Below are 55674 nucleotides of genomic sequence, written 5' to 3'. Positions count from 1 at the left end.
CGGCGGGTACTTTGCAACGGGAAGCAGATGCGTTTCCACAAGGCGGAATCCGCATTTTTCGTCTTTATTTTCGTGATCCTGGCCGCAGGCCTGGTGACGCTTTATGCCTATGGTCAATTGCAGTTCATCGCGGTCGGTCACGATACGACTTCCCGGGTCGAGAGGATCGCCTATCTCAACACGCTGCTGTTTGTCACCGGGGTGCTGCTGGCGACAGCGCTGTTCTTCGGCGTGTTCTTCATCTACCCGCTGATCCGTAGGCAGGCCACGGAAGAGGGCAAGCTGCGCGCCATGACGGTTTCGCTCAGCGCCCGCTCGGAAACGCTGCAGCATGCGGCATTGACCGACGGCCTTACCGGCATGCAGAACCGGCGCTACTTCGATGATGCGCTGAAGGAATATCTCGAGGAATTCCGCCGCATCGAAAAGCCCGTCGGGCTGATGATCCTCGACCTCGATCATTTCAAGCAGGTCAACGACACGCATGGCCACGATGTCGGCGACGAGGTGCTTAGGGCAGTCGCCAATTGCCTCAAAGGCATGACGCGCTACCACGATGTGGTGGCGCGGCTTGGGGGCGAGGAGTTCGCCGTCGTCACGCCCAACATGGATGCGGAGTTGTTGGGGAAGTTCGCCGAACGCATCCGCAAAGCGATTGCCAACATGTCGGTGCTGTCGGGCAATGTCCGCCTCAAGATCACCACCAGCGTCGGACTAGCCGTCTGGGATCGGAAGGAAACCGCCGAGGAATTCTACCGCCGCGCCGACCGCCAGCTCTACGAGGCGAAGAGGCAAGGCCGCAACCGCGTCTGCGCCTGAAATCCCGGCATTTAAATTCGTGAGGCTGGCCGTTTGATGCCGTCTTCTGCGCTTCCGGCCTTCGCCGGCCGAAGCACTCATGAGGTGGTAGCGGCAGCTATGGCTACGGCCGGCGTAGGCCGGTGCTCACGGACTCAATGTCCGCTCCGCTCCGGTTCTCGAAGTCGACACCGACCGACTCAGCCTGACGAATTTTCTGGCGTGATTTACCCAAGCGGCCAACGAAGCCGAGCCCTGGCGCTCCGGCGGCTTCTCAATTGGCCGGCAAAAAAGTCGCTACGCTGAAGGTCAATCGTTCTGCGGGCGCATGCCGAAGGTTGTGGGCTTGAGGCCGTAGCGCAGGTCGAAATCGTCGTCGGGCTGGACGCGCTGGGCGGTGGCCGGCTTGCGGTAATCGGGATCGCCGGCCTGGCGGCCGGAGTCCACGACCTCGGCGAAGGCCATCTGCTGCTGCGGTTTCGGGACGTTGCGCAGCCGCTCGACGATGGCGGCGAGATCGACGTCGTTGCCGTCCTGCGAGAACTCGTCCTGCTCTCGCTTGGCGGTGCCGGGGATCAGGTTCTCCGCCAGTTTTTCGAACTTCAGCCGCATGGTCGTCGCCACGCCTTCACCGAAGGCGATGGCTTCGCGCTGGCCCATGGAGGACAGAAAGGCCAGCGTCGAGGCGGAGGAATCGGCGATCGCCGAGCGGATGATCGCCTGGTCCTGCTCATTGGCCAGCCGCATGGCGAAGAAGGTCGAGCATTGCGACAGGATGGTCGGATCGAGTTCACCCGGGCGCTGGGTGACGACGCCGAGATAGCAGCCATATTTGCGGCCTTCCTTGGCGATGCGCGACAGTGCATGCCTTGTCGGGGCGAAGCCTAGGCGCGGATCGGCCGGCATATAGCGGTGCGCTTCCTCGCACAGCAACAGCAGCTTCAGCCGGCCCTCGCTCCACAGCGCAAGGTCGAAGGCCAGGCGCGCCAGCACCGAACAGACGGAGTTGACCACTTCGGACGGCATGCCGGCCATCTCGAAACAGGTCACCGGGCGGCCATGATGCGGCACACGGAAAATATTGCCGATCGTCTCGTGGATCGTGTCCTCGATCAGCCGCGAATTGAACATGAAGCGATAGCGCGGGTCGGACGCGGCGGACTCGATGCGCGTCTTCAGCGATTTCAGCGTCGGGCGGTCGTTCTTGCTTTCCAAGAGGCCCATGCGCTCGTCGATCTGCTTGATGAGATCGACCATGCGGTAGGGCACCGGCGTGTCGGCGGTCAGCGCATCGCTGCCGCGGCGCACGTAAGAGCCTGAATTGGGATTGCGATAGAGGTTCTTGGCGGCGGGGATCAGGTCGCGCAGGACATCGACTTCTTCCGGCACGACCTCTCGGCCGCGAAACAGCACTTCGGCGAATTCTTCGAGCCTGAACATCCAGAACGGCAGATCAAGCGTCTTGGAATCGACCCGGACGCAGAACTCAGGCAGGGATGCCGCAAATTCATTGTGCGGATCGAGAATGAGGATTCGCAGATCGGGCCGGGCGGCGATCGATTTGCGCAGCAGCAGCGAGATGGCGGTGGATTTGCCGACGCCGGTTGTGCCGACAACGGCAAAATGGCGCGCCAGCGTGTCGTCGATGGCGATGTTGGCGTCGATCGACTCATCCTGCGACAGCGTACCGATGGTGATCGAATGACGCCCGGCGAGATCGTAGACCGCCTGCAGATCACGGGTACGGATGCGGTGCGCTATGGCGCCGATATGAGGATAGGTGGTGATGCCGCGGTCGAACACCGGTTTGGCCCCCGGTTCGGCGCCGTCGCGCACTTCGCCGATCAGCTCGACGCTGACCTCGATGGGATTTTGTCCCTCATTGCTCCAGGCGCGATCCGACTTGCCGATTTCGTAGACCAGACCAACGGTGCGCGATGTCCCGAGATTGATGGAGATCATCTTGCCGACGGTCCACAGGCCGGTGACCGCGCCTTCGATGTCGTCGGCATAGGCGCTGATGGTGGCGCGCGCACCGTCGCACTGCACGACGTTGCCGAGAATGCGCTTGTCGCTCTGCTCTGCGCGGCGGCGCTCCTGCGAGGTCGGTTCGCCGACGGAGGCTTCGCGCTCGACAAACATCCGATCCGATCCCCATTCTCGTGGAGCGTCGATCCTACACAGACGGGGTTAAGGTGGCGTGATGCGGGATGGTGTAGCAGGGGTTAACCCGTCAGCGAAAATTCAACCGGCCGGCCTCTTTTCCGAATCCAAATATTCGATATATTGGACGAATGACTGATATAGCGAATGACATGTCGGCCACGATAGGCAGACGAATCCACGCCGAAAGAGCCTTGCGGGACTGGTCGTTGGCCGACCTGGCGAACCGCTCCGGCGTCTCCAAAGCCATGCTCAGCACTATCGAGCGCGGCATGACCAGCCCGACGGCCGCGCTGCTGGTGCGCATCGCCGCTGCTTTCGGCATGACGCTGTCGACGCTGATAGCACGCGCCGAGCAGCAAGGTGGCGGCCTGCTGCGCGAGAGTGAGCAGCCGGTTTGGCGCGACCCCGGTACGGGCTATGTCCGTCGGCATCTGTCGCCGGTTTCCGACACGCCGCTCGAATTGATCCGGGTGCAACTGCCGGCTGGCGCCAGTGTGAGTTTCCCGGCGGCGTCCTATGCCTTCATCAAGCAGCAGATGTGGCTGATCTCCGGGCGACTTGAGTTCACCGAGGGTGATATGGTGCATAGTCTCGAGCCCGGCGACTGCCTGGCGCTCGGCGCGCCGTCGGACTGCACGTTCCATGCCGTCGGACCGCAGCCGGCCGACTATCTGGTTGCGCTGGTCAGGGGCTGAAATCGTGGCAAGACGTCCCAAGCGCTCCGACAATGGCGGACCGCCGCTCGATGATTACAAGGGCCCGCCATGGGGCAAGGGCGATCCCTACATCTTCCTGGCCTGGCAGGCAGCGCATGCCAAGGCGTGGAAGGCGCCAAGCCGTGACGTGATGCTGATGCGCATGGAAAAGGCCGAGCGGCTTGGCCTGACGTATGAGGAATACACGCTCGAAATCCTCGAGCGCGGGCTGCATCTGCAGCCGAAAGACACCGATCGCATCGCCGCGATCAAGGCGAGACGAAAGCGGCGCCGCGTCGCGCGTCTGGATTAGCAAGGCAAAGTGCAGGTGAGTCCCATCGAAATCAGGTCGCTGACTGCGGGAACACGCGACATGCTGGCCGACCTCCTGATCGAGACGGTCGCGGCCGGCGGCTCCGTCAGCTTCATGCATCCCTTATCCAGGCAAGCGGCGGAAACTTTCTGGAGCAACTCGTTGATGGCAGCAGAGAGAGGCGAAAGAGCGGTGCTGGGCGCTTGGTATGGCGACGCGTTGGTCGGCACCGTCACCTTGCTGCTCGACTTTCCGGTCAATCAGCCGCACCGGGCCGAGATCGCCAAGCTCATGACCCGCGTCGAACACCGCGGCAAGGGCATAGCGAGCCGGCTGATGCGGGCGGCCGAAACGCTCGCCGTCGAGAAAGGCCGCACGCTTCTGGTGCTGGACACCGCAACCGAGGAGGGCGCTTCCGGCCTTTACGAAAAACTCGGCTTCACGCTCACTGGCGAAATACCGGACTTTGCCCTGAAACCGCATGGCGGGCTGACCGGCACGCTCATCTACTGGAAGCGCATCGGCGGCGCTGCCTAACCCTTGTGGTGAACCTCTTGCAGCGCGTAGACCGGCGTGGCGATGCCTTCCATGCGCGCCTTCAGCTGCAGCGCCAGGAACTGGGAGTAATGGCGCGACTGGTGCAAATTGCCGCCATGGAACCACAGCGCCTCCTGCTGCGTCGGCTTCCACATGTTGCGCAGCTCGCCTTCCCAGGGGCCTGGGTCCTTGGTGGTGTTGGAGCCGAGGCCCCAGCATTTGCCGACCTTGTCCGCGACCTCCCGTGAGATCAAATCGGCCGCCCAGCCATTCATCGAACCGTAGCCGGTGGCGTAGACGATGAGATCGGCCGGCAGTTCCGATCCGTCGGAGAGCAGAACGGAGTGCTCCTTGATCTCCTTCACGTCGACACCGCTTTTCAGCTTGATCGACCCGTCGATGATCAGGTCGGAGGCGCCGACATCGATGTAATAGCCCGAGCCGCGCCGCAGATATTTCATGAACAGGCCGGAGCCGTCATCGCCCCAGTCAAGCATGAAGCCGGCCTTTTCCAGGCCCTTGTAGAATTTGTCGTCCCGCTTCTTCATCTCGGCATAGGCCGGGATCTGGAATTCGTGCAGGATCTTGTAGGGCAGGGAGGCAAAGACGAGGTCGGCCTTGGCTGTGGTCATACCGCTCGCGACCGCCTTTTCCGAATAGAGCGAGCCCAGGCCGATCTCCATCAGCGTGTCCGACTTGACGATGTGCGTGGTCGAGCGCTGCACCATGGTGACGTCGGCGCCGGCCTCCCAAAGGGCTGCTGCAATGTCGTGGGCGGAGTTGTTCGAGCCGATGACGACAGCTTGTCTGCCGACATAGGCATCGGGTCCCGGATGCTTCGAGGAGTGATGCTGGTCGCCCTTGAATGTGTCCATGCCCTTGAAGTTCGGCATGTTGGCCTTGCCGGATTGCCCCGTGGCCAGCACCAATTGTTTCGGCTTCAGCGTGATGTCCTTGCCGTCGCGGCGCACGACAACGGTCCATTCCTTTTTCTTGTCGTCATAAACGGCGCTCTTGGCCTCGGTCGATGACCAGTAATTCAGCTCCATCACCTTGGCGTACATTTCCAGCCAGTCGCCGATCTTGTCCTTGGGCGCGAAGACCGGCCAGTTCTTGGGGAAGTCGATATAGGGCAGATGGTCGTACCAGACCGGGTCGTGCAGGCAGAGCGATTTGTAGCGCTTGCGCCAGCTGTCGCCGGCACGCTCGTTCTTCTCGACGATGATGGTGGGCACGCCGAGTTGCCGCAGCCGGGCGCCGAGCGCGATGCCGCCCTGGCCGCCGCCAATGATGAGCGTATAGGGCTGCGTCTTGAAGCCGAGTTCGGCGGCTTCCTTCTCGCGCTCCTCCTTCCAGGTCGGGCGGTTCTTGCCATGGCCGTGCTTGGCGCCGAGCGGGCGGTCGAAACCGGCCGGCTCCTCATGGCCCTTGAGCTCGACCATAGTGGTGAGCAGCGTCCAGATCTTGCCGTCCTTCAGCCGGATGTGGCCGAAGCCGCGCGCGACAGACGTTTCGAAACTGATCCAGCCGTCGAGCACGCCGTCGCTTTCCGCGGCATCCTCGCCCTTGGCGATCGCCCAGTTCGACGGTTTGGTCCTGGCCAACTGGCTGACCAGCATGTCGCGCACCTGGTCGCGGCCTTCCATTGTCTTGATGTTCCAGGTGAAGGTGACGAGATCGCGCCAGTAACAATCCTCCTGGAAGCAGGCGACGGCCTTGTCGATGTCGCCGGCGGTGAGTGCCGCGCCGAAGCGATCGAGCAGGTCGGAAAGCTTCTTGTTGGGGGCCTTGTCGAGCATTGAATCTCCTCCGCGATTTTTCCTGGCCGCCTGTAGCGAGCGGAACCCTGCCGAAGCTTGACGTCCGGCCTGGCGCAGTATCGCGGCAAATTATGCGTCGCGTCACGTCGTCCAATAGTTTGCCGCGTATTCAGGGGCTTATCGGGAAATCGGGACGCCGAAGACCGTTGCGAACCAGCGGCGGACCGCTTCTTCGGCCGGGCTCAGATGCGCGCCCGAAGGTGCGGTCAGATAGTGGCCGGCACCGCTCGACAGAGCGAAGCCGGAAAGGGTGACAAGCGATCCTTCGCGCAGTGCCGCGTCGGCCAACGGTCGCGATCCCAGCACCATGCCGGCGCCGTGCTTCGCCGCCTCCAACGCGGTAACGAAACTGTCGAATTTGTGCGTCGGCCCCAGCGCCGGCTCCATTCGTGCGACGGCGAACCATTCGCCCCACATTTCCCGCGCGCCGACCACTGTAAGTCTCGGCAATCCTGTCCAATCCTTGGCCTTGGCGAGATGTGGCGACGCCATCGGCGTCAAGGTTTCGCGGGTGAGGCGGTCGGCCTGCCGTCCGGCAAAGGAGCCGGAGCCAATGCCGAATCGGATGTCGAGACCCACAAAGCGCTCGCCATAATCGGCCGGTGTGTGGATGGTCTCGATCTGCAGCTGGACGAAGGGCAGGTCCTTGGCCATTTGCGGCAGCTTTGGCGCGATCATCAGCACGGCAAAGGAAATCGGCGAGCGGATCGTCACGCTCTGGACGGTCTTGGGTTCAAACAGCTCGCGCGTGCTGTTGGCGATCACGGCGAAGGCCGATTGCAGATGCGGCAGGTACGCGGCACCCTCCGGCGTCAATTCGACGCCGCGCGCCAGGCGGATGAACAGCGGCTGCTTCAACCGCTCTTCGAGAGAACGGATGTGCTGGCTGACCGCAGCCTGGGTCAGGCCAAGCTCGGCCGCGGCGGCGGTGAAATTCGACAGCCGCGCGGCGGCCTCGAAACTGCGCAGCCAGTCGAGCGGGGGCAAGGGCAGGGTTGTCAGAGGCATAAACTGTTTATGGCCTTTGGCTGCAAAATGATAATTTGAGTTATGCCTTCGACATCATCACGATGCAACCGGAAACCCTGCGGAGTTGGCTGCGGGGCGCAGCGGACAGGAACGGATCCCCATGCTTACCCAGGCGCTGATCGGCGACGAAGGAAGGACGATCGACCTCGGGTGGAAGGATGGCGCGCGCACTCGCTTTCACGCAGTGTGGTTGCGCGACAATGCGCTCGACGACAAGACGCGCAGCGCCGGCAACGGCCAGCGGCTGATCACCATTCTCGACATTCCCGCGCAGACATGGATCGGCGCAGCCGCGATCAAGGGCGATGCGCTTGAAGTCAGTTTCGAACCGGAGGGAAAGACGGTGCGCTTTCCTGCGGCATGGCTGAGCGCCAATGCCTATGACCGCGATGCCGCCCGACAGCCCGGCTGGACAGGCGAGGGCACCGTGCGATGGACCAGGGCCTCTATGCAGAATTCGGTGCCCCGAGCCGGCTATGTCGCGGCCAGCCGCGACCGCGCCGTCTTGCGGCAATGGCTGTCGGCGGTGAAGACCTACGGCTTCGCGGTGATGGACGATCTGCCGGCCGAATCCGGGGCGCTGTGCAAAGTGTCCGATCTGTTCGGCTATATCAGGGAGACCAATTACGGCCGCTGGTTCGAGGTGCGCGCCGAGGTCAATCCAACCAATCTGGCCTACACCAATCTTGGCCTGCAGGCGCACACCGACAACCCCTATCGTGATCCGGTGCCGACCTTGCAGATCCTGTCCTGCATCGAAAACACGGTGGAGGGTGGCGAATCCAGCGTCGTCGATGGTTTTGCCGTGGCGGCCGCGCTGCAGGCCGAAAACCCCGAAGGCTTCCGGCTGTTCAGTTCATACCCGGCGCGTTTCGAATATGCGGGGTCGTCGGGCGTGCGATTGCAGGCCAAGCGGCCGATGATCGAGCTCGGGCCGGATGGCGAACTCATCGCCATCCGCTTCAACAACCGCTCGTTGGCGCCGACGGTCGATGTGCCGTTCGCGGAGATGGAGGCCTACTACGCCGCCTATCGCCGGTTTGCCGAACTGATCGAGGATCCGTCCTTCGAAGTCACCTTCAGGCTTGAGGCGGGCGAGGCCTTCATCGTCGACAACACCCGCGTCATGCATGCCCGCAAGGCGTTCTCCGGCACCGGCAAGCGCTGGCTGCAGGGCTGCTACGCCGACAAGGATGGCCTTTTGTCGACGCTGTCGGCGATCGAACACAGCTTCAAGGAAGCAGCGGAATGAGCAGCCAAGATTTGAACGCGAGCAACATCGTCGAATTCATCGCCGATATTTTCGAACGCCGAGGGGCGGAATCCTATCTCGGCGAACCCGTCACCATGTCGGAGCACATGTTGCAGGGCGCCTGGTTCGCCGAAAAGGACGGCGCGCCCGATGTGCTGGTGGCGGCAGCACTGCTGCACGATATCGGCCACTACACCAGCGAGTTCGGCACCTATTCGCCCGACGATGTCGAGGACAAGCATCATGACGAAGCCGGCGGCGAGGTGCTGGTGCCGTTCTTTCCACCGGTGATCGTCGAATGCGTCAGGCTGCATGTCGCGGCCAAGCGCTACCTCTGCTCTACCGACCCGACCTATTTCGGCAGGCTGTCGCAGGCCTCGGTCCACACGCTGTCGCTGCAAGGCGGGCCGATGAATGCCGAAGAGGTGGCAGAGTTCCGCAAGAACCCGTTCCACGAGGAAGCGGTGCGGGTTCGCATCTGGGACGAGGCCGGCAAGATCGCCAACATGAAGACCCGGGCATTTCGCGACTACATGCCGCTGCTGCAACGGGTTGTCCGCGACTTCGCCAATCGCGCCTGATCATAATCCGGGGAAGGAACGGCATGTGCTACCGCTTCGACGGCGAGCATGCGCAAACCGTATGCCGGAGCGCCTGCCGCAAACATCTGCGTGCCGCAGGCGCTCGCGCCTCGCTGCCGATCCCTACCGGTGACGAGCCTTGTCACCGCGGATTTTATTGCGACATCCGTCGGCGCGGCCCAAGATCAGTAGGTCAGACTTCGGTGTATATTTGACTCAGACGAAGGTCTGAGAATCGAGCTGCAAGCACGAAAGGAGAGTTTCCTCAGCGTTTGTGAGCCGCAATTTTGGGCTGTTCATTCTTGAATACCGTGACACATCATGATGTGATGGTGGCATGAATGGAGAAAGGCAGCCCCTGTTTTCATCCGTGCGTCGCCGGGCGTACTTTAGCTTGCGCGTATTCGCGGCGGTTGCGGTGGCGATGCCGGTGCTTGGTCTGCGGTTGAGCCATGTCGACGGCTACAAGATCGAATTCGCCGCTGCCAGCGCCAAGAGCGGAAACAATGGCAATGGTAACGGTGGTGGTAACGGTAGTGGTAATGGTAATGGCTCAGGCGGCAACGCCGGGAATGGCAACGCCAACGGAAAGGGAAAAAATGGTGCCGGCGACAACGCCCCCGGTAGCCAAGCTCCCAGTAGCCAAGTCAATGCCGCTGGCGACACGGTGACGGTACAGGGCGCCAAAATCCAGGTCGTGCATCGCGATGGATTCAGCGAAAGCATCGAGGCCGGCCGCTTTACTATGAAGGATCCGCTTGGAAGGACAATTGTCGAACGCGCCGTGAGGGCCTCCGACATTGCTCGTCTGAAAGGGCTGTAACTGTTGGTTCGCCAACCAGCATCCGACCTTCAGACAAGCCCCGATCTCCCTATACAAGACCCGTTTTGGGCGCGTGCATAAGAATGGCTGCTTCGGTGCGGTTTCGCACCTTTAGCTTTTGAAATATCCGAGTCATGTGGTGTTTTACCGTTTTCTCCTGCAGGTTGAGACGTTTGGCGACTTCTTTATTGCTCAGTCCTTCGCCTACCAAGGAGATTATCCCAAGCTCGCGTCCCGAGAGATTCGCAACGAGATCGGTTGTGCGCTTTTCCGGCCGGATCAGTTCATTCAAAAGCTGCGCTGACAGGGTCGGCGAAACATATTTTTTTCCTGCGGCTATATAAGTCAGCACCTCGGCCAGCGATGCCGCCCCAATCCCTTTCAGCACATATCCGCGTACGCCCAGCCTGAGCGCCGTTGCCAGATCGGCGTTCGCCTCCGAGACGGTGAGCATGACGATCTTGCAGTCAGGCTGAGTTGCAAGAATATTTTCCGCTGCCGCCAGACCCCCCCCCGGCAAACTGATGTCGAGCAGCAATATGTCGGGATTTGCCAAGGCTGCAAGCTGTTCGGCATCCGTCGCGGTTTCGCCCGCACCAACGACTTCGAAGCCGCCGATTTCGGCGAGGCTGCGAGCCACACCCTCGCGAAACAGCGGATGATCATCAACAATGGCAATCCTTATGGGAGCGGTCATTTCTGGTCCTCGATGTTGAGCGTTATGGTCAGCCGGGTCCCCCTGGGGCTCGAAAAGGTCTCGAAGTGACCTCCGATACTTTCGATACGTTCCCTCATACCGGCGAGTCCAAGTCCTTCACACGATCCCGACTGGAATCCAGGGCCGTGATCAAGCACTTGAATGAGGAGCTTGCCCTGCGTCACTCTCGCCTTGACAGCCTGCCCCTTGCCCAGACCGTGTCGCCAGGCATTGTTCAGCCCCTCCTGCGCGAAGCGAAAGATGCTTATTTTCTCGGACGTCCCCAGGTCGGGCAGGCGAGATGGCAGTGAAAGCGATACGGAAGAGGCTGTACGGCGTTCATGTTCGGCAACCGCAAGCCGCAATATCTCGGCGACTGTCGAAGCTTCGATCTGTGGCAGCACGAGGCCGGTGCAGATGGCGCGGATCTCCCGCATCGCCTCATCCAACGTATGATGGATATCGGCGATTTCGGTCTTGCGGTGGCTTGGGGATGCGGCGGGATCGAGCAGCAGAGGGCTGTCCATGCGCAGCGCAGCCAGTGCGACGAGCTGAGCTGGACCGTCATGCAAATCAGACCCGATGCGACGCAAGTAACGTTCGTTGATTGCCGTTGCGCGGCGCGACGCCTGCTGGACGCGCTCCCGCAAAGCGGAATTCTGCTCCAAAAGCAACTGAAGTTCCGCCACTTGTGTCTCAAGCGCTGAACGCTGCGTTTCGATAGTGCTGCTGCCGCGAAGCACGATTCCCGAGAGCATCGCCAAGGCGACCGCCGTCGCGCCAGCCACGAGCAGCCAGCTCGACCATAGTGCCGAGTTTAAAGTGCCCTGAAGATCGTCGGCTATCTCGTAGAACTCGGAAACGGCCACAACATCGCCCGACCACGGCTCTCGAACCGGATTGTAGATCTCGAGCAGCGAGGCGGTGGGGCTCTTCCGTTCCTTCCTTTCATTTTCGTCCAGATCATTGAATTGCGCCACCACGTTTCCGCCGAACGCATGCAGCAAGTTCGCATTTGGCTCGAAGGTCTGGCCAATAAGAGCCGCGTCTTTGGCGTACAGCACCTTGCCATCACGCCGCCAAAGCACGAACGACGCCAGTTTTTTTCCGAGAGCACCCTGGTCCAGGGTTTCATCGAGTGCCCGTTTAACGGTGTCGCTGAGCTGCTGGCTTTTGCGCATATCCGGCAGGATTGGCGCGATGACACTGTCGACGTAAAGCGCGGTCGTGCTTGCAGAGTTGCGGATCACTCCATCTCGTATTTGCGAGGTGACCCATAGGCCGACGACCAGCATCAGCGACAGCAGCCCAATGCTTCCGACTATGATGAACTGCCAAGCCAACGATAGCCTGTTCCAGTTTTGATAGAGACTATCAATGTAGCGCACGTCTCAACCGACCCCGCGAGCTTTGGCCGTGCCAAAATCCTAAGCCATCCTACTACTAGAACGGTCGATGGTGCGAGCAAGCGCTAGGTTGAATTGCCGGGGAAACCGCAATTTCAGGGCATGATCCCACCGCCACCCGCGGGGAACGGCGGTGGGATCAGCGTTACTGTATGATCTTGACGATCTTCCGCGTGCCGGGGTCGACCAGCACGGTTCGCCCGTCGACCACAACGTAGCGATACTTGACGCTCGGCACTTCATGCAGTTCCACCGTGTCGGGAATGGCGGTCCCCACGTTCAATTCGACACCTGGAATCTTCACCGACGCAAGGGGCTGCTTTTTCACGTATTCGCGCACAACCGTTTCCTGCTCCGGCGCGATGATGACGTCTTGAGCAGCAACTAGGCCCGCGCTCGCGAGCAGCAAGAATCCGGCAATTGCGGTCGACTGGTACATGGTCGTCATGATTCTCTCCTTCATGCGAGCAACGCTCATGCATCTTGCGCGAGCTCGATTCCGATACGGTGGTGTTGGTGAGGTTGATGCACACCGCAAGCCGAACGGGCTTTTCGCGGCTGCGTTCCCGTGTGGGGCTTCGGTCCGGGCGTCATCGGGCCAATGGACGATAGGGGGAGGGACCAAAGTCTGGTGCCAGGCTGTAGAGGTCCTAGAGCCTCCTCAGGGCGGAACACAGGGTTCTCGGCATCGTTGAGATCAGCACTTGTGGGAGGCATTAATGGACAACAGCGTCCATCAGGCACGATGGTTGCTCTTGCCTGTTTTCGGGGTAGCCATCCTGGTCATGACGACGGGAGTACTTCTAAGCTTGTGAGGCTGGTGTCATCGCTATGGGATGACAAGCTCAGCAGATGTTACGTTGCATTAATTGTTTGATGCAATTTGTGGGTGATTGTTGCAAAATTACTGCCTACATTCATGGTCTTCTTAGAACCCCGATTTTATTCACAATATGTGGAACAAAGTATTTTTGGCAGAGTTGGCTAAGCGAGGGACCGACTCTTTAAGGAGAAAGCAGATGAAACATGTGTTGATCACGAGCATGATTGCGCTTGGCGTCGGGTGCGGCGCCGCGATCGCCCAGACCCAGGCCGTGCAGCCGAGCGGTGGCGACAACTGCGCCGCCGGCGCGGCCGATTGCCAGAACGGCGGCAAGGCCGGCGAACAGGCGCAAGGCAAGATGAAGTCACAGACCGATCAGAATGCACAGGGCCAGGCTGGCGCCACGACCGATCAGCAGGCTCAGGGCAAAGCCAAGCTCAAGACGGGTGAACAGGCACAGGGCAAGGCCGGGACCAGTACCGAGCAGAATGCTCAGGGTCAGGCCGGCGCCACGACCGATCAGCAGGCTCAGGGCAAGGCCAAGCTCAAGACGGATGAACAGGCCCAGGGCAAGGCCGGGACCAGCACCGAGCAGAATGCTCAGGGCCAGACCGGCACCAGCACCGAGAAGCAGGCTCAGGGCAAGGCCAAGCTCAAGACGGATGAACAGGCCCAAGGCAAGGCCGGGACCAGCACCGAGCAGAACGCTCAGGGCCAGACCGGCACCAGCACCGAGAAGCAGGCTCAGGGCAAAGCCGGGACCAGCACCGAGCAGAACGCTCAGGGCCAGACCGGCACCAGCACGGATCAGCAGGCCCAAGGCAAGGCCGGGACCACCACCGAGCAGAACGCTCAGGGCAACACAAACGTTCAGACCGACCAGGGCAATACGGCCTCGATCAACAACGTGACCGTCGAGCAGAAGACGCAGGTCACGCAGATCATCCACGAGACCAGGGTTGAGCCGGTGAAGAACGTCGACTTCGACATTTCGGTCGGCATCGAGGTGCCGCGGCACAAAGTGCGCCTGCACCGTCTGCCGGCGCGCATTGTCAAGATCGTCCCGGCTTACGAATCCTATGAGTACTTCGTGCTGGCCGACGGGCGCATCGTCATCGTCGACCCGGATACGTACAAGATCGTGCTGATCCTGACGTGACACGGCAGTGCCTCTTGTTCCCGGCGCGGTGCGATTGAGGGGTATCGTATGCGCCGCGGTGGCCCGCCGACCAGAGGCGGCGGGCCACTTGCTTTGTCTTTCGCATCGCGCGTTTTTCCCGTTGACACCTTGCCTTTCACCCTCGTAGTGTCCGCCACAATGAAAAAGGCACTCATTCTCGTAGGAAAGCGCGTGGGCAAGGCGGTGTAACCGCCGGGCGAAAACCTCCCATGCGCAACACACAGGCTCCCATCGGGGGCCTTTTTTATGCCCGAAACACGACTAAACGACCAGCAATCGCCTCATGGCTAGAAGTACGGGACCAGACCGATGAGCAACGGACAGAACGAACGGCGCGAAATGCCAAACAGGGAAATGACTGGCGCCGAAATGGTGGTGCAGGCGCTGAAGGACAATGGCGTCAAGCATGTCTTCGGTTATCCCGGCGGCGCGGTGCTTCCGATCTATGACGAAATCTTCCAGCAGGACGAGGTCGAGCACATCCTCGTCCGCCACGAGCAAGGCGCAGGGCATGCGGCCGAAGGCTATGCCCGCTCGACCGGAAAGGCCGGCGTCATGCTGGTGACCTCCGGCCCGGGCGCCACCAATGCCGTGACGCCGCTGCAGGATGCGCTGATGGATTCGATCCCGCTGGTCTGCCTGACCGGGCAGGTGCCGACTTCGCTGATCGGCTCCGACGCGTTCCAGGAGTGCGACACGGTCGGCATCACGCGCCCCTGCACCAAGCACAACTGGCTGGTGAAGGACGTCAACGAATTGGCCGCCACCATCCATGAGGCCTTCCATGTCGCGACGACCGGCCGCCCCGGCCCGGTGGTGGTCGACATTCCGAAGGATGTGCAGTTCGCCAAAGGCATCTATGTGCCGCCGCAGGCGGCGCCGCGCACCAGCTATCAGCCGAAGGTCCAGGGCGACCTGGAAAAGATCAAGGCCGCCGTCGAACTGATGGCCAGCGCCAAGAAGCCGATCATCTATTCGGGCGGCGGCGTCATCAACTCCGGTTCGGAGGCCAGCCATCTGCTGCGCGAACTGGTCGACCTCACCGGCTTCCCGATCACCTCGACGCTGATGGGCCTCGGCGCCTATCCGGCATCGGGCAAGAACTGGATGGGCATGCTGGGCATGCACGGCACTTATGAAGCCAATATGGCGATGCATGATTGCGACGTGATGATCTGCATCGGCGCGCGCTTCGACGACCGCATCACCGGACGGCTGACCGCCTTCTCGCCCAACTCGAAGAAGATCCACATCGACATCGATCCATCGTCGATCAACAAGAACGTGCACACGGAAGTGCCCATCATCGGCGATGTCGGCCGGGTGCTGGAGGATATGGTGCGGCTGTGGCGGGCGAGCGCCAAGGCCGACAAGAAGGCGCTCCATCCCTGGTGGGAGCAGATAGCCAAATGGCGCGCGCGTGACTCGCTCGCCTTCAAGATGAACCACGATGTGATCATGCCGCAATATGCCATCCAGCGGCTCTACGAACTGACCAAGGACATGGACACCTACATCACCACCGAGGTCGGCCAGCACCAGATGTGGGCGGCGCAGCACTATCATTTCGAGAAGCCGAACCGCTGGATGACGTCGGGCGGGTTGGGCACGATGGGCTACGGCCTGCCGGCGGCGCTCGGCGTGCAGATCGCGCACCCTGACGCGCTGGTCATCGACATCGCAGGCGATGCCTCGGTGCAGATGACGATGCAGGAGATGAGCGCGGCGGTGCAGCACAATGCGCCGATCAAGATCTTCATCCTCAACAACCAGTATATGGGCATGGTGCGCCAGTGGCAGCAACTGCTGCACGGCAACCGTCTGTCGCATTCCTACACCGAGGCGATGCCCGACTTCGTCAAGCTGGCCGAGGCCTATGGCGGCCACGGCATTCGCTGCGAGAAACCGGACGAGCTGGACGATGCGATCAAGGAGATGATCGCGGTGAAGAAGCCGGTGCTGTTCGATTGCCGGGTGGCGACGCTCGCCAACTGCTTCCCGATGATCCCGTCGGGCAAGGCGCATAATGAAATGCTCCTGCCCGACGAGGCGACCGACGAAGCCGTGGCCAACGCCATCGACGCCAAGGGCAGGGAACTGGTCTAGGTCCAAGCCGGGGCAGGGCTGTCGCGAGAAGCCGTGCGCAAACAGAGAATTAGCTCAAAGTCTGAAATCGAGATTCATGTCATGAACGCACAGCTTCAACCGACCGGCTCCGCCTATTTCATCGCCAAGGAAACGGAGAAGCCGGAGAACCACACGCTCTCCGTGCTGGTCGACAATGAGCCCGGCGTGCTTGCCCGGGTCATCGGCCTGTTTTCCGGCCGCGGTTATAACATCGAGAGCCTCACCGTCTCCGAGACCGAACACGAGAAGCACCTGTCACGCATCACCATCGTGACGCGCGGCACGCCGCATGTGCTGGAGCAGATCAAGCACCAGCTCGAACGCATCGTGCCGGTGCATCGCGTCGTCGATCTCACCGTGCGCTCGCACGAGTTCGGCCAGGAGCGGCCGCTGGAACGCGAGTTGGCGCTGGTCAAGGTCGCCGGCACCGGCGAAGCCCGCGTCGAGGCGCTGCGTCTGGCGGACGCTTTTCGCGCTTCGGTCATCGACGCCAACACCGAGCACTTCATCTTCGAGATTACCGGCAAGGGCTCGAAACTCGACCAGTTCATCGCCATCATGAAGCCGCTCGGCCTGGTCGAGATCTGCCGCACCGGCGTGGCGGCCATGAACCGGGGCCCGCAGGGGATGTAGTCTCAGTCCAACTATTTTACCGGCTTGGGATCGACCTTGCCGCTCGCCAGATTCTTACTCTCCCTTTTGATCGGGCGCGATACCGGACAGACGTCCTGGACGAAGCCGTTCAGCGTGTTGACCAGATTGTTCTGGACCAGCGAGTAGCGGATGAATTGTCCCTGCCGCTCCCTGGCGATGAGGCCGGCCGTCTCCAGGATGCTCAGATGCTGCGAGATCGACGGCTTCGACATGTCGAAGCGCGCCGCGATCTCGCCCGCGGTCAGCGAGGAGTGGGCGAGATAGGCGAGGATCTTGCGCCGAGGCTGCGACGACAGCGCCTCGAACACGCGCTGTATGGCGCTGCTTGCCCCGATAGCCGTGTCGCCATCCGCTACATTGTCTTCGATCACCGCCTGCCTCTGTCGTTTCGCTTCCGGTATTTAGTCTATTGCCTAAATACCTAATTCGCAATAGTAGATAGTTAGCTTATTGCCTAAATAAGCGCCGGCGCGCCGGAAGGCAAGGCTCTTTGGTTCGGAAATGTTTCCTGCAGAGGAGGGGTACCGATGAAGACCATATCCACAGGCAGAATGATCTCGCAGCCCTTGAGCGATGCCGAAGATGGCGAGGTCGTCTGGATGCCGGCCAAGTCGATCTGGGTCGGTGCGATGACGCTGATTGCGTTGGTGTTTGGGCCGCTCACCTTCAGCTGGAGCGCTTTCGCCCTGTTCGTAGCGGCGACGGCGGTGACGATCTGCGCCGGACACTCGGTCGGCATGCATCGCCTGCTCATCCATCGCTCGTTCAAGATTCACATCTGGCTCGAACACGCGCTGGTCTATCTCGGCACGCTCGTCGGCATGGCCGGTCCGTTCGGCATGATCTATGCGCATGACATACGAGACTGGGCGCAGCGCCAGACGGCTTGTCACGACCTGCACGCCCACCGCCGGCCTTTCTTCACCGACGCTTTCTGGCAAATGCATTGCGCCGTGGCGTTGCGCAATCCGCCTGACTTCGTCATCGAGCCGTCGATCAGAAACGACCGCTTCTACAAATTCGTCGAGCGGACCTGGATGCTGCAGCAACTGCCGTAGGCGATCCTTTTCTTTCTGCTCGGCGGGTTGAGCTGAGTGGTCTGGGGCATTGCCGTGCGGATCTCGGTGTCGCTGACCGGGCATTGGCTGGTCGGGCATTTCGCACATCGCAGCGGGCAGCAGGGCTGGCGCGTCGATGGCGTTGCCGTGCAGGGCTACAACCTGCCGCGTTTCGGCCTAGTGACCTTTGGCGAGAGTTTCCACGGCAATCACCATGCGTTTCCCGAATCCGCAAAGCTCGGCCTGGAACGCGGGCAGATCGATCTCGGCTGGGTCTTCATCCGCATCCTGGCTGCCCTCGGCCTCGCGGATGGCGTGAAGCTTCCCGGGAACACGCCGAGGCGCAAAGGCCTGCGGCGTGTGGCTGGCCGTCAAGAGGCGGCCGCCGCTCCCAGCCTGTTGTCGGCGCGGCCCCACGGCAGGTAGACTGTGCCGGCGTGGCTGGCTCGGAGACGGATCACGGCGGAGCGCTTTGGACCAATCGAATGAAGTTGCTTCCAACGCCCTGTCGATTTAAGTCAGCATTGCTGACCTTTGTGAGCCGTCATGACCCTCGACGCTTTCCTTGCCCTTTTGGTCTACGCCTTCGTGACCTCGATCACGCCGGGGCCGAACAACCTCATGCTCTTGGCGTCGGGCGTGAATTTCGGCCTCGTCAGAACCATTCCGCATATGCTGGGCATCAGCATGGGTTTCCTGGTGCTGTTGCTTGCCGTCGGCTTTGGCCTGGGCGCGGTGCTGACGGCGTTTCCGGCCCTGCACACCGGATTGAAGATCGCCGGCGCTGCCTATCTGCTCTATCTCGCCTGGAAGATCGCCATGTCGCGCTCGCTGTCCAGCAAGGGTGAGACGGAGGCACGGCCGATGCGCTTCATCGAGGCAGCCGCATTCCAGTGGGTCAATGCGAAAGCCTGGGTGATGGCGATCACCGCCATGGCCGTCTACTCCAATCCGGACCACCCGTTCCTGTCGGTGGCGCTGATCGCGATCGCCTTCACCGTCGTCAACCTGCCGAGCGTCTCGGTGTGGGCCGGCTTCGGCACAGCGCTGCGCGGATTCCTGTCGGATCCGGTGCGGCTGAAATGGTTCAACATCGCCATGGGCGTGCTCTTGGCGGCGACGCTCTGGCCGATGCTGAAATAGACGCATCCGGCCTGAAATCTCAACCGCATCCTGGCTGGTTTTCCGACTGCTGAGCCGGCTGCATAGTCATTGTGCAGTGCACATTAAATCTTCGTAATGCCGTGTTTTGGCCCTTTTCCGACAAATGTGCGTCCTATCTACTTCGGCGAGATCGCGGCAAGGCGCCGTGATTGGGTAGAATGAGACCACCGGGTTCGGCGTGTCGGATCATAGGGCTTTTAGTCGATGCGCGGAAAAGTCGTTCTGGCGGTGGTGGTGGCGGCCTGTGTCGCCGCGGCATGGGTCTATTTTTCGCCGGCGGCGATGAGCAGTATGCAGCAGATGCTGCCGGGCGCCAGTCAGACGGCAGCAGCGGACAAGCCGGCTGGATCGGACAAGGCTTCGGCCGACAAGACAGGGGGCAAATCCGGCGCCGGCGGTAATGCCGCCCGTTCAGCCTCGATCGTCTCGGCCACCGCGACAATGGCCGATTTTCCGATCCGCCGTTACGCCATCGGCTTCGTGTCTTCGCCGGCCGTGGTCAACATCAATGCGCGGGTGTCCAGCCAGATCGTGTCGATCGCCGTAAAGGACGGCCAGATGGTAAAGGCCGGCGACCTGCTGTTCACGCTCGACGACCGGGCGCTCAAGGCGCAGCTTGCCAAGGATCAGGCGACGCTCGCCAAGGACCAGGCGCTGCTAACCAGTTCGGGCTCCGACCTTCAGCGCGCCAAGGATCTCGTCGCCAAGCAGGCCGGCACGCAGCAGACTTACGATCAGGCGGTGGCGGCGCAAAAGGCTGCGGCGGCGACCGTCGATGCCGACAAGGCGACGATCGACGCCGACAATGTCCAGCTCGGCTTCGCCAGCATCAAGGCGCCGATTGCCGGCCGGCTGGGCGCGGTCAACGTCTCGGTCGGTGACCTGGTTACCTTGAGCAACGGCAACTCGAGCACGGCGACGCCGCTGGTGACGATCACCGAGATGGATCCGCTGCAAGTCAACTTCAACCTGCCGGAGAGCAACCTGGCGCTGCTGCACAAGGCGCTGGCCAACCCGCAGCAAGGCGCGGTGACGCTGACCAAGGATGGCGATCCAACGCCGATCGGCAAGGGCACCCTCGACTTCGTCGATTCCAGCGTCGACACCGCGTCCGGCACCATCGCGACACGGGCAAGCATACCCAACGCCGATCTTTCACTGTGGCCCGGACAGTATGTGAATGTCGTGCTCGACGCCGGCATCATGCCGCAGATGACGTCCGTCCCGACCGTTGCCGTGCAGCCCAGCCAGAAGGGTCCGTTCGTCTATGTCGTCAAGCCCGACAACACGGTCGAGATGCGCCCCGTTCAGGTGGCGCTGACCGAAGGCGAAAACAGCGCCATCAGCGAGGGCGTCAAGTCGGGCGAGCAGGTTGTCGTCGAGGGCCAAACCAGGCTGAAGGACGGCGCCAGCGTGCATGAAGGCAAGGCAACTGCAGGCGGTCGGGCAGCGCCTAAGGTGGCGGAAGCCGACAAAGCCGGCGGAGCTGCCCAATGATCTCCGAATTTTGCATAAGAAGGCCTGTCGCGACGCTGCTGATGTCGTTCGCCCTCGTGCTGGGCGGGCTGTTTGCCTATAAATTCCTGCCGGTTGCGGCGCTGCCGAGCGCCGAATTCCCGGTCGTCAACGTCTCGGCCAACCTGGCCGGCGCTTCGCCTGAAACCATGGCGACATCGGTGGCGACGCCGCTGATCAAGCAGTTCGCCACCATTGCCGGCATCGATTCGATCTCGACCAGCAATTCGCTGGGACGCACCTCGATCGCCATCCAGTTCGTGCTCAACCGGGATATCGACGCGGCGGCCGCCGACGTGCAGGCGGCGATCGCGCGCACGCAGCGGCAGTTGCCGCCGGAGATGACGTCGCCGCCGAGTTATCGCAAGGTCAATCCGGCCGACGCGCCGATCCTTTTGATGTCGCTGGTCAGCGACACGGTTCCGCTCACCGACCTCGACGCCTTCGCCGAAAACGTCATCTCGCCCTCGCTGTCGACCATCGACGGCGTTGCGCAGGTGTCGATCTTCGGCCAGCAGAAATATGCGGTGCGCGTGCAGATCGACCCGACGGCGCTGGCGGCGCGCGGCATTTCGATCGACCAGCTGCAGACGGCAATCGCGTCGGCCAACTCCAACACGCCGCTCGGCGTCTTGCAGAACGACAAGCAGCAGCTGACCATCACGGCCAATACGCAGCTCACCGATGCCGCCGGGTTCTCCAACCTCATCATCGCCACCAAGAACGGCCATCCGGTGCGGCTGGGCGAGGTGACGCGCGTCATCGACTCGGTCGAGACCACGACGACTGCAAGCTGGTATGACGGCACGCGCGCCATCATCCTGGCGGTGCAGCGCCAGCCCGACGCCAACACGGTCGACGTCGTCGACAAGGTCAAGGCGATGCTGCCGTCGTTCAAGGACCAAATGCCGGCCGCCGCCGACATCAAGCTGCTCAACGACCGTTCGACCTCGATCCGCCAGGCCGTCGACGACGTCCAGTTCACGCTGCTTCTGACCATCGCTTTGGTGGTGATGGTGATCTTCGTCTTCCTGCGCCGGGTGACTGCAACCATCATTCCGGCCGTGGCGGTGCCGATCTCGTTGATCGCGACGCTCGGCGCCATGTTCCTGTTCGGCTTCTCCATCGACAACATCTCGCTGATGGGACTGACGCTCGCAGTCGGCCTCGTCGTCGACGACGCCATCGTCATGCTGGAAAACATCTTTCGCCACATGGAGGAGGACGGTCTCTCGGCCTTCGATGCCTCGCTGAAGGGCGCGCGCGAAATCGGCTTCACCATCATCTCGATCTCGATCTCGCTGGTGGCGGTGTTCATCCCCGTGCTTCTAATGGGCGGCGTCATCGGCCGCATCTTCAACGAATTCGCCGTCGTGGTGACGGTCGCGATCCTTGCCTCGATGTTCGTCTCGCTGACGCTGACGCCGATGCTGTGCTCAAGGCTGCTGTCGGTGACCAAGGCCGATCGCGACAAGCACGCCCCCGGCCACAAGCAGGACTTCGTCACCCGCGGCTATGATCGGCTTCTGACATTCTGCCTGCGCCACACTTTCCTGGTGTTCCTCGTTTTTGTCGGCACGGCGGCAGGGTCGGTGTGGCTGATCGAAGTCTCGCCGAAAGGCTTTTTCCCGCAAGAGGATATCGGCCAGATCTCGGTGACGACGATCGCCAGGCAGGACATCTCCTACGACGCCATGGTCAAGCTGCAGAACCAGGCGGCAAGTGTCTTCTCGCGTTCGCCCTATGTCTCGCATGTGGCCTGGTCAGCCGGCGGCGGCAACAATGCGCTGAACCAGGGCCAGCTCTATGTGCAGCTGAAGGACAAGAGCCAGCGCCCCGACATCGATAAGGTACTGTCGGATCTGCGGCGGCAGCTGGCCGTCGTGCCGGGGATCGATGCCTATATGCAGCCGGTGCAGAACCTGCGACTTGGCGCGCGTTCTTCCGCCAGCGCCTACCAGCTCGTCGTTCAGGGCCTCGATACCGGCCTGACCGACACATGGGCGCAAAAGCTCGACGATGCGATGGCGGCCGATCATGCGAATTTCACCGACGTCACCAGCGATTTGCAGAACAATTCATTGCAGGCGACGCTGGTGGTCGATCGCGACAAGGCGGCCTCGCTCGGCATCGACACCGACACGCTGCGCTCCAGTCTCTATGGCGGCTTCGGCACGGAGCAGGTCTCGACGATCTTCGGCTCGGCCGACAGCTACGAAGTCATCATGGAGCTCGATCCCAACATCGAATGGTCGCCCGAGCGCATGCTGGCCATCCAGGTCAGGACGGCAAGCGGCAGCCTGGTGCCGCTCGGCGCCTTTGCCCGCGTCGACCGCACCGCCGGCGCGCTGACGGTCAACCAGCTCGGCCAGCTGCCCGCGGTGACCATCTCCTACAACCTGCCGCAAGGCGTGGCGCTGGGCGACAGCACGGCCCGCATCGCCGCGCTGAAGGAGCAGATCGGCATGCCGCCGGCGATTTCGACCAGCTTTGCCGGCACCGCCAAGACCTTCCAGGATTCGCTGGCCAATCAGGGCCTGCTGATCGGCGGCGCCGTTCTGACCATCTATATCGTACTCGGCATCCTCTATGAGAGCTTTATCCATCCGCTGACCATTCTGACCGGCCTGCCTTCGGCGGTGCTGGGCGCGGTGGTCGCGCTGCGCTTTGCCGGCATGGACCTGTCGGTGATCGCGGTGATCGGCATCCTGATGCTGATCGGCATCGTCAAGAAGAACGGCATCATGATGGTCGACGTCGCGCTGGAGCTGCGACGAGAAGGCATGTCGGCCAAGGAATCCATACACAAGGCGTGCCTGATGCGTTTCAGGCCGATCATGATGACGACGTTGGCGGCGCTGATGGGCACGTTCCCGATCGCGCTCGGCACCGGCGCCAGTGCTGAGCTGCGCCAGCCGCTCGGTGTCGCGGTGGTTGGCGGTCTCCTGGCGTCGCAGGCGCTGACGCTGTTCGTCACCCCTGTCATCTATGTCTATTTCGAGAATTTCTCCGGCTGGCTGGTGAGCTTCTTCTCTTGGAAAAAGAACAGGCCGGAGCTGCATGCGGTCGAGAGCGGCGAGCAGGCCTCGCTGTTCGCTCCCGAGGATCGGCTCGAGCCGCAAAGGGCCGCCGCCGAATAGGCGATAGCCCGTGGCCCAAGCTGTCATGCTTGCGGCCGCGTGCCGCCGATCCTAATCTGAGGGTCATGTCCCATGATCATGACCACGACAATGAGCTCGACCCATTTGCGGCGCGCGTGCGCGCGCTGGAGACCATCCTCACCGAAAAAGGCCTGATCGATCCGGCGGCGATCGACGTCATCGTCGACACCTACGAGACCAAGATCGGGCCGCGCAACGGCGCCAGGGCGGTGGCGAAAGCCTGGAGCGATCCGGCCTTTGCCGAGTGGCTGAAGCGCGACGCGACTGCGGCGATCACCTCGCTGGGCTACACCGGCCGCCAGGGCGAGCACATGCAGGCGGTGTTCAACACGGACGAGACGCACAACCTCGTCGTCTGCACGCTGTGCTCCTGCTATCCGTGGTCGGTGCTCGGCCTGCCGCCGGTCTGGTACAAGGCGCCGCCCTATCGCTCGCGCGCCGTGATCGATCCGCGCGGCGTGCTGGAGGAGTTCGGGCTGACCTTGCCGGCGGAGAAAAACATCCGCGTCTGGGATTCGACTGCCGAACTGCGCTATCTCGTGGTGCCGATGCGGCCTGACGGTACCGAAGGCTGGAGTGAGGACCAACTCGCCGAACTGGTCAGCCGCGATGCGATGATCGGCACGGCGGTGGCCAAAGAACCCGGGACAAAGAAGGTACCGGCATGAACGGGCCGCAGGATCTCGGTGGGCAGATGGGTTTCGGGCCGGTCGCGCCCGAAAAGGACGAACCGTATTTTCATGCGGATTGGGAGAGGCGGGCGCTCGGCGTGACGCTGACTGCCGGCGCCATGGGCGCGTGGAACATCGACGAGAGCCGGCACGCCAGGGAATCGCTGCATCCGGCCGTCTATTATTCCTCAAGCTACTACCAGATATGGATCAAAGCGCTCGAGGTGCTGCTGAAGCGCCATGGCTTCGTCAGCGAGCGCGATCTGACGGAAGGTCGGGCGGTCGATCCGGCGGCGACGCCCAAAAGGGTGTTGAAGGCCGAAAACGTTCCGGCGGTGCTGGCCAAGGGCAGTCCCTGCGACCGGCCGGTCGAGACGGCGCCGCGCTTCAAGGCCGGCGACCCGGTGCGGACAAGGAATTTCAATCCCACCGCCCACACGAGGCTGCCGCGTTATGCGCGCGGCAAGCACGGAGTTGTCGAGGCCGTGCGTGACGGTTTTGTGTTCCCCGACAGCAACGCGCATGGCAACGGTGAAAACCCGCAATGGGTCTATACCGTGGTCTTCGATGGCTCGGAAATCTGGGGCGAGGGCGCCGACCCGACGCTGACCGTCTCGATCGATGCCTGGGAGAGCTATCTTGAGCCGGCCTGAAGGTGCACTGCCGGCGGGTCTGGACGAACCGGTATTCGCCGAACCCTGGCAGGCCGAAGCCTTCGCCATGACGGTGGCGCTGCACGACAAGGGCCTGTTTTCCTGGGCCGAATGGGCCGATGCGCTGTCGGCGCAAGTGAACAAGCCGGGCGCCGCAAGCGATGGCCACGATTATTACGAGCATTGGCTGGCTGCGCTGGAGACGCTGCTGGCGGCCAAGGGCGTCGCGGGAAAAAGTGACGTCGACACGCTCGCCGCCGCCTGGGAACGCGCCGCGCATGCAACCCCGCACGGCAAGCCGATTTTGTTGGAGAACGATCCCGGGCCGACCAGAGGTAGCGGCGGCGGCGCGAACATATAGTCCGCCTGTGGTTGGTGTTTGAAATTTGGCGGCCGATGCAACTAATTTTCGACGACCATGCGTTCGTCGTCCCCATAGACAAACGCCTCAACGACGGCGAAGCGGCCACGGTTTTTGGAAATGGCGACGAAGTCGTTGTCACCCAAGTGGAGGATCACTTGCTCGTCGCTGATGGTAACACGTCTATGGTTCTGGCATTTTCGTCACTCAGACAGGCCGTGACCTCGGTATATATCGCGAACCCTGCGTCATCCGACAAGGAGACAACGATGCCATAACCAGGTTCGCCGATTTCGATCTTCTTTATCGACTTTCCGATCAGCCTGTCTGCGAACGACCTCATCAATATCCTCGCTTATAGGTGTCTGCGCCGATCTGCATCTCGATCATGTCCGTGATAGTGGCATTGCCCGATCTAGGTTCAAATGCCTGAATTCAAATCGTTCGTTATCCGCTTGCATGTTCACTTTACGTTCGCATTTGCGCCTGCTAGTTTGTCCCGTTGAAGGTGAGGCAATCCCATCGTTTTAAGCGGTGTTAGCACCAAGCTTGTCTTTCTCTCGCGAATCCGGTCTGTCGAACCGATGGAATTCTCCCCCCAACAGGACGAGGCTCTGAAAGCGGTGGCGCGCTGGCTGAAAGAGGGCCGGCCGCAGGTCTTCCGGCTGTTCGGCTATGCCGGCACCGGCAAGACCACGCTGGCGCGCTATTTTGCCGAGCATGTCGACGGGCAGGTGCAGTTCGCCGCCTTCACCGGCAAGGCGGCGCAGGTGCTGCGTTCCAAGGGCGCGGTCAATGCTCGCACCATCCATTCGTTGATCTACCGGCCGAAGGGCGAGGAATCGGTGTCGGACGAGGTGACGGGCAAGACCTCGATGTCGCCGACCTTCTCGCTCAACCGGCAAAGCCCTATTTCACGGGCGAAGCTGGTGGTCATCGACGAATGCTCGATGGTCGACGAGCAGCTTGGCCGCGACCTTCTGAGTTTTGGCACGCCGATCCTGGTGCTTGGCGATCCGGCGCAGCTGCCGCCGATCTCGGGCGGCGGCTTTTTCACCGAGCATGAGCCGGATGTGCTCTTGACCGAAATCCACCGCCAGGCGCGCGACAATCCGATTATCCAGCTGGCGCTCGACGTGCGCGAGGGCCGCGAGTTCATGCGCGGCGACTACGGCACCGCGCAGGTCATCGGCAAGGAGGACGTCACCCAGGAGCTGGTGCTGAAGGCGGACCAGGTGTTGGTCGGCACCAACCGCACACGCCGCCGCTACAATCAGCGCCTGCGCGAGCTGAAGGGTTTCAATGCCGATTATCCGCAGGCCGGCGACAAGCTGGTCTGCCTGCGCAACGACCCCGCCAAGGGCCTGCTCAACGGTTCGCTGTGGAAGGTGATGACCTCGTCGCGCGAGACGGTGAAGCCGGGCATCAACCTTCTGGTCTCGCCCGAGGAGGACGATCCCGACCGCGGCGTCGCCAAGATCAAGCTGCTCAAGTCGGCTTTCGAGGATCCGGACGCCGATATCCCCTGGCAGCAGAAGAAGCGCTTTGACGATTTCGACTATGGCTACGCGCTGACCGTGCACAAGGCGCAGGGTTCGCAGTGGAACGACGTCGTGCTGTTCGACGAGAGCTGGGCGTTCAAGGAAACCCGCCAGCGCTGGCTTTATACCGCCATCACGCGGGCGGCAGAGCGGCTGACGATTGTTAGATAACTGGCGTTGGATAGCTGGCGTTAGATAGCCGGCGTCAGGTAGCAGCCGGCGCAGCAGGGCTGAGTGGCGTCGCACCCAGCCATTGCCAGGCATCCGCTTCGTCCTCGGCCGCGAAGTGCCTGAACTCGATGGGTGGCGAAGCCGGAAGGAAGTTCCGCGCATCCGCTATCCAGTCCGGCTCACCGATCGTCGCGCACCGGGCGATATGCTCTAGCGCATGAACCGTACCTTGTTTCAGCGTCTCGTCGTCCATATCGATCCAGTCGACGCCCTCATGGTCGACCAGCCGCACCAAGACGTCGATCCTCGGGTGCAGCGCGTAGGCAGCCTCCAGCAATCCGAACAGATTTTCGCCGTCGGCGGCCGATACATGGCCGACGACGTCGATGGCGAAAAGGTCCTCACGGTCGGTTTCGAGGCGGCGGATCGCGGGCACGGATTGGAGAAAATTCATTGGCTGGGTTCCCCCTTGCGAGCAGATGTCATCACTGGAACACCCGAAAGCCCCTGTCTGTTCCCATCAAAGGCAGTATAGATGCGCTGCACAAACAGCCGGACCTCACGCCATGCCCGCGAAACTCTCGGTCAATCTCAACGCCATCGCCATGCTGCGCAACCGCCGCGACCTGCCGTGGCCGAGCGTCACCGGGCTCGGCCGCCTGGCGCTGGCGGCCGGCGCGCACGGGCTGACGGTTCATCCGCGGCCCGACGAGCGCCACACCAGGCATTCCGACCTGCCGGAGATCCGGGCGCTGATCGACGACGAGTTTCCCAAGGCGGAATTCAACATCGAGGGCTACCCGACCGAGGATTTTCTGGCGCTTGTGGAAAGGCACCAGCCGGAGCAGGTGACGCTGGTGCCCGACGATCCGGCGCAGGCGACATCGGACCATGGCTGGAACTTTGCCGCCGAGGCGGCGTTCCTTATCCCGATCGTCAAGCGTCTGAAAAAAGGGGGCTTCCGCGTGTCGCTGTTTTCCGATCCGGATCCCACCGGCGTCAATGCCGCGCGCGACACCGGCGCCGACCGCATCGAGCTCTATACCGGGCCCTACGGCAGCTACCATTCCGATTCCGCCAAGGCGCGGAAGGAGCTGGAAAGATTGGGAAAAACCGCGGATGCCGCACTCGCCGCCGGGCTCCAGGTCAATGCCGGGCACGATCTGGTGGTGAACAACCTTCCGGCATTGGCAAAGCGCATTCCGGCATTGGCCGAAGTGTCTATCGGACACGGGTTGACAGCCGATGCGTTGGAGTATGGCATGGCCGGCACGGTGGGGCGGTTTCTGAAGGCTTGCGGTTGGTAGCGGTGGAAGGCTCGTGTCGAAGGTGATATCGCATGACAGCAAGCAAGGCGCACCGCGCGGTGATCGGGGAGTAGTCGATGGCTCTTTCCAGCATCGGTAGCGAGGCTGAACCCGTCGAACAACCGAACCACTCCCACACTGAACAGCACAGCACCAAAGTTCTGATGCTGGGCGCGCTTGGCGTCGTCTATGGCGATATCGGCACCAGCCCGATCTATGCCTTCCGCGAGGCGCTTCACGCTTCGCCTGGTACCGACACGCGTATAGATGTCCTGGGCGTGCTGTCGCTGATCGTCTGGGCGCTGACGATTATCGTCACCATAAAATACGTCGCTTTCGTGCTTCGCGCCGACAACAAGGGCGAGGGCGGCACGCTGTCCCTGATGGCGCTGGCGCGCAGCGCCTATCCAAAAGGCGCCAAGCTTATCCTCGGCATCGGACTTTGCGGGGCGTCGCTTTTTTTCGGAGACGCTATCATAACTCCGGCCATTTCCGTGCTGTCGGCAGTTGAGGGCCTGGAAGTGGTGACACCGACGCTGGAGGCCTATGTCGTTCCGATCACCTTGGTCATCCTGGCATTTCTGTTCTCCGTGCAGCGCTTCGGCACGGGGAAGGTGGCGGCAGTATTCGGGCCGGTGACGGCGCTATGGTTCCTGGCCATCGGCGTTTCCGGGCTCTACCACCTGATGGACGATCCTTCGGTGCTGTTGGCGATCAACCCGTATTATGCGATCGCCTACTTAGCCGGCACGCCGACCGCCGCTTTCGTGACCGTTGGTGCAGTGTTCCTGGCGGTAACGGGGGCCGAGGCGCTTTATGTCGACCTTGGACATTTCGGGCGCAAGCCGATCGTGCTCGCGTGGTTTTCCGTGGTGTTTCCTTGCCTGCTGCTCAACTACTTCGGCCAGGGCGCCTTTGTATTGGCGAATGGCGGCAGGCCGACCAATCCATTCTTCGAGATGTTGCCGGATTGGGCGCTGATGCCAATGGTCGGCTTGGCAACGGCCGCCACCGTGATCGCCAGTCAGGCGGTGATCTCGGGTGCTTTTTCGCTGGCACGCCAGGCAGTGCAACTCAACCTGCTGCCCCGCATCGAGGTGCAGCACACGTCCGAAATGCAGAGCGGCCAGATTTATATGCCGCGCGTCAACCTGCTCATCGCCCTGGGAGTGATGCTGCTGGTTGTCGGCTTCGGCAGCTCGAGTTCGCTGGCTTCCGCTTACGGAATTTCGGTGACCGGCGAGATGCTGATGACAACCATTCTGCTGTTCGTTGTCATGCGCAATTTGTGGAAATGGCAGCTTGGGCTCGCCCTGGCATTGGCGCTGCTGTTCGGCACCATCGACATGGGTTTCTTCCTGGCGAATGTCGTCAAGATCGTGGAAGGCGGATGGGTGTCAATATCCGTTGCCTGCCTCATGGGGCTGATCATGACCACCTGGATACGCGGCAGCCGCTATCTCTTCGACAAGACCCGGCGCAACGAAATCCCGCTCGATTTCCTCGCCGGCAATCTGTTGAAGAAGAAGCCGCAGCTGGTGTCCGGCACCGCCGTGTTCCTGACCAGCGATCCGCAAAGCGCGCCGACAGCGCTGATGCACAGCCTGAAGCACTACAAGGTGCTGCACGAGCAGAACGTCATTCTGTCGGTGGTCACCGCACCGCAGCCGCTGGTGCCCGACAGCGAACGGGTCAAGATGGAGACAGTCAACGAGTTGTTCATGCGGGTGACGCTGACCTTCGGCTATATGGAGCAGCCCAACATTCCGCGCGCGCTGGCGATCTGCCGCAAGCAGGGCTGGAAGTTCGACATCATGACGACTTCGTTCTTCCTGTCGCGGCGCTCGCTCAAGGCATCGCCCAATTCCGGCATGCCGGTGTGGCAGGACAAGCTGTTCATCGGGCTCGCCCGCTCGGCGGCCGATGCGACGGAGTATTTCCAGATCCCGACCGGACGTGTGGTCGAGATCGGCACGCAGGTGGCGATCTGAGGTTTCCGGCAGCCTTTGACGCCACGCACCGGTCATTGCGGGGCAAGCCCTGCGCTGGGAACATGGTAGCCCTACCGTCACGGCACTTGATATTGCATCGCAGCAAGCGTAGAGCACCGCGCGCCTATCGGAGTGTCGTCCATGGCCCTTACCAATGCTGGTATTGAGGCAGAACCCGTCGAACAATCGAGCCATCCCGAAATCGAACAGCACAGCACCAAAGTTCTGATGCTGGGCGCGCTCGGTGTGGTCTATGGCGACATCGGCACCAGCCCGATCTACGCCTTCCGGGAAGCGCTTGTTGCGTCCTCCGGCGGCGAAATCGCCGAGCGCGGCGATATTCTGGGCGTGCTGTCGCTGATCATCTGGTCGTTGACGATTATCGTCACCATCAAATACATCATGTTTGTGCTCAGAGCCGACAACCGAGGCGAGGGCGGCGTGCTGTCGCTGATGGCACTGGCGCGCGGCAGTTTCCCGACCCGCTCGGCGATCATCCTGGCCATCGGTATTGTCGGCGCGTCATTGTTCTTCGGTGACGCCGTCATCACGCCGGCAATCTCGGTGCTTTCGGCGGTTGAAGGCATGAATGTCGTTACCCCGACCTTCCAGCCCTACGTCGTGCCGCTGACGCTGGTCATCCTTGCGATCCTGTTTTCGGTGCAGCGCTTCGGGACCGGCGGTGTGGCGCTGATCTTCGGGCCGATCACGGCGGTCTGGTTCCTGGCTATCGGTCTTTCGGGCTTGAACCACATCATCGCCGATCCCGAAATCCTGTGGGCGGTCAGCCCGCACTACATCGTCGCCTTCCTGATCAATTCGCCCGATGTCGCCTTCGTGACCATCGGCGCCATCTTCCTCGCCGTCACCGGTGCCGAAGCGCTTTATGCCGATCTGGGCCATTTCGGCCGCAAGCCCATCGTGCTCGCCTGGCTGGCCATCGTGTTTCCCTGCCTGCTGCTAAACTATGCCGGGCAGGGCGCTTTCGTGCTGGCGAAGAACGGTCACGTCGGCCACCCATTCTTCGAGATGAACGAAGGCTGGACGCTGATCCCGATGGTGGTGCTGGCCACTGCCGCGACGGTTATCGCCAGCCAGGCGGTGATCTCCGGCGCCTTCTCGCTGACCCGGCAGGCGGTGCAGCTCAATATGCTGCCGCGCCTCGAAATCCTGCACACGTCGGAACGGCAGTCGGGCCAGATCTACATGCCGCGCGTCAATGTTTTGCTGGCGTTGGCGGTGATGTTGCTGGTCGTCGGTTTCGGCGAGTCGAGCAAGCTCGCCTCCGCCTATGGCATCTCGGTGACCGGCAACATGCTGGTGACGACGGTGCTGCTGTTCGTCGTCATGACCCGCATCTGGAAATGGCGGCTGTGGGTGGCGGTCGCCATGACGGCGCTGTTCGGCTTCATCGACATCGGCTTCTTCGCCTCCAACATCGTGAAGGTGTTCGAGGGCGGCTGGGCGTCGCTTGCGGTGGCCTTCACCATCGTTCTGGCGATGTGGACCTGGGTGCGCGGCAGCCGCTATCTGTTCGACAAGACCCGGCGCAACGAAATCCCGCTCGATTTCCTCGCCGGCAATCTGCTGAAGAAGAAGCCGCAGCTGGTGTCCGGCACCGCCGTGTTCCTGACCAGCGATCCGCAAAGCGCGCCGACAGCGCTGATGCACAGCCTGAAGCACTACAAGGTGCTGCACGAGCAGAACGTCATTCTGTCGGTGGTCACCGCCCCGCAGCCGCTGGTGCCCGACAGCGAGCGGGTCAAGATGGAGACAGTCAACGAGTTGTTCATGCGGGTGACGCTGACCTTCGGCTATATGGAGCAGCCCAACATTCCGCGCGCGCTGGCGATCTGCCGCAAGCAGGGCTGGAAGTTCGACATCATGACGACGTCGTTCTTCCTGTCGCGGCGCTCGCTCAAGGCATCGCCCAATTCCGGCATGCCGGTGTGGCAGGACAAGCTGTTCATCGGGCTCGCCCGCTCGGCGGCCGATGCGACGGAGTATTTCCAGATCCCGACCGGACGTGTGGTCGAGATCGGCACGCAGGTGGCGATCTGAGGGGTCTCGAAGGGATAAATCGTCGAGGAGGCTAATATGAGCGGCGAATTGGTGCTGGTCACCGGCGGGTCCGGCTTCCTCGGCGCTCACTGCATCCTCGAACTGTTGAAGGCCGGCTACCGCGTCCGCACCTCCGTGCGATCGGCCAGGCGCGAAGCCGATGTGCTCGCCATGCTCAAGGCAGGTAGCACGGAGCCCGGTGACGCCCTTTCATTCGCCCATGCCGATCTGATGGCCGACGCAGGCTGGCCGGCGGCGGTGGCCGGCTGCGATTACGTGCTGCATGTCGCATCGCCTTTTCCGCCCGGCGTGCCCACGCATGAGGATGACCTGATCCTTCCGGCGCGCGAGGGCGCGTTGCGCGTGCTGCGGGCGGCGCGGGATGCCGGGGTCAGGCGCGTCGTGCTCACCTCATCCTTCGCGGCCGTCGGCTATGGCAAGATGCGCGCGGATGGGCAGCCTTTCAACGAGGAAAACTGGACCGATCCGGCAGGCAAGGTCAGCGCCTATGTGAAGTCCAAGACGCTCGCCGAGCGCGCGGCCTGGGATTTCATCGCCGAGCAGGGCGGCGCGCTGGAGCTTGCGGTCGTCAATCCCGTTGGCATCTTTGGACCGGTGCTCGGCGCGGACCATTCGACCTCGACCGAATTTGTCCAGCGCATGCTGAACGGCGCCGTGCCTGGGCTGCCGCGCCTGTCCTTCGGCGTCGTCGACGCGCGCGACGTGGCGGATCTGCATGTTCGCGCCATGACCCACCCCGCCGCCAAGGGCGAACGGTTCCTGGCTGTCGCCGGCGATTTCATGACGGTGCGCGAGATCGCGCAGACCCTGAATACGCGGCTCGGGCCGGCGGCGTCGCGCGTCTCGACGCGGGAGTTTCCCGATTGGCTGGTGCGCATCATCGGGCTGTTCAATCCGGAAGCGGCACAACTCGCAACGGAACTGGGCAAGATCAAGAACGCCACCAACGCCAAGGCGGTGCGCGTGCTCGGCTGGGCGCCACGCTCGCGCGAAGATGCTTTGATTGCCACGGGCGAAAGCCTGATCCGGCTGGGACTGGTCAAGCGACGTAAGTAATTGTGCGGGAGGCCGAACCTTAAGGGCTCGGCGTCCCGCAATGGCAGCTTTCAGCCGGCCAGTGCAGCCTTGTTCGTCTCCAGAAACTGCTTCAGCGGCACCGACTTTCGGCCGGAGAGTTTTTCGACCGCGTCGGTCACCATGCCGAGGTCACCGGCGCGGGCGGCGGCGTCGAATGAAACCAGCACCTTGGCGAAGGGTTCAGGCAGGCCGGCCGACTTCATTCCCTCGGTCAGGGCTTCGTCGGAAAGCTGGATGACCTTGATCGGCTTGCTGGTGACCTCGGTGACCAACGCCGCCACTTCGGCAGCCGTATACGCACTGGGGCCGGTGAGCGTGTAAGTCGCGCTTTCGCTGCTGTCCGAGGCGAGCCCCGCTGCGATCGCCGCCGCGAAATCGTCACGCGTGCCGTAGGAAATGGCGCCGTCGCCGGCAGAGGTGTACCACTGACCCGACGCCAGAACCTGCGGCAACGCCATGAACAGGTTCTCGTTATACCAGCCATTGCGGAATATCGTGTAGGGGATCCCGCTCGCCTTGACCGCCTGTTCGGTGTCGTAGTGGTCGGGCGCGAAAACAACCGGCGAACCAGGCTCGGGGTTGGGCATCGAGGTGTACAGCAGGTGGCCGACGCCAGCCTGTTTGGCCGCCGTCACCGCCGCAAGCTGCTGCTCGCGCCGCTTCCCCTGTACCTCAAGTTCGTTGGTCGAGATGACGAGTGCCCGGTCGGCTCCCGCGAAGGCCTCGGCAAGCGATTGCGGGTCGTTGAAGTCAGCGGCTCTGACGACGACGCCGCGCGCCGCCAGATCGGCAAGGTTGGCGGGTGTACGGGTGGTGGCGATGATGCGGTTTGCGGGGATCTTTAATGTGTCCAGCAGGTGGTTGATGACGCCGCGGCCAAGCTGGCCGGAAGCGCCGGTGACGAGAAGGGTTGCGGTCATGGGGGATCCTGAAATTGCGCCGGGTGGCGGGTGCTTCTGACAGTCTCAAAAAGAGACCAGCACTAAAATAAGAATTGACCGGCCACCGTAAAGAAGGCAGTTTTTAGGGAGGTAGGCACCGCCAGGGAACCAGCAGCCATGGACGGCAAGGTCGTCAATCTGAGAACCAAGCTCAATATATTCAAAGCCACCAGCGATGGCGCAAACATTGCCGATTGCCCGGTTCGCGACGTGATGCAGGGCGTGAACGGCAAATGGAGTTCGCTGCTGATGGCGGCGCTCGCAGAGCAACCCTATCGTTTCGGCGAGTTGCGGCGCCTGGTGCCCGACATCTCGCAGCGCATGCTCACCCAGACGCTCCACGATCTGCAGCGCGACGGCTTTGTTCATCGCGAAGTGTTCCCGACCAAGCCGCCAAGCGTCGAATACAGCCTGACCGATCTCGGCCGTTCGATGTTCGGCGCCTTGCATCAATTGATCCTGTGGGCCGAACTCAACCATGGTGCGGTGCGCAAGGCGCGCGCTGCCTTCGACGCCGGTGGCTGATATTTTGGTCCATGCAGCAAAGGCTTGATTTGACAATGGCGCTGAAGGATTGTCCGGCCAGTAGTTGGGCGGGCAATGGAAAAATCTCTCGACATCGCGATTGCGGGCGCCGGCCCGGCGGGGCTCGCCACCGCGCTCTATCTCAAGCGCGCGGGCCACAACGTCACCATCTTCGAACGTTTCGAGGAACCCAAGCCCGTCGGTTCCGGACTGATCCTGCAGCCGACCGGGCTGAGCGTGCTCGCCGATCTCGGCCTGCTCGACGACATTCTGGCGCTGGGGAGCCGCATCGAGCGTCTGCATGGCGCCGATGCCTCGAGCGGCCGCACCGTGCTCGCCGTGCGCTACGATGCGCAGCCTGGCGGCCGTTTCGGGCTGGCGGTGCACCGGGCGGCGTTGTTCAACATGTTGTTTCGCGCCGCGCAGCGCCAAGGCATCGCCATCGAAACCGGTGTCGAGATCGAGACGCTGGACGTCGGTGAGCGGGCGATCCTGATCTTCGACAAGAGCCGAACGGTGGGGGGCCGCAGGGCAGGGCCGTTCGACCTCGTGGTCGACGCCAGCGGCTCGCGTTCGAAGCTGCGCCGGTGCCTCAACGATCCGGCCCAGCCGCGGCAGCTCACTTACGGCGCGTTCTGGGCCTCGCTCGGCTGGCGCCAAGGCTTCGACGAAAATGCGCTGCTGCAGCGCTACGACAAGGCCAGCGTGATGATCGGCGTCCTGCCGATCGGCCGACCGGAACCGGGCGGGGAAAAGATGGCGGCGTTCTTCTGGAGCCTGAAGCCGGCGGATGCCGAAAACGTGCGCGCGGCAGGGCTCGACGCATGGAAGGCGAGACTGGTCTCGCTGTGGCCGCAGTGCGAGGCGTTCACCAGCCAGATCGACAGCTTCGACCAGCTGTCGCTGGCGCGCTACGGCCACCACACGATGAAGCTGCCGGCTGGCCGCAGGCTGGCCGTGATCGGCGATGCCGCGCATTCGACCAGCCCGCAGCTCGGGCAAGGCGCCAACATGGCGCTGCTCGACGCGGCAGCACTCAGCCATGCCTTGGCACAAACGGGCAACGTCGAGGCAGCGCTGGAAAGCTACGCCCGGGCGCGGCGATGGCATGTTTGGATCTTCCAGCTGCTGTCGCTGGCGCTGACGCCGTTCTACCAGTCGGACGGCACGATGCTGCCCTTCTTCCGCGACAGGCTGGTGGCAACCATCGCCAAAATCCCGCCAGTGCCAAGCGTGCTTGCCTCGATGGTGGCCGGCACGCTGATCGATCCGTTCAGGCGGATCGGGCTAGAGGAGGTGCACTGGCCAGATCATCGGGCGGGATCAGGGTCGAGAGAGACGAATTTCTCGCACGCAGGAATAGACGCAGCCGCTGCGGATAGTCCGGCGCCACGGCACCCTTGATCGAGGCGCGTTCGCTCAACGCCTTGCGCCAGGCCTGGACCAATGGCTTGCCGTCCAGAATGCCGAAATTGCCGATCCGGTCGAAGGCGTCGAGATAGCGGAAGACCGGGCCGTAGACGGCGTCGACGAGGCAAAAGCGCTGGCCGCTGAACCACGGTCCGGCCTGGTCGGCCAATTCGTTCTCGACACGATCGAACATGGCTGACAGCGCTGCGGATTCCGCCAGGAAGGCGGCCTCCGTCGATGCCGAGTAGAACCGGCCGATGGCGTTCAATGTCGCTGAGCCGAACTCGATCCAGGCGCGATGCCGGGCACGGGCGTAGGCGTCGGCCGGATGCAGAGGATTGGCTTGCGTCTCCTCGAGGAATTCGAGAATAACGGCAGATTCGAAGATCACCGTCTCCTCGCCATTTGCGTGGACGATCAGCAGCGGCACCTTGCCCAGCGGCGAAATCGCCTTGAACCAGTCCGGCCTGTTGGCGAGGTCGATGGTGACACGCTCGAACGGTACGCCCTTCTCGGCCAGCGAGATCGCCGCGCGCTGCACATAGGGGCATAGATGATGGCTGACGAGAATGAGCTTGCCAGTCATTTCATTCTTCTCAGTCATTTCATTCTTCTCAGGCATGTCACTCTCCCCAGACATAGTTCAACGCGCCGTCCTCGACGCGCGTCGACAGGAACATCAGTCGCGACGCTTTTGGCGCCGGACCTTCGATCCGGTCGCCTGATGTCATGTCGAAGGCGGCGCCGTGCCATTGGCAGACCAGCTTGCCGTCCTTGCAGTCGAGCGGCCCGCCGAAATGCAGGCAGACATTGGCGGCGGCGCGGATGCGCTCACCGCTGCGCCAAATATGGACCTCGCGGCCGAAGAATGGCGCGATCAGGCTGCCCGTCTGTGGGACGTCGGCGACTTTGCAAATTTCGTGTTTCATGGATCTTTCCCGGATCGATGCAGTTGCATGCATATAGATGCAAGTGCATTGACCGTCAAGCTTGATGCAACTGCATCTATCGCCTAGAATGGGTCATGGCCAAAACAACCACGCCTTCGCCCGAAGCCGTCAAGGCCTGGGCCCGCCTGATGCGGGTTTCGCGCCAGCTCATCGAAAAGGCGGAAGAGGCTTTGAAGACTAGCGGCTTGCCGCCGCTCGACTGGTATGACGTGCTGCATGAACTCGCCGAGGCGGGTGAGGGCGGGCTGCGGCCATTTCAGCTGACCGAGCGCACTCTGTTTGCGCAGTATAATATCTCGCGGCTTCTGGCGCGGCTCGAGGCCGAAGGACTGGTCGAGAAACTCAGGGTTGCCGACGACGGCCGCGGCCAAACCATCCGCATCTCGGCCAAGGGCCGTGAGACCAGGCGACGGATGTGGGCTGTCTATGGACGGTCGATTGCGGAATTGGTCGGCGCAAAACTCTCCGCGGAGGAGCTGAAGATACTGGCGAGCCTGCTTGGAGAGCTGCGCCATCCGCCCGCCGATGATTGATCCGTCAGAATCTCGTGGTTTGCTCGGCGGCTCTCACGTCGACGATTTTTCTACCTGACCCCTTGCGTCGAGCATAGGATTGCGCAATATGCCGAACCGTAACGTACGGTACGCCGTTTGAGGCGACCCGGCGACCTCATCGAATGGGCGGAAATTGTTGCAGGCAAGCGCCGACATCGATACCAGCGAAGTGCTGACAGAGCGGCAAAAGGCCGTCCTGGACGCGGCTTTGCGGCTGCTGGTCGAGGAGGGCGACAATCTGACCATGACGGCGGTGGCGCGCCGCGCCAGCTGCTCGAAGGAAACGCTCTACAAATGGTTCGGCGACCGCGACGGACTGCTGACGGCGACCGTGCAGTGGCAGGCATCGAAAGTGCGCGTGGTGCCGGTCGACGGTGAGCGGCTGGATCTTGCCTCGCTGACGGCAAGCCTGGAAGGCTTCGCCTCGGACTGGCTGAAGGTGATTTCGAGCGATACCTCGATCGCGCTGAACCGCGTCGCGGTCGGCCATGCCGGATCCGGAAAGGACGATCTCGGCGCCATCGTGCTGGAGAATGGCCGTTTCGCGCTGGCCAGACGGCTGAAGCCGGTGCTGCTTGCCGGCAAGCAGGCCGGGCTGCTCGACTTTACGGACGCCGAAATGGCGTTCCGGACCTTTTTCGGGCTGGTCGCCCGCGACGTGCAGATCCGTCTCCTGCTCGGCGACAGGCTGGAATTGACTGAAGCGGCGATCGGCGGCGATGCCGCCCGGGCGACGCAGCAGTTTCTCGCTCTTTATGGAGCAAAAACCGGGCCGCAAGGCCTCTAATCTCTACGGGAAGGAAGCAAAAGATGCGTGTCTATTACGATCGCGACGCCGATCTCAATCTGATCAAGGGCAAGAAGGTCGCCATTATCGGCTATGGCAGCCAGGGCCGGGCGCACGCGCTCAACCTCAAGGATTCCGGCGCCAAGGAAATCGCCATCGGCCTCAAGGCGGGATCGGCGACCGCCAAGAAGGTCGAGGCTGACGGGCTCAAGGTGATGAGCGTGGCGGACGCTGCCAAATGGGCCGATTTGATGATGATGGCGACGCCTGACGAATTGCAGGCCGACATCTACAAAAACGAAATCGCGCCAAACATTCGTGACGGCGCCGCGATTGCCTTCGCGCACGGCCTCAACGTGCATTTCGGCCTCATCGAGCCGAAGTCGACCGTCGATGTCGTCATGATCGCGCCGAAAGGCCCCGGCCACACGGTGCGCGGCGAATACCAGAAGGGCGGCGGCGTGCCGTGCCTGGTCGCCGTCAACCAGGATGCTTCCGGCAACGCGCTCGATCTCGCTCTGTCCTACGCCTGCGGCGTCGGCGGCGGCCGTTCGGGCATCATCGAGACCAATTTCCGCGAGGAATGCGAGACCGATCTGTTTGGCGAGCAGGTCGTGCTCTGCGGCGGCCTGGTCGAACTGATCCGCGCCGGTTTTGAGACGCTGGTGGAAGCCGGCTATGCGCCCGAAATGGCCTATTTCGAGTGCCTGCACGAGGTCAAGCTGATCGTCGACCTGATTTATGAAGGCGGCATCGCCAACATGAACTACTCGATCTCGAACACCGCCGAATGGGGCGAATATGTCTCGGGCCCGCGCATCATCACCGCCGAGACCAAGGCCGAGATGAAGCGCGTGCTGAAGGACATCCAGACCGGTAAGTTCACCTCGGAATGGATGCAGGAATACCGCGCCGGCATGTCGCGCTTCAAAGGCATCCGCCGCAACAATGACAGCCACCAGATCGAGGAAGTCGGCGCCAAGCTGCGCGCCATGATGCCCTGGATTTCCAAGAACAAGCTGGTCGACAAGGCCAAGAACTAACCCGCAGTCGTCGGGATTGGGAGCAAAGAGCCGGCGGAGCGATCCGCCGGCTCTTTCATGCCGGTTTATCGATCAGGATACTCAGCCATAGTGCCAATGGGGCTTCGGCTCGGTGCCGGTGAACTCGACGCCGATGCGGTCGTCGCGGCGCCAGCGCACGATGGCCTTGTAGCCGATGCCGTCGACCGGCACATAGAGCAGGAACTCGTCCGGGACGCGCGCGTCTATAGACACTTTCAGCTCGGCGCCGCCGGCATGCATGTTGCGCACCGTGCACTTGACCTCGGAATTGGTGAGGCCGGTCAGAATCGTCGCGCCTTTCAGCACGCGCTGCCGGTGTTTGTTTCGCAATTCGTTGTCGGCCATGACGGCACGTCCTTCGCGACCGGATCGGCGCGATCGTCAGATGGGGCACGATATCACGGATAGGCTGAGCCGATAAACATATGGTTAGCGGTGACCGAGACCAGCCGTCTTTCCCAAATGAAAACGGCGCCGCGATGGGGCGGCGCCGTCGTGTATTGTCGTTTATAGTTCAGCTGTAGGGCGACCAGCATTGCTGGCGCGGGCCACCATAGGGCTGGAACGTGTTGTCCCAGGCCCGGTAGGACCGATAGCGGTCGTAGCACCACTGGACATGGGCGCTGGACAGACGCTGCGTGCGGTAATAGCGGCGGGGCGCCGGCTGCACGTAATAGCCGTCATTGTAATAGCCGTTGTTGTAGTAGCCGTTGTTGTAGATGCTGCCGAGGCCGAGACCCAGGCCGAGGCCGAGAACTGCTGCGGCGCCGCTGTCAAAATCACGGCCGCGATGGTGACGGTGATGGCGCCAGCGCCAGTTGTCGCCGCCGTTCCAGTTGCCGCCATTCCAGTTGCCGTTGTTCCAGTTGCCTGACCGGGCAAAGTGACGGCCGTCGTGGCGGCGCCACTGCCAATCGTTGAAGGAGCGGCGGTCATTGCCGCCCGCCCAGCTGTCGCGAACCGGTGTGATGTCAGACAATGCGGTGCTTGTCGGCACCGCCAGGTTTGGCTGCAGGATCGGGCCGGCGGCGGATGGCGCCGTGAGACCCGAGAAAAGACCGAGCGCTAACAGCCCGGATTTGACTGTGGACGAAAAGAGCGAGCTCATTGCACTCTCCAAGTGATACAGGCCCCACGCCCGGATACCCCAGGGAAGTGGCCTATTGATGGACCTTGGCGTCTGAACGGAGGATGAACAGAAAGGTTCCATCAGCCATGACAAGCAGCCCTTGTTTTCATGGGCGCTTGCAGGCAAAGGTCAGTCCATGTCGCTGCGCCTCGCCACTTTCAATGTCGAAAACCTGATGAACAGGTTCGATTTCTCGGGCTTCCGCAACCAGCTCAACGAAGACCGCACGCTGGCGCTTTTCGACATCCAGAGCGAAGCCGAATACCGGATGCTGGAGCAGGCGCGCGCCATCGCGCAATCCGACGATACGCGCCAGTTGACCGCGCTCGCCATTGCCGCCACCCGTGCGGACATCATCTGCATGCAGGAGGTCGACAACATCGAGGCGCTGAAGGCCTTCGAGTACGGCTATCTCTTCAAGATGGTGGGCGAGGGTTACCGGCAGAAATACACCACCGCCGGCAATGATTCGCGCGGCATCGACGTTGCCGTGATGATGCGCAACGAGACCGCGCAAGGTCAGCCGATCGAGTTCGTGCGCATGACCAGCCATGCCTATGTCACGTTCGAGCAGTTCGGATTGCACACGCCTGAACTCGAGGCGCTCGGCAACCTGGCCAATGAACGCATCTTCCGGCGCGACTGCCTGGAGGTCGACATCAAGGTCGGCGGCGTGCCGCTGACGCTTTACCTCGTCCATTTCAAATCGATGGGCTCGCCGCGCAATGGGCTCGACGGCCGCGAGGCGACGATGCCGGTGCGCATCGCCGAGGCGCAAGCGGTGCGCCGCATTATCGACGAGCGCTTCGGCAAAGAGCACGCAGCCGACAAAAACTGGGCGATCTGCGGCGACATGAACGACTACCGGCAGCGGGTGAAGATCGAGGGCGACGCTATCGACGGCTACCGCTTCCAGGTGATCGACGAGAGCCAGTCCTGTATCGATGTGCTCACCGCCGGCGGCTTTTGCGAGAATGTCGTCGAACGCCGGCCGGAGATGGACCGCTGGAGTTTCTACCACACGCGCGGGCCGAAGGAGCGGCATCTGTGCCAGCTCGACTACATCCTGCTGTCGAAAGGGCTGGCGGCGAAGAATGCGACGGCGGTTCCCGACATCATCCGCAACGGCCAGCCCTGGCGCACCATCTTTCCGGCCGGACAGGCGGTGGAGCGCTTTCCGCGCGCCGGCTGGGACCGGCCGAAGGCGTCGGACCATTGTCCCGTCGCAATTACCCTGGACATGGCTTGAGCACGGTGAGCTTCGACCTGCCGCGCAACGTCATCCTGCCCGTCGACGAAATCGACGTCCGGCTCGACCCCGGCCCGCATCCGTTCGAGCGCGACAACGCGCAGGCGATCACTGACAACTGGCGGCGCGAGGTCACGGCCAATCCGGCGTTGTTCGACGGCACGGTGGTGCTGCTCTCGGCGCTCGCCTGGCGCGACAAGCGGATCGTCGGGCGTTGTCACGCGGTGAAGTACTCGACCTTCCTGCTGTGGCGAAAGAACCGGCAGGGGACGGGCGCCGAGCATGCCTATGGCCACGCCATGCTGGTCGCCGGCGACAACGCCCTGGTGGCGATCCGCATGGGCGCGCACACGGTCCCGGCCGGCAGTGTCTACTTCGCTGCCGGCTCGTTCGAGCCGATCGATTTTCGCGATGGCCGCGTCGATGTCGATTTCAACATGATCCGTGAAGTGCGCGAGGAGACCGGGCTTGACCTGACAGGCGCTGCGCGCGGCAAGCGCTACCATGCGCTGTCGACTTCGACCGGCACGGTCCTCTTCCGCCGCTACCACGTCGATGCGCCGGCCGACGAGGTTGCGCGGCGCATCGGCGCCTTCGTCGCGACCGAGACCGAGCCGGAGATCGAGGGGCCGGTGATCATCCGCCACGCCGCCGACCTGCCGGAAGGGCTGGCACCGCATATGAAGCCGCTGGTCGAGTGGCATTTTGGCGGTGGCGGGGGCTAACGGCGCGGATTGTTCTGCGCCGCCTTGCGGTCGTTGCGGGCGGCGACGAGGAACAGGATGACGCCGATGCCCAGCAATCCACCCATGACCATGCCCATCGTCTGGCCGACGACTGCCTGAAAATCGGCGGTGACACGATCGGGATTGGCCATGCCGTAGCGGGCGAGATACCACCAAAGTCCCGCAAGGGCGCCTTCGATGATCACCATCGTCAGAATCAGCCGCGCCTTCTTGCTCATTGCCACTCCTTGACCAGATGCTTTGCTCTAAAATTAGCATCGCAGACCGGACGACAACAAGTATTGCCGATGTCGACAAGCACCCATCCTTGTGGATAGCGGTTGGTTGCGGTGGAGCTGATCTGGCGCTTATTCGTGGCGCAGCGCGTCGATCGGGTCGAGCCTGGCGCCGCGCAGCGCCGGGAAGAAGCCGAACACCATGCCGATCAGCGCCGAAAAACCGACGGCGAGCAGGATGACCGCCGGGCTCGGCGCAAACGGTATGGCCAGCGTTGCCGAGGCGAGGCCGGCCAGCGCCAGGCCGATCAGGATGCCGATAATGCCGCCGAGCAGCGACAGCACCGTCGCCTCGACCAGGAACTGGATGAGGATGTGCTTTTCATGCGCGCCGATGGCGAGCCTGATGCCGATCTCGCGGGTGCGCTCAGTGACCGAGACCAGCATGATGTTCATGATGCCGATGCCGCCGACCAGCAGGCTGACGCCCGCGACGGCGCCCAGCATGCCGGTCATGGTGGTGGTGGCGCTGGCCATGGCGTCGGCGATCTGGGTCATGTCGCGGATCGAGAAATCGTCTTCGCGGTCCGGCGTGATGCGGCGGGTGTCGCGCAAAATGTCCTCGACTCGCGGCTGCAATTCGGTGGTCGGGGTGCGGTCGTCGGCGGCGACGTAGATGTTGTCGATGTCGCGGTTGCCGGCGATGCGGCGCTGATAGGCGGCAAGCGGCATTAAGACGACATTGTCCTGGTCCTGGCCGAAGCCGGTATAGCCCTTGGGTTCGAGCAGGCCGATGATCTTGCACGAGGTGCGGTTGACGCGGATGATCTCGCCCTCGGGTTCGCCGGCGCCGAAGAATTGCTGGCGCACCGTTTCGCCGATCAGGCAGACGCCGGTGCCGGAGCGTGTTTCCGAATCCGAGAACGGGCGGCCCGACACCAGCTTCCAGTCGCGGGCGTCGAGATAGGCGCTGTCGGTGCCGGTGACGCCCGAGGTCAGGCTCTCGGTGCCGAAAATGACGCGGACTTGTTTCTGCGACGCCGGCGCAATGGCGCGCGCTCCGGTCAGGTGGGCTACGAGGGCGGCTACATCCTTGTCGGCCAGAGGCCGTACCGCCTGGTCGAGCCCGCCTGGTCCGCCGGTGCCTGCCGGGCGGCCGGAACGGACGACGAGCAGGTTCGAGCCGAGCTTGGCGATGTCCGACTTGACCTTGGCCGTGGTGCCCGAACCGATGGTCAGCATGGCGATGACGGCGGCGACACCGATGACGATGCCGAGCAGCGTCAGGAACGAGCGCAGCACATTGCGGCGGATGGAGCGCAGAGAGAGGCGGACGGTTTCCCAGATCATGACGCCAACTCCGACTTGACCGTGTCGGACGCGACGTGGCCGTCGAGGAAGCGGATGGTGCGCTCGGCATAATCGGCGACATCGGCCTCGTGGGTGACCATGGCGATGGTCAAGCCGAGCTCCCGGTTCAGCCGCGTCAACAACTCCATGATCTCATGCGTGCGGGCGGTGTCGAGATTGCCGGTCGGCTCGTCGGCGACGAGCAGCGTCGGCCTGGTGACGATGGCGCGCGCGATCGCCACGCGCTGTTGCTGACCACCGGAGAGTTCGGCCGGCGTGTGATGTTCGCGCCCGACCAGGCCGACCTCCGCCAGCGCCTGCATGGCAAGATCGCGGCGCTCGCGGGCCGGCGCGCCGCGATAGATCAGCGGCAGCTCGACATTTTCCGCCGCCGTGGTGCGCGGCAACAGATTGTAGCCCTGGAAGACGAAGCCGATATAGAGATTGCGCAGCAGCGCCCGGCGGTTGCGGTCGAGCCGGCCAGCATCGATGCCCATGAAGGAGTAGGTTCCGGCCGTCGGCGTGTCGAGGCAACCGATGATGTTCATCGCGGTCGATTTGCCCGAACCGGACGGGCCCATGATGGCGACGAATTCGCCACGCTGGATGGCGAGGTCGACGCCGGCCAGCGCATGGACCTTGGCTTCGCCCTGGCCATAGCTCTTCCAGACCGTGTCGAAACCGATGAGGCCCGCGGCCATGGCGTCAGCTCCGCAGCTGCGAGGCCGTGATAACCTCTGCACCTTCGTCCAGCCCGGAGGTGATCTCGGTCAGTTCGCCGTCGGTGGAGCCGATCTTGACGTTGACCGGATGCGGCCGGCCGTTCTCCAGCACATAGAGCGTGCGTGAGCCGTCGGTGGGCGCCTTCACCGGCTGGCGGCGGTTGCCGCCACGGCCCATGCGGCCGGTGAACAGATCGCTGAGGCTCCACGCGCGCGCGGCCTGCTGCGCCGGGCGGTAGCGGAAAGCGGTGGACGGCACGGTGAGCACGCTCTTGGCCTGCCTGGTGACGACCGAAACCGTGGCGGTCATGCCGGGCCGCAGCAAAAGCTCGTTATTGTCGACTTCCAACCGTGCATTGTAGGTGACGACGCCGTCGGTGGTGACCGAGGCGTAGGAGATGTCGCGGATCTCGGCGTCGAACGGCCGCTCCGGAAAGGCATCGACGGTGAAGCGTGCATGCTGGCCTGGTTTGACCGCGCCGATATCGGCCTCGTCGACCGCCGCCACCAATTCCATGTTCCTCAAATCGGCGGCGATGATGAACAGAACCGGCGCCTGCAGCGAGGAGGCGACCGTCTGGCCGGGGTCGACGGAACGCGTCAAGACGATGCCGTCAATCGGCGCATAGATGGTGCTCTTGGCAAGGTCGGTCTGCTGCGCCTTGAGATCGGCCTGGGCGATGGCGAGATTGGCCTGCGCACTATCGAGCGCCGCCTTGGAGCGGTCGCGCGTGGCAGTCGCCGCCTCGAGCGACTGATCGGTCGCCATGCCACGCCTGGTCAGTTCGGCCGCGCGGGTGAGGGCGCTTTCGTTCTCCTTCAGGGTTACCGTGGCGTCCTCGACATTGGCGGCAGCGGCCTTGGCCGAGGCTTCGGCGCGTTCGATCTGGACCTCGAGTTTCACCGTGTCGAGCGTCGCCAGCACGTCGCCCTTCTTGACCTGCTGGTTCTCTTCGGCCGAGACCGAGCGGATGATGCCGGACAGCTCGCTTGAAATGTCGACCTGGGTGAGGGGCTGCAGCGTGCCGGTCGCCGAAACCGCGACGGTGAGGTCGGCAATGGTAGCCGGCGTGGTGGTGTAGTCGATCTTGGCCGGGGAGCCGGCAAACCACTGGTAGCCAGCCAACCCGGCGGCAAGTGCGATCAGCGCCAGCAGCGCGTAAAGCCAGCCCCGGCGGCGCGTCTTGCGCACGCCGCTCTGATCAAGCCCGAGCGCCGCCTCGATGGCGGAATCCGATTCCGTCTTTGGCAGATTGACAAGCTGGTCCACGCCGGACCCCTATGAAAGCGTAATGTCCCTAGTTGTGCACAGATCAGGCTTGGTGGTTCGAATATCAAATTAAATTTCGGCCATGTTCGGATTGAGGCGGAAGGTTTTTCAAGATGCAGACCCGCAATTACTTGCTCTACGATGTGTTTACGACGGAGCGGCTGGCCGGCAATCCGCTGGCTGTCGTGCTCGACAGCCAAGGGCTGGATACAGCCGCCATGCAGGCCATTGCGCGCGAGTTCAACCTGTCCGAATCGGTCTTCGTGCTGCCGCCGGACAATCCAAAACATCGCAACCGCATCCGCATTTTCACGCCCGACTATGAGATGCCGTTCGCCGGACATCCGACAGTTGGCGCCGCGATCGCGCTGGCCGAACTGACAGGCGAGGGCGAAGCCGGCATCTTCGTGCTGGAGGAGAATATCGGCCCGGTGCGCTGCGCCGTCAGCCGGCACGATGGCGCCACCTTTGCCGAGTTCGACCTGGCGAAGCTGCCGGAGCCGCTGAAGCTCGATGCCGACCCGGAGGCGATCGGCGCCGCCCTCGGGCTGGCGCCGCACGAGATCGGCTTCGAGAATCACCTGGTGTCGTTCTGGTCGGCAGGCGTGCCTTACGTCAGCATTCCGGTCTCCAATCTGGAGGCTGCCGGCCGGATCAAGCTCGACAACCAGGCCTGGTCGGAACTGGCGCCGCGCAAGAGCGAATGGGCCTTCGCCAGCCCGTACGTCTATTGCCGCCAGACGGTGAACCATGACAGCGCCTTCCATGTCCGCATGATCGTGCCGGGTACTCCCTCCTATGAGGACCCGGCGACCGGGTCGGCGGCGGCGGCCTTTGCCGGCGCCATCATGCATTTCGATGCGCCCACCGACTGCATTTCGCAGCTGTGGATCGAGCAGGGGCTGGAGATGGGCCGCCCGTCACGTATCCGCTTGGAACTCACTGTCGAAGGCGGAAAATTGGCGTCCGCGCGCATCGGCGGCCATGCCGTCAAGGTGGCGGAAGGAAAGCTGTTCGTGTGACCGCCTGCGGCAGTTCAGCGATTTGTCGGGAAATGATTCCGGCAGGGCTGGACAGGACCGGTATCGGCGGCTATATGCCCGCCAACGCCGGTTTTTACCGGTCGAGTGGGTGCGTAGCTCAGTTGGTAGAGCAGCTGACTCTTAATCAGCGGGTCCACAGTTCAATCCTGTGCGCACCCACCAAATTTCTAGAAGAGTTGGTGGAAGACCTTGGAATGCCGGACGCGTTGACGCGCCTCGACATGCCTCAATCATGGGGCAGGTTTGCCTTAAACTCGGCGGCCGGTAAGCCGGTGCGCTATTTGGCGAAGGAGTGAAGGCCGCGCTGGATTAAGAAAAGCCCGGAAGCCGAAGCCGCCATCAATTAAAGCCAGTTTGAAACCACGGACTGGTGTCATACCCTAAGCGCGGATTATAATGATCCAGGAAGTTTTCGGCCCTATTTGACGGTCGCGCAACCACGGTGCCTGTCGATTTGCAATCCGGTTTCGCGGTCGGCTTGCTGCCAGCCTTCTTATGAGCTGTAGAACACGAGGTTGTAGCCTGAGCGGTGGCCACCTTTTTCTTCTCTTTCGCAACAGCTGCTCCGGTAGCGGCCAATACTATTGCTACGCCAAAGACAACGAGTTTCATTGAAAACGCCCTCACCCTGCACAATCCGTAATGATTGCGCCTGGTCACCGTTACGTCAATCACATTTTGTCGGCAACGGCGGCGAATAGTGCCAGTAAAAAGAGCCCACCACAGAAGCAGCGGGCCAACCCCCAGGTGCGGAATCTTTCAGCGGCCGTGCTGTTCGAGCCACCAGCCCGGAATGCCAGTGATCGGCCCGACGATGGTCAGTGAAGGTTCGGGCCGGCGCCCTCCCGTCAAATCGCTCTAGCTACTTCTCTGACACGCCAGCCTCGGCAAAACTCGCCATCCTCGCATGGCATTCCAGTGCCGAGCGGACGATGTTGACGGCGAGGCAGGCGCCGGAGCCTTCGCCCAGCCGCATGCCGAGGTCGAGCAGCGGCGGCAGGCCGAGCGCTTCGAGCAGGCGGCGGTGGCCGGATTCGGCCGAGACATGGGCGGCGATGGTGTGGGCGAGGCCAGACGGGTGCAGTCGCGCCAGGGGCGCTGCCGCTGCCGTGCAGACGAAGCCGTCGAGCAGCACCGGGACGTTCTTGCGGCGGGCGGCGAGCGTGGCGCCGAAGATGGCGGCGAGTTCGCGGCCGCCAAGGGCGGCGGCGATCTTCAGCGGGTCGGACAGCGCGTCGGCATGGCGCTTGAGGCCGGATTCTATGGCGGTGACCTTGCGCTTCAGGCCGGCATCGTCGACGCCGGTGCCGCGCCCGGTCCATTTTTCAGCGCCACCGCCGAACAGGGCGGTCGAAATGGCGGCCGCCGGCGTGGTGTTGCCGATGCCCATCTCGCCGAAACAGACGAGGTCGAGGTCGTTCGTCACCGCGTCATAGCCAGCCGAGACGGCGGCGAGGTAGGTTTTTTCGTCCATTGCCGGCACGTCAGTGAAGTCGCCTGTCGGATGATCGAGATCGAGCGGGATGACGTCGAGTTCCGCGCCGGCGATGCGGGCAAGCTGGTTGATGGCGGCGCCGCCGCCGGCAAAATTCGCCACCATCTGCACCGTCACTTCCGACGGGAAGGCCGACACGCCTTGCGCCGTCACACCGTGGTTGCCGGCGAACACGAAGACTTTGACGCGGTCGAGTTTCGGCATGTCGCGACCCTGCCAGCGCGCCAGCCAGGCGGCGAGAGTTTCCAGCCGGCCCAGGCTGCCTTGCGGCTTGGTCAGCGTGTCCTGGCGGCGGGCGACGGCGTTGGCGGCGGTATCGCTGCCGGCAGGCAGATCGAGACAGGCGGCGCGCAGTTCGTCGAATGATTTGAATGGCATGGGGAAGGAATCTCCGGGGAAGAATCAGGACAGGGAAACGGAAGCGACGAGCAGGACAGTGATCTCGCCCAGCTGCTGCAGGGCGCCGATCGTGTCGCCGGTGTGGCCGCCAATCTGGTTGAGGCAGAGCGCGCGCAAGGCGCTGAACACGAGAGCGAGCAGGATCAGTGCGGCAAAGGCGCCGCCGAGCCCCAGGGTCAGAAGCGGGATGGCGCCGAGCACGGCGCCGAGAACAGCTGTCTGGGCCGAGACGGTCCCGGCGCCGGCAGACAGGCCGTCACTGCGCGCCGCCGGCGCCAGATGCATGAACGCGCCGAGCAGGCCGCGCGATGCGGCGTGGGCGGCGATCAGCGCGAAGAGCACGCTTGTCGGATTCGCCAGTTGCGACAGCGCGCTCCAGCGAATGAGCATCGACAGGCCAAGCGCCGAAGCTCCATAGGCGCCGATACGGCTGTCGCGCATGATCTCGAGTTTTTTATCGCGCGTCTTGCCGCCGCCAAAGCCATCTGCGACATCCGACAGCCCATCCTCATGCAGGCAGCCGGTGGCGAGCAGGGTTGCTGCAAGCGCAAGTGCGGCCGCCGGCCCAGCGGCGAGACCGAGCTTTACCCCGATGGCGTAGACGACGGCGCCGACCAAAGCGACCGCGAGGCCGGCGGCAGGCGCCGCCCAGATCGCATCGGCCAGGCTGCGGCCACGAAAGTCGAAGACCGGCAGCGGCAGCCGGGTGAAGAAGACGAGGCAAAGCGCGACGTCGTCGAGCGCTTGCCGGGGTGAGGGCACGGCGGTCATGCACTCCTCGCAATGGCGTGGAAGAAGGTGCCGCTGACAAGGCCGCGGCGATAGCCGGAGGCGCCGAGCGGATTGCCCTGGCCATCGGCTAGGTCGGCCAGCGGCTCGTCATTGCCGGTGGCGATCATCTGCGCATAGTGGAATTCATGGCCGCGGATCAGCGCGCCTTGCGGCCCCAGCGGACAGGCGGCGCGCAGGCGTGCCTCGCGGTAGCCGAGGTTCATCTTGCGCTTGGCAAAGCTGGTGGAATGGCCGAGCAGGCCAAGCATGGCGTGCGTCTCGCGGGCCGCGTCCTCCAGCGCTTCGCCCAGCACCATGAAGCCACCGCACTCACCATGGATCGGCTTGGTCTCGGCAAACCTGGCCATGCCAGCTCGAAAATTGGTTGCCGCGGCGAGGCTGCCGGCGTGAAGCTCGGGATAGCCGCCGGGCAGCCAGCAGACATCGCAATTCTGCGCCGGTGCTTCGTCGGCGAGCGGCGAGAACGGAACGATCTCGGCGCCGGCCTGACGCCAGTGGCCGGCGACGTGCGGATAGAGGAAGGTGAAGGCGGCGTCTTCGGCGAGCGCGATTCGTTGGCCGGGCGGCTGCAAGGCATGTTCGAAACTGCCTGATGCCGGCGAAAACGGCGCGGCCAGCGCCATGATGGCGTCAAGATCGAGGGATTTCTCGACCATGTCGGCGAGGCGGTCGAGATGCGTCATCAGGTCGGCATATTCGCCGGCCTGGACGAGGCCGAGATGGCGCTCCGGCAAATTGAGCGTGGGATCGCGCAGGATGGCGCCGACGACCGGCAGGCCGAGCGTTTCGATCGCCTCGCTGCACAGCTTGCGGTGGCGCTCGCTGCCGAGACGGTTGAGCACGATTCCGGCCATGCGCACATCTGGGTCGTAGGTGGCAAAACCCTTCGCGACGGCGGCCGCCGTCGTCGACTGTCCCGAGACGTCGAGCACCAAAAGCACCGGCAGGTGGTAGAGCCGCGCCAGATCGGCGGCCGAGCCGGAGCGGCCTTGTCCGGCCGGGATGCCGTCGAACAGGCCCATGGCGCTTTCGAGGAAGATAAAATCGGCGTCCTCGGTGGCATTGCCGGCCAACGCGTTGAGCAGGTCAGGCGACATCGCCCAGCTGTCCAGGTTGACGCCGGACAGGCCAGTGGCGGCGGTATGAAAACCCGGATCGATATAGTCGGGGCCGGACTTGGCGCCGCGCACCTTGATGCCGCGCCGGGCGAGCGCGCGCAAAATGCCGATGGTGACGCTGGTCTTGCCGGAGCCGGAACGCGGCGCGCCGATGATGATGGCGCGGGTCATGCGTTACCCGCCAGTGCTGCGCGCATGGCGACGATGCCGCCGACGACAATGAGGGCCGGCGAGGCCAATTCCGCCGCGGCGGCCGCTTCGGAAATGGTGGCGAGTGTCGCGACGACGGTCCGCTCCTGCGGTGTCGTCGCCGAAACGATGACAGCCGCCGGCGTCGACGGCGCCAGCCCGCCTTCGAGCAGCGACGCGGCGATAACAGGCAGATTGGCCATGCCCATATAGATGACCACCGGCTGGCCGGTGCGGGCGATCGCGCCCCAGTCGAGATCGTCATCTGTGCCGGCGGCATGACCTGTCGCCAGGATGATCGCCTTGTTGATGCCGCGCATGGTTGCGGGAATGCCGGTGGCGGCCAGCGCGCTCAGCCCCGATGTCAGGCCGGGCAGGACGCGGAACGGGATTTTTTCGCGCGCCAGCGCCAGCGCCTCTTCGCCGCCACGGCCGAAAATATAGGGATCGCCACCCTTCAGCCGGATGACGCGGCGGCCATCGCGCGCCAGCCGCACCAGCAGAGCGGTGATGTCGTCCTGCTTCATCGACGGCTTGCCGCCGCGCTTTCCCGCAAAGAACAGTTCGGCCTTTTCCGCGACAGCGACGACGTCGGGCGAGACCAGCGCGTCGTAGACCAGCGCATCTGCCTCGGCTAAAGCCGCCAGCACTTCCAGCGTCAGGCAGCCGGGATCGCCGGGGCCGGCGCCGGCCAGCCAGACATGGCCCGGCTCAAGCGCACGGGGCTTGAAGTTCAGCCGTGCAAGCGCCTGTTCGAGCGTGGTGTTTTCGCTTTTACCGCTCACAATCCGTCCCGTCCCCGGAAACGCCGCTGATAGTGGGCGTCGTACAATGAACTCTCGCCAAAACCTTCCGCTGCCAGCGAGCGGCCGACGAAGATGATCGCCGTGCGCTCCATCGGGTCGGCGGCGAGCAGTGCCTCGATCGTGGCGAGCGTGCCGGTCAGCACGCGCTCGTCCGGCCATGAAGCGCGAAAGACGATCGCCACCGGGCAATCGCCGCCATAATGCGGCGACAATTCGGCGACGACTCGGTCGATGGCGTGGATGGCGAGATGAATGGCGAGCGTCGCACCGGTGCGACCGAACCCGGCCAGCGTTTCGCCGGGCGGCATTTTGGACGCGCGGCCGGAGACACGGGTCAGCACCAGGCTTTGCGCCACCTCGGGAATGGTCAGTTCGCGGCGAAGCGCGGCGGCAGCGGCGGCGAAGGAGGGAACGCCCGGCGTCAGCGTATAGGGGATACCATGCTTTTCCAGCCGGCGGATCTGCTCGGCCACGGCGCTCCACACCGAGAGGTCGCCGGAATGCAGGCGGGCGACATCGTGGCCGGCCTGGTGGGCTGTCACATATTCGACCTCGATTTCGTCGAGTGACATCGGCGCCGTATCGATCAGTTTGGTCCCCGGTGCGCAGTGTTGCAGCAATTCCGGCGCGACGATCGAGCCGGCATGCAGACAGACCGGGCAGCTTGCCAGCAGCTTGGCGCCGCGCAGTGTCATGAGGTCGGCGGCACCGGGACCGGCGCCGATGAAATGCACGGTCATGGCGCGTCTCCGCTGATGGCGATGGCGCAGGTGACCGGGCCGAGCACGGTGCGTGGACCAAGCAGCTTTGCACCGGGGCCGGCAACGGCAAGGGCGGAGGCTTCTGAGACAGAGGGTGTGCCGGCGAGATCCTGCGAGAGATCGGATTTGCTGAGTGCCTCCGACGAGACGGCCTGAAGTGCTGCGTCATCAACGATGATGACGGGAAGGTTGAGCGTGCGGCCAGCGGCAGAGATCGCTTCTTCGTCTTTCTTGAGCGCGGCGGTCGCCAAGGCCGACAGCGCCGTTATCGCCAGCCCGTGCGCTTCGAGGGCGGTTTCGATCGCCGCGAGCACGTCTTCGACGCTCACGCCCTTCCGGCTGCCGATGCCCGCCACCATCATGGCTTCACCCAGCTCCACTGGGTGACCGGCATGGCCGGGCGCCAGGCCTGCATCGAACCGACAGGAGAAGCGCGGGAAATGGTGATGCGGGTAAGGTCGCCGCCGCGCTTGATGTGCTCCGCGAGAAGCAGCGCCTCCATCTCCAGCGTCACCGCATTGGCAACGAGACGGCCACGGGATGGCAGCGCCTTGATGGCGGCGTTCAGTACGCCGGCGTCGCTGCCACCTCCGCCGATGAAGATCGCATCCGGCGTGTCCAGCCCGGCCAGTGCCTTGGGCGCCGACCCTTCCACCACGACAAGACCGGGCACGCCGCAATGCGCGGCGTTGCGGACGATGCGGGCGGCGCGGTCGCTGTTGGCCTCGATGGCGATGGCGCGCATCGAGGGGTGAGCGAGCATCCATTCGATGCCGATGGAGCCGGAACCGGCGCCGATGTCCCACAGCAATTCGCCACGCCTCGGCGCCAGCGCCGCAAGCGTGATGGCGCGGATGTCGTGCTTGGTGATCTGGCCGTCGTGCTCGAACAGATGGTCGGCGCGGCCAACGGTCAGCGGCAGGATGCGGGCCTCTTGTGTCGATTCAAGCTCAAGCGCCAGCACGTTGAGCGGATTGATGTCTCTGAGATCGAAAGCGTCGGCACGTGCCGAGCGAAGCTTCTCGTTCGGTCCGCCCAGCGCTTCCAGAACGGTCAGCCGCGAACCGCCGAAGTCGAGCTCTGCGAGCAGGCGCGCTATTGTCGCTGGTGCGTCGCCGTCCGATGTCAGCGCCAGGATGCGCGCCCTGGGATGCAGCAGCGGCCGGATCAGATCGAGTGGGCGGCCATGCAGCGAGATCACTTCGATGTCCTGCAACGCCCAGCCGAGCCGTGCGGCGGCCAGCGAAGTCGCTGACGGCGCGGGGATAACATGCATTTGCCCAGGCTTCACCTTGCGGGCAAGCGTAGCGCCGACACCATGGAAGAACGGATCGCCGGAGGCGAGCACGCAGACCTGCCGGCCGGCCAGCGCCAGCACGTCTGCCATGCCGGCATCGAAAGGAACCGGCCAGGCGCGCGCCTCGCCCTTGGCCAGGGAGGCCACCAGCGCCAGATGCCGCTTGCCGCCGAAGACGAATTCGGCTTGCGCGATCAGCCGCTTGGCCTCGTCGCCGAGACCCGCTAAACCGTCCTCGCCGATGCCGACGATTGTAAGCCATTTTGGCGTGGGCTGTTTTTTTGACATGTCGCGCCGCCCCTCATCCGCCTGAGGCGTTCGTCGTTCGAAAAGTCAAGCAATTGACTTTTCGTCTGCCAGCCAGACCACTCCTCACCTCCCCGTGTAGTGACGGGGAGAAGGGAGAAGCTCCGGCGCTGACGCCTCCCTCTCCCCGTTCTTCACGGGGAGAGGGTAGGGGTGAGGGGCAGCGCCGACGCTGTTCAACATGGTGCTCATGAAGAAGATTCTGATCCTTGGCGGCACGACAGAAGCGCGCCAATTGGCCGAAAAACTGGTGGAAGATTTCCGTGTCACCCTGTCGCTGGCCGGCCGCACCGAAAGCCCGGTCGCGCAAGGCGTGCCGGTGCGCAGCGGCGGATTTGGCGGCGCCGACGGGCTGGCCGCCTATCTCAGGGAGGCGGGCATCGACCTGCTGATCGACGCCACACATCCCTATGCGGCGCAGATATCCGCCAATGCGGCGCAAGCCTCGCGCCTGACCGGTGTGCCGATCCTGGCGCTGCGCCGTCCCGGCTGGAAGCCTGTCGACGGCGACCGCTGGACGCAGGTCGATACGACAGGCGATGCGGTGCACGCGCTTGGATCGACGCCGCGCCGCGCCTTCCTGGCGCTCGGCCGGCAAGAGGTCGCGGCTTTCGAGGCGGCGCCGCAGCATCACTACCTCATCCGCAGCGTCGATCCGGTCGAGCCGAAACTGGCGGTGCCGGATGCGACCTACCTTCTGGCGCGCGGGCCGTTTCGCGAGGCGGATGAACGCGCACTGCTCGAGGAGCACCGCATCGATGGTGTCGTGTCCAAGAACAGCGGCGGTGAGGCGACCTACGGCAAGATCGCGGCGGCGCGGGCGCTCGGTATCGAGGTGGTGATGGTGCGCAGGCCCATCCTGCCGGAGGTGCCGTCGGCCGAAACTGTCGAAGCATTGGCCGC

At 63.2% G+C, this 55674-nt stretch carries 54 protein-coding genes, 1 tRNA gene and 2 pseudogenes (1 of these 57 only partly in view); 32 read left to right on the top strand and 25 right to left on the bottom strand.

Going from position 1 to position 55674, the window contains the following annotated elements; genetic code table 11:
- The first annotated feature begins 27 nt into the window (after positions 1-27).
- Positions 28-819, top strand: a complete 792-nt coding sequence (locus NKJ57_RS25805) for a GGDEF domain-containing protein (protein ID WP_023668337.1) — start codon at positions 28-30, stop codon at positions 817-819.
- 288 nt (positions 820-1107) lie between these two features.
- Here NKJ57_RS25805 and NKJ57_RS25800 read toward each other — a convergent pair whose 3' ends face one another.
- Positions 1108-2940 (bottom strand): ATP-binding protein, encoded by a 1833-nt coding sequence (locus tag NKJ57_RS25800; protein ID WP_023668338.1) that lies wholly within the window; start codon positions 2938-2940, stop codon positions 1108-1110.
- A 152-nt stretch (positions 2941-3092) separates the two neighbouring features.
- Here NKJ57_RS25800 and NKJ57_RS25795 point away from each other — a divergent pair, with 152 nt between their 5' ends.
- The 3 genes from NKJ57_RS25795 to NKJ57_RS25785 are packed head-to-tail and all read left to right on the top strand — an operon-like array spanning position 3093 to position 4509.
- Positions 3093-3659 carry a helix-turn-helix domain-containing protein gene (locus NKJ57_RS25795; protein ID WP_023668339.1) on the top strand — a complete coding sequence of 189 codons (567 nt, stop codon included), beginning with the start codon at positions 3093-3095 and terminating at the stop codon, positions 3657-3659.
- 4 nt (positions 3660-3663) lie between these two features.
- Positions 3664-3972, top strand: coding sequence for a hypothetical protein (locus NKJ57_RS25790; RefSeq protein ID WP_023682084.1), 309 nt, complete (start codon positions 3664-3666; stop codon positions 3970-3972).
- 15 nt (positions 3973-3987) lie between these two features.
- On the top strand, positions 3988-4509 hold the full coding sequence (locus NKJ57_RS25785; RefSeq protein ID WP_023690909.1) for a GNAT family N-acetyltransferase: 522 nt from the start codon (positions 3988-3990) through the stop codon (positions 4507-4509).
- Here NKJ57_RS25785 and NKJ57_RS25780 read toward each other — a convergent pair.
- Positions 4506-6308, bottom strand: a complete 1803-nt coding sequence (locus NKJ57_RS25780) for an NAD(P)-binding domain-containing protein (protein ID WP_352513024.1) — start codon at positions 6306-6308, stop codon at positions 4506-4508. The two genes, NKJ57_RS25785 and NKJ57_RS25780, sit on opposite strands and share 4 nt — an antisense overlap.
- Before the next feature lie 138 nt (positions 6309-6446).
- Positions 6447-7337 carry a LysR family transcriptional regulator gene (locus NKJ57_RS25775; RefSeq protein WP_352513025.1) on the bottom strand — a complete coding sequence of 297 codons (891 nt, stop codon included), beginning with the start codon at positions 7335-7337 and terminating at the stop codon, positions 6447-6449.
- Between the two features lie 121 nt (positions 7338-7458).
- Here NKJ57_RS25775 and tmpA point away from each other — a divergent pair, with 121 nt between their 5' ends.
- The 3 genes from tmpA to NKJ57_RS25760 all read left to right on the top strand — a co-directional run bounded on the left by tmpA (position 7459) and on the right by NKJ57_RS25760 (position 10014).
- Entirely contained in the window at positions 7459-8610 is a 1152-nt protein-coding gene (tmpA, locus tag NKJ57_RS25770; RefSeq protein WP_352513026.1) for a 2-trimethylaminoethylphosphonate dioxygenase, read from the top strand.
- On the top strand, positions 8607-9191 hold the full coding sequence (gene tmpB, locus NKJ57_RS25765; protein ID WP_352513027.1) for a (R)-1-hydroxy-2-trimethylaminoethylphosphonate oxygenase: 585 nt from the start codon (positions 8607-8609) through the stop codon (positions 9189-9191). The genes tmpA and tmpB overlap by 4 nt, the downstream gene beginning before the upstream one ends.
- Before the next feature lie 394 nt (positions 9192-9585).
- Complete coding sequence (locus NKJ57_RS25760; RefSeq protein ID WP_023750905.1) at positions 9586-10014, top strand: hypothetical protein; 429 nt, start codon at positions 9586-9588, stop codon at positions 10012-10014.
- A 49-nt stretch (positions 10015-10063) separates the two neighbouring features.
- Here the strand turns inward: NKJ57_RS25760 and NKJ57_RS25755 are convergent, their stop codons facing one another.
- The 3 genes from NKJ57_RS25755 to NKJ57_RS25745 all read right to left on the bottom strand — a co-directional run bounded on the left by NKJ57_RS25755 (position 10064) and on the right by NKJ57_RS25745 (position 12565).
- Positions 10064-10711: a LuxR C-terminal-related transcriptional regulator gene (locus NKJ57_RS25755; RefSeq protein WP_023668347.1), complete on the bottom strand. Its 648-nt coding sequence runs from the start codon at positions 10709-10711 to the stop codon at positions 10064-10066.
- Positions 10708-12099, bottom strand: coding sequence for a sensor histidine kinase (locus tag NKJ57_RS25750; protein WP_023690914.1), 1392 nt, complete (start codon positions 12097-12099; stop codon positions 10708-10710). The genes NKJ57_RS25755 and NKJ57_RS25750 overlap by 4 nt, the downstream gene beginning before the upstream one ends.
- Positions 12100-12262: 163 nt before the next feature.
- Positions 12263-12565 carry a DUF1236 domain-containing protein gene (locus tag NKJ57_RS25745; protein WP_352513029.1) on the bottom strand — a complete coding sequence of 101 codons (303 nt, stop codon included), beginning with the start codon at positions 12563-12565 and terminating at the stop codon, positions 12263-12265.
- Between the two features lie 571 nt (positions 12566-13136).
- On the opposite strand from NKJ57_RS25745, the gene NKJ57_RS25740 reads away from it, so the two are divergent.
- The 3 genes from NKJ57_RS25740 to ilvN all read left to right on the top strand — a co-directional run bounded on the left by NKJ57_RS25740 (position 13137) and on the right by ilvN (position 16880).
- Positions 13137-14099 carry a DUF1236 domain-containing protein gene (locus tag NKJ57_RS25740; protein WP_352513030.1) on the top strand — a complete coding sequence of 321 codons (963 nt, stop codon included), beginning with the start codon at positions 13137-13139 and terminating at the stop codon, positions 14097-14099.
- A gap of 330 nt (positions 14100-14429) precedes the next feature.
- Positions 14430-16226 carry an acetolactate synthase 3 large subunit gene (locus NKJ57_RS25735; protein WP_023817979.1) on the top strand — a complete coding sequence of 599 codons (1797 nt, stop codon included), beginning with the start codon at positions 14430-14432 and terminating at the stop codon, positions 16224-16226.
- 81 nt (positions 16227-16307) lie between these two features.
- Complete coding sequence (gene ilvN, locus NKJ57_RS25730; RefSeq protein WP_023668352.1) at positions 16308-16880, top strand: acetolactate synthase small subunit; 573 nt, start codon at positions 16308-16310, stop codon at positions 16878-16880.
- An 11-nt stretch (positions 16881-16891) separates the two neighbouring features.
- On the opposite strand, the gene NKJ57_RS25725 is transcribed toward ilvN, so the two are convergent.
- Positions 16892-17272, bottom strand: coding sequence for a metalloregulator ArsR/SmtB family transcription factor (locus NKJ57_RS25725; protein ID WP_352513031.1), 381 nt, complete (start codon positions 17270-17272; stop codon positions 16892-16894).
- Positions 17273-17428: 156 nt separating this feature from the next.
- Here NKJ57_RS25725 and NKJ57_RS25720 point away from each other — a divergent pair.
- The 8 genes and pseudogenes from NKJ57_RS25720 (at position 17429) to NKJ57_RS25685 (ending at position 27196) form a co-directional block, all read left to right on the top strand.
- Positions 17429-18385: pseudogene (locus NKJ57_RS25720) on the top strand (acyl-CoA desaturase).
- A 120-nt stretch (positions 18386-18505) separates the two neighbouring features.
- A complete protein-coding gene (locus NKJ57_RS25715) occupies positions 18506-19102 on the top strand; it encodes a LysE family translocator (RefSeq protein WP_023682076.1) in 597 nt (198 codons plus the stop codon).
- 225 nt (positions 19103-19327) lie between these two features.
- Positions 19328-20620 (top strand): efflux RND transporter periplasmic adaptor subunit, encoded by a 1293-nt coding sequence (locus tag NKJ57_RS25710; RefSeq protein ID WP_352513032.1) that lies wholly within the window; start codon positions 19328-19330, stop codon positions 20618-20620.
- Positions 20617-23778, top strand: coding sequence for an efflux RND transporter permease subunit (locus NKJ57_RS25705; RefSeq protein ID WP_352513033.1), 3162 nt, complete (start codon positions 20617-20619; stop codon positions 23776-23778). Before NKJ57_RS25710 ends, NKJ57_RS25705 begins: the two co-directional genes overlap by 4 nt.
- Positions 23779-23843: 65 nt before the next feature.
- A complete protein-coding gene (gene nthA, locus NKJ57_RS25700; protein WP_023690920.1) occupies positions 23844-24467 on the top strand; it encodes a nitrile hydratase subunit alpha in 624 nt (207 codons plus the stop codon).
- Positions 24464-25123, top strand: a complete 660-nt coding sequence (gene nthB / locus NKJ57_RS25695) for a nitrile hydratase subunit beta (protein WP_023690921.1) — start codon at positions 24464-24466, stop codon at positions 25121-25123. The genes nthA and nthB overlap by 4 nt, the downstream gene beginning before the upstream one ends.
- Entirely contained in the window at positions 25110-25484 is a 375-nt protein-coding gene (locus NKJ57_RS25690) for a nitrile hydratase accessory protein (protein ID WP_023690922.1), read from the top strand. Before nthB ends, NKJ57_RS25690 begins: the two co-directional genes overlap by 14 nt.
- A gap of 584 nt (positions 25485-26068) precedes the next feature.
- Complete coding sequence (locus NKJ57_RS25685; RefSeq protein ID WP_023668361.1) at positions 26069-27196, top strand: ATP-dependent DNA helicase; 1128 nt, start codon at positions 26069-26071, stop codon at positions 27194-27196.
- A 34-nt stretch (positions 27197-27230) separates the two neighbouring features.
- Here NKJ57_RS25685 and NKJ57_RS25680 read toward each other — a convergent pair whose 3' ends face one another.
- Positions 27231-27650: a SpoIIAA family protein gene (locus tag NKJ57_RS25680; protein WP_023682069.1), complete on the bottom strand. Its 420-nt coding sequence runs from the start codon at positions 27648-27650 to the stop codon at positions 27231-27233.
- A 112-nt stretch (positions 27651-27762) separates the two neighbouring features.
- On the opposite strand from NKJ57_RS25680, the gene NKJ57_RS25675 reads away from it, so the two are divergent.
- The 4 genes from NKJ57_RS25675 to NKJ57_RS25660 all read left to right on the top strand — a co-directional run bounded on the left by NKJ57_RS25675 (position 27763) and on the right by NKJ57_RS25660 (position 33632).
- Positions 27763-28503 (top strand): pyridoxine 5'-phosphate synthase, encoded by a 741-nt coding sequence (locus NKJ57_RS25675; RefSeq protein WP_023690926.1) that lies wholly within the window; start codon positions 27763-27765, stop codon positions 28501-28503.
- Positions 28504-28580: 77 nt separating this feature from the next.
- On the top strand, positions 28581-30494 hold the full coding sequence (locus tag NKJ57_RS25670; RefSeq protein ID WP_023823130.1) for a potassium transporter Kup: 1914 nt from the start codon (positions 28581-28583) through the stop codon (positions 30492-30494).
- A 141-nt stretch (positions 30495-30635) separates the two neighbouring features.
- Positions 30636-32555, top strand: coding sequence for a potassium transporter Kup (locus tag NKJ57_RS25665; protein ID WP_286459217.1), 1920 nt, complete (start codon positions 30636-30638; stop codon positions 32553-32555).
- A 36-nt stretch (positions 32556-32591) separates the two neighbouring features.
- Positions 32592-33632 (top strand): SDR family oxidoreductase, encoded by a 1041-nt coding sequence (locus NKJ57_RS25660; RefSeq protein WP_023714293.1) that lies wholly within the window; start codon positions 32592-32594, stop codon positions 33630-33632.
- Between the two features lie 50 nt (positions 33633-33682).
- Here the strand turns inward: NKJ57_RS25660 and NKJ57_RS25655 are convergent, their stop codons facing one another.
- Entirely contained in the window at positions 33683-34573 is an 891-nt protein-coding gene (locus tag NKJ57_RS25655; protein ID WP_023714294.1) for an SDR family oxidoreductase, read from the bottom strand.
- A 138-nt stretch (positions 34574-34711) separates the two neighbouring features.
- On the opposite strand from NKJ57_RS25655, the gene NKJ57_RS25650 reads away from it, so the two are divergent.
- Complete coding sequence (locus tag NKJ57_RS25650; RefSeq protein ID WP_023690335.1) at positions 34712-35119, top strand: winged helix-turn-helix transcriptional regulator; 408 nt, start codon at positions 34712-34714, stop codon at positions 35117-35119.
- A gap of 75 nt (positions 35120-35194) precedes the next feature.
- Positions 35195-36436 (top strand): annotated as a pseudogene (locus tag NKJ57_RS25645) (FAD-dependent oxidoreductase); the annotation flags it as partial.
- Here the strand turns inward: NKJ57_RS25645 and NKJ57_RS25640 are convergent.
- Entirely contained in the window at positions 36393-37115 is a 723-nt protein-coding gene (locus NKJ57_RS25640; protein ID WP_352513090.1) for a glutathione S-transferase family protein, read from the bottom strand. The pseudogene NKJ57_RS25645 and the gene NKJ57_RS25640 overlap by 44 nt on opposite strands.
- A gap of 37 nt (positions 37116-37152) precedes the next feature.
- A complete protein-coding gene (locus tag NKJ57_RS25635; RefSeq protein ID WP_023690332.1) occupies positions 37153-37458 on the bottom strand; it encodes a Rieske (2Fe-2S) protein in 306 nt (101 codons plus the stop codon).
- A 95-nt stretch (positions 37459-37553) separates the two neighbouring features.
- Here NKJ57_RS25635 and NKJ57_RS25630 point away from each other — a divergent pair, with 95 nt between their 5' ends.
- From NKJ57_RS25630 to ilvC, 3 genes are all read left to right on the top strand, one after another.
- Entirely contained in the window at positions 37554-38012 is a 459-nt protein-coding gene (locus NKJ57_RS25630; protein ID WP_023698360.1) for a MarR family winged helix-turn-helix transcriptional regulator, read from the top strand.
- A gap of 157 nt (positions 38013-38169) precedes the next feature.
- Entirely contained in the window at positions 38170-38820 is a 651-nt protein-coding gene (locus NKJ57_RS25625; RefSeq protein ID WP_444849000.1) for a TetR/AcrR family transcriptional regulator, read from the top strand.
- A 23-nt stretch (positions 38821-38843) separates the two neighbouring features.
- Positions 38844-39863, top strand: a complete 1020-nt coding sequence (gene ilvC / locus NKJ57_RS25620; protein WP_013531065.1) for a ketol-acid reductoisomerase — start codon at positions 38844-38846, stop codon at positions 39861-39863.
- 81 nt (positions 39864-39944) lie between these two features.
- On the opposite strand, the gene NKJ57_RS25615 is transcribed toward ilvC, so the two are convergent.
- Together NKJ57_RS25615 and NKJ57_RS25610 are read right to left on the bottom strand one after the other, a co-directional pair.
- Positions 39945-40229 (bottom strand): PilZ domain-containing protein, encoded by a 285-nt coding sequence (locus NKJ57_RS25615; RefSeq protein ID WP_023685169.1) that lies wholly within the window; start codon positions 40227-40229, stop codon positions 39945-39947.
- A 169-nt stretch (positions 40230-40398) separates the two neighbouring features.
- Complete coding sequence (locus NKJ57_RS25610) at positions 40399-40992, bottom strand: BA14K family protein (protein WP_023698358.1); 594 nt, start codon at positions 40990-40992, stop codon at positions 40399-40401.
- A gap of 157 nt (positions 40993-41149) precedes the next feature.
- On the opposite strand from NKJ57_RS25610, the gene NKJ57_RS25605 reads away from it, so the two are divergent.
- Together NKJ57_RS25605 and NKJ57_RS25600 are read left to right on the top strand one after the other, a co-directional pair.
- Entirely contained in the window at positions 41150-42262 is a 1113-nt protein-coding gene (locus NKJ57_RS25605; protein WP_023712688.1) for an endonuclease/exonuclease/phosphatase family protein, read from the top strand.
- Between the two features lie 5 nt (positions 42263-42267).
- Positions 42268-42987 (top strand): NUDIX hydrolase, encoded by a 720-nt coding sequence (locus tag NKJ57_RS25600; RefSeq protein ID WP_023712689.1) that lies wholly within the window; start codon positions 42268-42270, stop codon positions 42985-42987.
- On the opposite strand, the gene NKJ57_RS25595 is transcribed toward NKJ57_RS25600, so the two are convergent.
- From NKJ57_RS25595 to NKJ57_RS25580, 4 genes are all read right to left on the bottom strand, one after another.
- Entirely contained in the window at positions 42984-43226 is a 243-nt protein-coding gene (locus NKJ57_RS25595) for a hypothetical protein (RefSeq protein WP_023690325.1), read from the bottom strand. The two genes, NKJ57_RS25600 and NKJ57_RS25595, sit on opposite strands and share 4 nt — an antisense overlap.
- A 129-nt stretch (positions 43227-43355) precedes the next feature.
- The gene (locus tag NKJ57_RS25590; protein WP_023685173.1) at positions 43356-44573 is read right to left on the bottom strand and encodes an ABC transporter permease; all 1218 of its coding nucleotides are present in this window, start codon (positions 44571-44573) and stop codon (positions 43356-43358) included.
- A complete protein-coding gene (locus NKJ57_RS25585; RefSeq protein ID WP_023735929.1) occupies positions 44570-45274 on the bottom strand; it encodes an ABC transporter ATP-binding protein in 705 nt (234 codons plus the stop codon). Before NKJ57_RS25585 ends, NKJ57_RS25590 begins: the two co-directional genes overlap by 4 nt.
- Before the next feature lie 4 nt (positions 45275-45278).
- Positions 45279-46565: an efflux RND transporter periplasmic adaptor subunit gene (locus NKJ57_RS25580; protein ID WP_352513036.1), complete on the bottom strand. Its 1287-nt coding sequence runs from the start codon at positions 46563-46565 to the stop codon at positions 45279-45281.
- A 113-nt stretch (positions 46566-46678) separates the two neighbouring features.
- Between NKJ57_RS25580 and NKJ57_RS25575 the strand changes: the two genes are divergently transcribed.
- A complete protein-coding gene (locus NKJ57_RS25575) occupies positions 46679-47587 on the top strand; it encodes a PhzF family phenazine biosynthesis protein (protein WP_023735927.1) in 909 nt (302 codons plus the stop codon).
- 107 nt (positions 47588-47694) lie between these two features.
- Positions 47695-47770 (top strand) — tRNA-Lys (locus tag NKJ57_RS25570).
- Between the two features lie 177 nt (positions 47771-47947).
- Here the strand turns inward: NKJ57_RS25570 and NKJ57_RS25565 are convergent.
- The 8 genes from NKJ57_RS25565 to cbiE form a co-directional block, all read right to left on the bottom strand.
- Positions 47948-48220, bottom strand: a complete 273-nt coding sequence (locus tag NKJ57_RS25565) for a hypothetical protein (RefSeq protein WP_155922523.1) — start codon at positions 48218-48220, stop codon at positions 47948-47950.
- 250 nt (positions 48221-48470) lie between these two features.
- The gene (gene cobT, locus NKJ57_RS25560) at positions 48471-49481 is read right to left on the bottom strand and encodes a nicotinate-nucleotide--dimethylbenzimidazole phosphoribosyltransferase (RefSeq protein WP_352513038.1); all 1011 of its coding nucleotides are present in this window, start codon (positions 49479-49481) and stop codon (positions 48471-48473) included.
- A gap of 24 nt (positions 49482-49505) precedes the next feature.
- Positions 49506-50273 carry an adenosylcobinamide-GDP ribazoletransferase gene (gene cobS / locus NKJ57_RS25555; protein WP_031249173.1) on the bottom strand — a complete coding sequence of 256 codons (768 nt, stop codon included), beginning with the start codon at positions 50271-50273 and terminating at the stop codon, positions 49506-49508.
- Positions 50270-51583, bottom strand: coding sequence for a cobyrinic acid a,c-diamide synthase CobB (locus NKJ57_RS25550; RefSeq protein ID WP_023698348.1), 1314 nt, complete (start codon positions 51581-51583; stop codon positions 50270-50272). The genes cobS and NKJ57_RS25550 overlap by 4 nt, the downstream gene beginning before the upstream one ends.
- A complete protein-coding gene (gene cobA, locus NKJ57_RS25545; protein ID WP_023698347.1) occupies positions 51580-52386 on the bottom strand; it encodes a uroporphyrinogen-III C-methyltransferase in 807 nt (268 codons plus the stop codon). Before cobA ends, NKJ57_RS25550 begins: the two co-directional genes overlap by 4 nt.
- Complete coding sequence (gene cobM, locus NKJ57_RS25540) at positions 52383-53147, bottom strand: precorrin-4 C(11)-methyltransferase (RefSeq protein WP_023698346.1); 765 nt, start codon at positions 53145-53147, stop codon at positions 52383-52385. The genes cobA and cobM overlap by 4 nt, the downstream gene beginning before the upstream one ends.
- Positions 53144-53530, bottom strand: a complete 387-nt coding sequence (locus tag NKJ57_RS25535) for a cobalamin biosynthesis protein (RefSeq protein WP_023690940.1) — start codon at positions 53528-53530, stop codon at positions 53144-53146. Before NKJ57_RS25535 ends, cobM begins: the two co-directional genes overlap by 4 nt.
- Positions 53527-54753: a precorrin-6y C5,15-methyltransferase (decarboxylating) subunit CbiE gene (gene cbiE / locus NKJ57_RS25530; protein ID WP_352513040.1), complete on the bottom strand. Its 1227-nt coding sequence runs from the start codon at positions 54751-54753 to the stop codon at positions 53527-53529. The genes NKJ57_RS25535 and cbiE overlap by 4 nt, the downstream gene beginning before the upstream one ends.
- A 208-nt stretch (positions 54754-54961) precedes the next feature.
- Here cbiE and NKJ57_RS25525 point away from each other — a divergent pair, with 208 nt between their 5' ends.
- Positions 54962-55674, top strand: the 5' portion of a protein-coding gene (locus NKJ57_RS25525; protein WP_032903654.1) for a cobalt-precorrin-6A reductase. Its footprint extends 46 nt past the window's final position; 713 of the gene's 759 nt are visible here — the first part of the coding sequence; its start codon is at positions 54962-54964; the stop codon falls past the right edge of the window.

The sequence above is a fragment of the Mesorhizobium sp. M0077 genome, assembly GCF_040322955.1.
Lineage (GTDB): Bacteria > Pseudomonadota > Alphaproteobacteria > Rhizobiales > Rhizobiaceae > Mesorhizobium.
This window is presented reverse-complemented; position numbering and strand designations above follow the sequence as displayed.

Excerpts from the sequence above, each read along its gene's own strand:
- tmpB (WP_352513027.1), top strand. The coding sequence starts at position 8,607 with ATGAGCAGCCAAGATTTGAACGCGAGCAACATCGTCGAATTCATCGCC.
- tmpA (WP_352513026.1), top strand. The coding sequence starts at position 7,459 with ATGCTTACCCAGGCGCTGATCGGCGACGAAGGAAGGACGATCGACCTC.
- NKJ57_RS25715 (WP_023682076.1), top strand. The coding sequence starts at position 18,506 with ATGACCCTCGACGCTTTCCTTGCCCTTTTGGTCTACGCCTTCGTGACC.
- NKJ57_RS25685 (WP_023668361.1), top strand. The coding sequence starts at position 26,069 with ATGGAATTCTCCCCCCAACAGGACGAGGCTCTGAAAGCGGTGGCGCGC.
- NKJ57_RS25660 (WP_023714293.1), top strand. The coding sequence starts at position 32,592 with ATGAGCGGCGAATTGGTGCTGGTCACCGGCGGGTCCGGCTTCCTCGGC.
- cobM (WP_023698346.1), bottom strand. The coding sequence starts at position 53,147 with ATGACCGTGCATTTCATCGGCGCCGGTCCCGGTGCCGCCGACCTCATG.
- NKJ57_RS25550 (WP_023698348.1), bottom strand. The coding sequence starts at position 51,583 with ATGACCCGCGCCATCATCATCGGCGCGCCGCGTTCCGGCTCCGGCAAG.
- NKJ57_RS25675 (WP_023690926.1), top strand. The coding sequence starts at position 27,763 with ATGCCCGCGAAACTCTCGGTCAATCTCAACGCCATCGCCATGCTGCGC.
- nthA (WP_023690920.1), top strand. The coding sequence starts at position 23,844 with ATGTCCCATGATCATGACCACGACAATGAGCTCGACCCATTTGCGGCG.
- NKJ57_RS25610 (WP_023698358.1), bottom strand. The coding sequence starts at position 40,992 with ATGAGCTCGCTCTTTTCGTCCACAGTCAAATCCGGGCTGTTAGCGCTC.
- cobS (WP_031249173.1), bottom strand. The coding sequence starts at position 50,273 with ATGACCGCCGTGCCCTCACCCCGGCAAGCGCTCGACGACGTCGCGCTT.
- NKJ57_RS25655 (WP_023714294.1), bottom strand. The coding sequence starts at position 34,573 with ATGACCGCAACCCTTCTCGTCACCGGCGCTTCCGGCCAGCTTGGCCGC.
- NKJ57_RS25740 (WP_352513030.1), top strand. The coding sequence starts at position 13,137 with ATGAAACATGTGTTGATCACGAGCATGATTGCGCTTGGCGTCGGGTGC.
- NKJ57_RS25800 (WP_023668338.1), bottom strand. The coding sequence starts at position 2,940 with ATGTTTGTCGAGCGCGAAGCCTCCGTCGGCGAACCGACCTCGCAGGAG.
- NKJ57_RS25710 (WP_352513032.1), top strand. The coding sequence starts at position 19,328 with ATGCGCGGAAAAGTCGTTCTGGCGGTGGTGGTGGCGGCCTGTGTCGCC.
- NKJ57_RS25775 (WP_352513025.1), bottom strand. The coding sequence starts at position 7,337 with ATGCCTCTGACAACCCTGCCCTTGCCCCCGCTCGACTGGCTGCGCAGT.
- NKJ57_RS25585 (WP_023735929.1), bottom strand. The coding sequence starts at position 45,274 with ATGGCCGCGGGCCTCATCGGTTTCGACACGGTCTGGAAGAGCTATGGC.
- NKJ57_RS25670 (WP_023823130.1), top strand. The coding sequence starts at position 28,581 with ATGGCTCTTTCCAGCATCGGTAGCGAGGCTGAACCCGTCGAACAACCG.
- NKJ57_RS25805 (WP_023668337.1), top strand. The coding sequence starts at position 28 with ATGCGTTTCCACAAGGCGGAATCCGCATTTTTCGTCTTTATTTTCGTG.
- NKJ57_RS25650 (WP_023690335.1), top strand. The coding sequence starts at position 34,712 with ATGGACGGCAAGGTCGTCAATCTGAGAACCAAGCTCAATATATTCAAA.
- NKJ57_RS25595 (WP_023690325.1), bottom strand. The coding sequence starts at position 43,226 with ATGAGCAAGAAGGCGCGGCTGATTCTGACGATGGTGATCATCGAAGGC.
- NKJ57_RS25590 (WP_023685173.1), bottom strand. The coding sequence starts at position 44,573 with ATGATCTGGGAAACCGTCCGCCTCTCTCTGCGCTCCATCCGCCGCAAT.
- NKJ57_RS25680 (WP_023682069.1), bottom strand. The coding sequence starts at position 27,650 with ATGAATTTTCTCCAATCCGTGCCCGCGATCCGCCGCCTCGAAACCGAC.
- NKJ57_RS25640 (WP_352513090.1), bottom strand. The coding sequence starts at position 37,115 with ATGACTGGCAAGCTCATTCTCGTCAGCCATCATCTATGCCCCTATGTG.
- NKJ57_RS25630 (WP_023698360.1), top strand. The coding sequence starts at position 37,554 with ATGGCCAAAACAACCACGCCTTCGCCCGAAGCCGTCAAGGCCTGGGCC.
- NKJ57_RS25745 (WP_352513029.1), bottom strand. The coding sequence starts at position 12,565 with ATGACGACCATGTACCAGTCGACCGCAATTGCCGGATTCTTGCTGCTC.
- NKJ57_RS25780 (WP_352513024.1), bottom strand. The coding sequence starts at position 6,308 with ATGCTCGACAAGGCCCCCAACAAGAAGCTTTCCGACCTGCTCGATCGC.
- ilvN (WP_023668352.1), top strand. The coding sequence starts at position 16,308 with ATGAACGCACAGCTTCAACCGACCGGCTCCGCCTATTTCATCGCCAAG.
- NKJ57_RS25665 (WP_286459217.1), top strand. The coding sequence starts at position 30,636 with ATGGCCCTTACCAATGCTGGTATTGAGGCAGAACCCGTCGAACAATCG.
- cbiE (WP_352513040.1), bottom strand. The coding sequence starts at position 54,753 with ATGTCAAAAAAACAGCCCACGCCAAAATGGCTTACAATCGTCGGCATC.
- NKJ57_RS25735 (WP_023817979.1), top strand. The coding sequence starts at position 14,430 with ATGAGCAACGGACAGAACGAACGGCGCGAAATGCCAAACAGGGAAATG.
- NKJ57_RS25795 (WP_023668339.1), top strand. The coding sequence starts at position 3,093 with ATGACTGATATAGCGAATGACATGTCGGCCACGATAGGCAGACGAATC.
- cobT (WP_352513038.1), bottom strand. The coding sequence starts at position 49,481 with ATGCCATTCAAATCATTCGACGAACTGCGCGCCGCCTGTCTCGATCTG.
- NKJ57_RS25575 (WP_023735927.1), top strand. The coding sequence starts at position 46,679 with ATGCAGACCCGCAATTACTTGCTCTACGATGTGTTTACGACGGAGCGG.
- NKJ57_RS25605 (WP_023712688.1), top strand. The coding sequence starts at position 41,150 with ATGTCGCTGCGCCTCGCCACTTTCAATGTCGAAAACCTGATGAACAGG.
- NKJ57_RS25565 (WP_155922523.1), bottom strand. The coding sequence starts at position 48,220 with ATGAAACTCGTTGTCTTTGGCGTAGCAATAGTATTGGCCGCTACCGGA.
- NKJ57_RS25535 (WP_023690940.1), bottom strand. The coding sequence starts at position 53,530 with ATGATGGTGGCGGGCATCGGCAGCCGGAAGGGCGTGAGCGTCGAAGAC.
- NKJ57_RS25635 (WP_023690332.1), bottom strand. The coding sequence starts at position 37,458 with ATGAAACACGAAATTTGCAAAGTCGCCGACGTCCCACAGACGGGCAGC.
- NKJ57_RS25755 (WP_023668347.1), bottom strand. The coding sequence starts at position 10,711 with ATGACCGCTCCCATAAGGATTGCCATTGTTGATGATCATCCGCTGTTT.
- ilvC (WP_013531065.1), top strand. The coding sequence starts at position 38,844 with ATGCGTGTCTATTACGATCGCGACGCCGATCTCAATCTGATCAAGGGC.
- NKJ57_RS25615 (WP_023685169.1), bottom strand. The coding sequence starts at position 40,229 with ATGGCCGACAACGAATTGCGAAACAAACACCGGCAGCGCGTGCTGAAA.
- nthB (WP_023690921.1), top strand. The coding sequence starts at position 24,464 with ATGAACGGGCCGCAGGATCTCGGTGGGCAGATGGGTTTCGGGCCGGTC.
- NKJ57_RS25705 (WP_352513033.1), top strand. The coding sequence starts at position 20,617 with ATGATCTCCGAATTTTGCATAAGAAGGCCTGTCGCGACGCTGCTGATG.